We start from the raw sequence: 57,671 nt of genomic DNA, 5'->3' as shown, positions 1-57,671 counted from the left end.
CACTGTTTCTTCTAAAGAGTTAGCCGCAAAAGAAAAAGAAGTGGCCCAACTACAAAAAGAACAAGCGAAAAAGATTGCCCAACAAGCCGCTGAATTAAAAGCTAAAAACGAAAAGATTGCTAAAGAAAATGCAGAAATTGCGGCAAAAAATAAAGCAGAACAAGAGCGCTATGATAAAGAAGTCGCTGAGTACAACAAACATAAAAATGAAGATGGGTATGTAAAAGAACCAATTAGTAAGAATTTGGTATTTGACCAATCCATCGTAACGAAAGATACGAAAATTTCGTCAATTACAGGTGGAAAATTCATTAAAGCTTCTGATTTTAATAAAGTAGCTCCTGGAGAATCTAAAGATATTTTTACGAAGTTAAGAAAAGACCTTGGAGGCAAAGCGAAAGGAACGTTCCAAAATTCAAAAGTAATTGCGGCAGAATTTGGCCCCAAAGGAGGCTACGCAGTTCTTTTAGAAAAAAACAAGCCAGTGACGGTGACCTATACAGGGCTAAACGCTAGTTATTTAAACCGGAAAATCACAAAAGCAGAATTTATCTATGAAGTACAATCAGCTCCAAGTAAAAGTGGCACATTAAACGCCGTTTTTTCAAATAATCCAATCATTACAGCGTTTGTTGGAACAAAAAACGCGAACGGAAAAGATGTAAAAGTTCGTCTGACAATCAAATTCTTTGATTCTACTGGAAAAGAAGTGTTACCTGATTCAAATGCGCCATTTGCTTATGCGTTATCTTCTTTAAATTCTAGTTTAGGAGCGAAGACGACAGCGGATCATGCGGAATTTGTGTCTAATTTTGGGACAAAAAACGAAGTGAAACAAATCAATGGCTCGTACATTAAGAAACAAGCAGATGGAAAATACTATTCGAAGGTAGACATTGATTATGGCAGAGGTCCGAATAAGGTGAAAAACAGCGATTGGGATGCGGTGGGCTCACCTAAAGCGTACTATGGTTCTGCGGTTGGATTGGCTAAGAATGGCGGTAGAATTTCTTTTTTATTCGGTGCGACAACGAATGGAAAGGTAAATGGATCAGGTTCACAGTGGTTCGCCTTTAGTACCAATTTAAATGCAAAATCAATTACACCTAAAAAGCAATTTGATATTCCAAAGAAACCAGTGAAAGCAACGATTGAATTCAATCGATACAAAGCCAATGTCGTTCCTGTTCTTGTTCCAAATAAAGAAGTCACTGACGGTCAGAAAAATATCAATGAGTTAAATGTGAAACGTGGCGATTCTTTACAATACATTGTGACAGGGGATACGACAGAACTTGCCAAAGTAGATTCAAAAACAGTAACCAAACAAGGGATTCGAGATACCTTTGATGCAGAAAAAGTGACGATTGATTTATCCAAAGTGAAGGTTTATCAAGCAGACGCAAGTCTAAACGAAAAAGACTTAAAAGCTGTTGCTGCAGCGATTCATTCAGGAAAAGCGAAGGACGTGACCGCTTCTTATGACCTTCATTTAGACCAAAACACCGTCACAGCAATGATGAAAACCAACGCAGACGGCTTCGTTGTGTTACCAATGGGGTATAAGTATTTGCTTGTTTTGCCGTTTGTGGTGAAAAATGTAGAAGGCAATTTTGAGAATACTGCGGTTCAACTCACAAATGATGGTGAAACGGTAACGAATACGGTGATTAACCATGTACCAGGTAGCACTCCTTCCAAAGACGTAAAAGCAAACAAAAACGGAACAGTTGGCAGTGTTTCTCTACATGATAAAGATATTCCGTTACAGACAAAAATTTATTATGAAGTGAAATCTTCCGAACGTCCAGCCAACTATGGCGGAATCACAGAAGAATGGGGCATGAATGATGTCTTGGACACAACCTATGATCGTTTCACAGGGAAATGGCACGCTATTACGAACTATGACCTTAAAGTAGGGGGCAAAACGTTAAAAGCAGGAACAGATATTTCAGCCTACATTCTTTTAGAAAACAAAGACAATAAAGACTTGATGTTTACGATGAATCAAGCATTATTGGCTGCCTTAAATGAAGGAAGCAACAAAGTAGGAAAACAAGCATGGAGTGTGTTCCTTGAAGTTGAACGGGTCAAAACAGGTGACGTAGAAAACACGCAAACAGAAAACTACAACAAAGAGCTTGTTCGTTCTAATACGGTGGTGACGCATACACCTGATGATCCAAAACCAACTAAAGCCGTTCATAACAAGAAAGGGGAAGACATTAATCATGGAAAAGTGGCTCGTGGTGATGTTCTTTCTTATGAAATGACCTGGGACTTAAAAGGGTACGATAAAGACTTTGCCTTTGATACAGTCGATCTTGCGACAGGCGTTTCTTTCTTCGATGATTACGACGAAACGAAAGTGTCACCAATCAAAGACTTCCTTCGTGTCAAAGATTCTAAAGGGGTAGACATTACGAATCAATTCACGATCTCTTGGGACGATGAAAAAGGAAGCGTAATGATTTCTGCTAAAGACTCACAAGCCTTTATTCTAGCGTATGGTGGGCAAGAATTGCGTGTAACGCTCCCTACAAAAGTCAAAGCCAATGTTTTTGGGGATGTTTATAATTCAGCAGAACAAAATACATTTGGTCAACGAATTAAAACCAATACCGTTGTCAACCATATTCCAAAAGTGAACCCTAAAAAAGACGTGGTTATTAAAGTCGGTGACAAACAAAGTAAAAATGGTGCCACAATCAAATTAGGGGAGAAATTCTTCTATGAATTTACAAGTAGTGATCTTCCTGCAGAATATGCCGGTGTTGTGGAAGAATGGTCGATTAGTGACAAACTAGACGTCAAACATGACAAATTTAGTGGCCAATGGTCTGTGTTTGCCAATTCTACCTTTGTTTTGGCAGACGGAACCAAAGTGATCAAAGGGGACGACATTTCGAAACTGTTTACGATGACCTTTGAGCAAGGAGTAGTGAAAATCACGGCCAGTCAAGCCTTTTTGGATGCGATGAATCTAAAAGAAAACAAAAACGTTGCGCATTCATGGAAAGCGTTCATTGGTGTAGAACGAATTGCGGCGGGGAACGTTGCCAACACGATTGAAGAATCTTTCAATAACGAAACGGTTAAAACCAATACGATAGTAACACATACGCCAGAAAAACCACAAACACCACCAGAAAAAACAGTAATTGTGCCACCAGCACCAAAAACACTGCAAGCACCAGTAGAGCCATTAGTAGTAGAAAAGGCAAGTGTGGTGCCAGAATTGCCGAAAACAGGCGAAAAACAAAATGTTTTATTAACGGTAGTTGGTAGTTTAGTTACAATGCTTGGTTTAGCAGGCTTAGGCTTTAAACGTAAAAAAGAAACAAAATAAAGAGAACAGAAAAGAAGGACAATCACATTCGTCCTTCTTTTTTAGTTATGGAAATGAATTTCTTTTTATCTGCCGTAGGCAGTATCGTATTTCTAGTATCTAGTTTTGTCTTCTTTCAAAAGCGTCAATCAATGAATAATGGTTAAAGAACAGGGGAAACTAATGTGTTCGTTTTGGTCGGTTTGGTGCTGTGTGTGTTAGCAGCTTTCTTTTTTTATTGTTTACTCAATAAAGATTACACAAAAAAGAGATTTTTCTTCGTTTTTTCACTCACTGTTCTAAATGCTTCAACAGCTGTAGGAATATTTTTAACTATGCTTTTTAAGTGAGGCGGTCACATGAAAAAACGTCTTTAAATACCAGTAGAACCATTCGTTTAGAAAAACAAGCAGCTGTTGTGCTGATGTTGCCAAAAACAGGGGAACAAGCGGTTAGAGGTTTCTAGCCGCTTGTTTAATGATAAGAAAGAGGTTGAAAAAACAGATCGGTAAAAATACAGCGTATTTTGCAATTTCAGACGTTTTGAATAAAATGGTAGGAACTATTTTAAAACCTCGGAGAAAGTGATTTTCGAGGGTGTTTTTGTTGTCTTTGGTTTATTTTCATAGGGTGAGGTGAAGGGTTCAGTGCTAATGACACTTGATAAATTTTTTGTAGAAGAATTGCAACGAAACGGGTACGATATTACATTTTTGGAATTACGACCAATTTATTCAAACAGTCGAATGCGCAATCGAGAGATTTTAGAAGAAAGAAGAAGAGCATGTAATCGAGAATTTTCTAGAAAATATTGGCATGAAGTCGCAAAGCACAAGCGACAGAAAAAAGGAAGGGATTTGAATGATCGGACGTCGTGATTCGTGATATAGCAAAAGAAATTGCGTTAGAAATGGAGATGAATAGCCAAACGATTAATCGTTTGTTTGGTTTACTACTGGATAAAATGATTGAGCATTTACAAAGTGGAGAAGAAATCAAATTTAATCGTTTTGGGAAATTTTTAATTGTTCATGAAGAAATACGCCTAGTGAACCCCGAAACAGGGGAACAGGAAAGACATCCGATGAGGTATGTGGAGTTTGTACCAGGTTCTGAATTGAATGATGAGGCAATGAATCGGTAAAGAAAGCCTAATGGTAATAAGTCAAGATAGAAATTTTAAAACATGAGTTAGATTTTCAAAGATTAGATCGCACTGAACTAGACCCGACGAAAATTTGATTTTTTTCGGGTTGATTACGAGGGTTTGCGCAAATAACTTTACGTTATTTTTCTATCACCACCTTCGTTGGCTGATAGAGTTGACCGTTGCGTAGTAGCACATCGATCAAGCGCACAAATTTTCTCCCGGTTAAGACGAGCGCTCGCTTATGTTTGTGTTTAGGGACTTCATTTTTCTTTTTTTGGTAGTACTCTTTAAATTCTGGAAGCGTGATTCTTACTCGATTGGTGGCTTCAATTAAGTAGTAACGAAAATAGCGATTTCCAGAACGATTTAGTGGTGTGTTTTCAGATTGAGAGTTCCCCGATTGATTCTTAGTCCAAGTTAGACCTGCATACTTTGCTAATTTAGATTGATCGTCAAATCGTTCGATTTGACCAATCTCAGCGATTAAGCCTGCGGTATAAACTGGCCCTAAACCTGGGACGCTTAATAAGCATTGGGCCTCTGGAATTGTTTCAAGTAAGGCAGTAATGGCTTTTTCGATTTCTTTAATCTGTTTTTTTAGAAATTTGATTTCATTGGCGATTATTCCTAACACAAGGTCAATAGAGTTCTTGGTTACTTTACCTAAACGATAAGAACTACGAACAGCTTTTTTAATACTTTTGACAAGTTGCTCAGGTTTTTTGAATCGACCTTTTCCTAGCTTTTGAAGTAATTCGGCTGCTTCTTCCAAAGGCATTTCTGAAAATTCATCTAAGGTAATGTCCTCTGTTAGGAGATTCATAATCGTAGTTCCAAATACAGAAGTTTTATTGTCTTCATTCGCAAGTTCTTTTGATAAGGTGTTACATTTATACGTCAGATTTTCTAAAAAATGTTGTTTGGCTTCCACCATTTGTGTGACTAATTGATAACGAGATCTTGTCAATCGTTGAAGCCCAACATAGATTTCTTCTTTAATAGGAGATAGTGTATGAAGATCTACTCGCAGATAATCAGCTATGATCCGTGCATCAATTTTATCTGTTTTATCCTGATCAAACATTCTTGAATACTGTTTGATTCTATAAGGATTTTCTACAGTGACCTCGACAGGTAACTGCTTCAAATCTTCATCTAGATAGAAAAACATTGATGGATGGAAACTATAAACAGAAGTTGATTCCATGCCTATGACAATTCGAATGAAGCCGCAGGTTTCTTGGTACTTCAGAATTCTTTGTTTGATTTCACTGGCTCCGATCAAATCGTTGCTAAGTGAATCTTCAAATAGAATTTCTTTTGAATCTGTTAAAAAACAAGTATCTAGTTTTTGAGAGCTAACATCTAAACCGATAAATAATTTCATGGAAGGGCCTCCTTTCGTAAATTATTTGGAAATACTTAGCTATTGAAGTTTATCCCTGAACCTTATTGGATAACCGCAGTCTCGCTTAATAGTACTCAATTGTTTACTTCCTAAAAGCCACTCTATTTCCTACTAGAAATAGTATAAAAAGTAAACGGTACAGCTAATGGGTTTGAGGCATGATAACCAATAAGTCGGGACGCAGGCTTTCTGCTGTAGTCATAGCTACAAAGGAAAATAGCAGTGTTCCGATAGACCGTTTCCACAAGTCTATTATTCAGGAACAAAAGTCAATAGCCAAGGTTTTAAAGTTATTTAATAAGGAATAACCCGAAAGGGTGACTGGAACGATGAAAATCGTTTCAAAATATATATTACGAGAAGGAACAAACAAATGAAAAAATTCTTTTATTGGACACTTATTATTCCTCTTCGCGTACTACTAAAAACATGGTTGATTACCTGGAAATTAGTTCTTCAATTGATGATTCTTTTTCGATAATAGAAGTCACGGTTAGTTGAGAAGGGAGTGGGTTTAAAGTGGAAGACGAATTAGCAGTAAGAGTTATTTTATCTGCTGGAAAAGATAGTATTCGTTATTTATATCCGTTGTTAAAAACAAAGTTAAATACACAGGCGAAAATCGCTCGTTTTACAGACAGTGAGGTACTAAACGAAAGTTTAGCCAATAGCAAAACGGCATTAAAAGCGTTGAAAAAAGAGTATAAAACAACTGGTGTTGACTTCTTTTCTCGGAAATTACCAGATGGAAAAATTGAGTTACTTTTTCATGCGAAAGATCGAAACATGATTCTAGCAACGACAGAAAAAATTATGCGAGATATGCAAGAGAATCCGCAAAAATATCTAAAGAAAGAGTCAGTGGTAAAACCAACAAAAGGTAAGAAAGAACCAACATTGAAAGAAGAAATCCAGAACGCGCAACAAATCCAACAAGAACTCTTGAAGAATGCACCAAAACAATCGTTAAACAAAACAATTAAGAAAAGGAAGAGCGTTTGATGCAAGCTAGTTCTTTTGCAATAAAACTAAAATTTGTGTGCTTTTTACTTTTAGGAATCGTTTTGGGATATTTTTTTCATATATTCACTTATTTTCTTCTTCTCGAGAAAGAAGAAGGAATATATAAATTAATAAATAGTGCAACGAATGTGTTGACTACTCTTATAGATGGAAACTTCTTATTCCGGTTTGAAGTCTATCCATTGCTGGCCCTTTTTTTAGGCTTCATTATCGCGTTTCTTTTGTTTTTGCTAAGTTTAGGAGATGGAAAATATCGAAAAGGAGAAGAATATGGCTCTGCTCGTTGGGCAACAGCAAGAGAAATGAAAAAATTTGCTGATAATGATTGGAAAGACAACAATATTCTGCTTTCAAAAGATGTCAAAATGAGTTTAACAACGAAGAATATGCCGTTGAAATACCAAAGAAATAAAAATATTCTTTTGGTTGCTGGTTCAGGTGCAGGTAAAACAGAATTATTTGTGAAGCCCAATATATCTCAATGTCATTCCTCTTATGTAGTGACAGATCCTAAAGGGAGATTACTTCATGAGACAGGACAAATGATGGAAAATCATGACTACCAGATTAAAAACTTCGATGTAAGTACATTTAAAAATTGTAACCATTTCAATCCATTTAAGTATATTCATGATGAAATTACGTTGAAACGTGTGATTCAAGTGATTATAGATGCGACCAATGGAGAAAATAATCGCAAAGGGGAACCTTTTTGGGATAAATCAGAAGAGTTATTACTGAGCGCATTGTTTTCTTTTTTGTATTACAAATATAAAGGGAATCCTAAAAAAAGAATTGAAGGGACAAATGAATTGCCTGCTCTATACCATATCTCTGATCTGATTCGTTTACTAAAAAGAGAAAATGAAGCGGTTCCTTCAGTGTTAGAGATTATGTTTTCACAATTTGAAGACCGCTTTGGTTCGGATAATTATGCTGTGATGCAATTCGAGAGTTTCAAAAGCTATGAAGGAGAAACGAGAAGTAGTGTTTTGGCTATTGCAACTTCACGATTTTCTATGTTCGATTTACAGGATATTCGTGAGCTATTAGAAGATGATGATTTAGAAATTGAAACTTGGATTGAGAAAAAGACCATTGTCTATCTTACGATTCCCGATATGGATAAAACATTCAATTTTCTCGTGACAATGATTTTTATTCTAGCTTTTCGAACATTGGAATACCAAGTTGACTATGTGTATGGGGGAAATCCACCGAATCATATTCGTTTTATCTTAGAAGAATTTGCGAATTTAGGGAAAATCCCCAATATAAAAGAAGCATTGGCTGTTTTTCGTTCGCGTGAAATGAGTATAGATATTATCATTCAAAATCTGAATCAGTTGATCAGTATGTATAAAGATGACTGGAAAAGCTTTATTGGGAATTGCGATACCTTGCTTTATCTTGCAGGTTCTACAGAACCTGATACACAAAAACTCTTTTCTGAACGTGCAGGAAAAGAAACGATTCGGATGAAAAAGAATTCGGAAAATAGAGGACGAAATGGCTCGTATTCCATTAGTCATGAAGTTTTAGGGAGAGAGTTAATTACACAATCAGAAGTTGCAGAACTATCTCGAGAAGAATGCTTAGTTTCAATCTCTTCAATGCCCATGTATAAAGGAAAAAAGTATCCTTTTGGCGGGCATCCATTATCGAAAGAATGGAGTAAACATAAAAATGACGAAAACTGGTATGAATTTACACCAGAATTTAAAACATTGGGAGAAGCGTATGATTATTACAATCAAACATTATCCCCCAAACAAATGGTAGAAATAGAAGGAGTGACGTAAATGAAAACAAAAACGTTATTATGGCTAGGAAGTCTTCCACCTCATTTAGTAGTGGGTACGGCAGCATTAAATACAATCAAAAGGTTGCTGACGTGGTTCTTTGGTGCTGGGGCAATTGGCTTGATTATCGTTGGAGTGATCCAAATTGCGGAAAGTATGGCAGAAGCCAATGGTGGACAACGAACAAGAGGGATCATGTTAATTTTAGGAGGGTTGCTTTTAGGGGGAGCTGCTGGACTTGTACAGTTGCTTACGGCACCTCCAGGTAGTTAATGTATCGTTAAAACGGAGGAATCAAAGGGAGATAGTCCACCACTCACTACTTCTTTTTTCTAAAAACTGAAGGAGGAAATGTCATGGATTTATTTAAAGTCCTTGGAGGACAAGCAGAGCATTTGAATGACAAAGGGTGGGAGTACGTTACTGCAATTATGGCGAAGTCAACAACGAAAGTAGGGATCTATTTACTTGTTTTTTTCTTAATTTTTGAATTGGCAAAAATCTTTGAAACGGCAAATAAAAACAATGAAGGAACAGTTGTGCCGATTACAATGTTTCAAGCGTGTGTGAATACACTGCTTGCTGGCGCTTTGGTTTCAGGGGCAATTTTCATTTTACCTTTTATTAATGAGATTGTGGTTGGTGCGATTAATTTAATCAAAGGAACGGGTTCTTATCGACTTTTTGCCTTTGCTTCTCCGGCAGTACCTAGTGCTTTTGATGGACTAGGCAAAATTCTTTCCTGGGCGATTACATTTATAGTAGGGTCTATTTCTTCTTTGGTTATTGTCGTAATTGTCTGTATGCGTGCGTTTCAACTCTATGTCTATACAATTTTAGCACCAATCGCATTTTCTTCATTTGCTTCAAGTGAGTATCGTTCAATTGGTGTTGGTTTTCTAAAACATTACTGTGCACTTTCTTTGCAAGGTTTTGTGATTCTAATTGTTTTAGGGATCAGTAATGCATTTTCTGCGCCACATGTAGAAGGAGCCGTTGCAGGTGGGTTTGCCTCGTTAGTGCAACCCGTTATTGTGATGGTACTGGTTATTCAATCAGGTAAAATTTCAAAATCCGTTGTAGGACTAGGAGGATAGCATGGAGATAAAAGTATATAAAGATGGTTCAAAGATAAAGAACAAGATTGTTGGATTAACACTACGGCAATTTCTTGCTCTTTTACTGATTGGTGTTGTGACAATTTTTATGAGTCTAAACTCGTTCTTTTTTCACATTGAGGCAATCTTTTTTGAGTTGCCACTCATGATAAGTCTTTTTATCGGTCTTTTTTTCTTTCTGATAAAAATTAATGGCTTGCCAAGTGATCGTTGGTTTAAGTTGAAATGGGCGTATTTAAACAAGCCTATAAAACGAACCTATCAAACAGAAAGGATCGTGAACTATGAACGTAAAGAATTTATTCAATCGAAAAAAGTCAAAGAGACAGCCACCTTTATCCAAAACAGAGAAGCTACGGTTGAATCGATTAAAGAAGAATGCACAGAAAGCAAAAAATAGTTCAAGTCAGAATGTATTACGCTATACGTCTCTTTTTGAAAACGGCTTGATGCATATTGTCGATGATCACTATTCGATGACCTATGAGTTGGGATCGACTAACTATGCAACAGCAACAAATGAGGAACAAATCAATATCATTACCCAATATAATTCGATGATCAATACATTATCGAATGAACAACATTTTCAGCTTACGTTAGTTGTTTCAAAGATACATGAACAAGAATACCGTGTACAAAATGAATTTCCTCTACAAAATGATAGATACGACCATTTCCGAAAAGAATTGAACGAAATGATTATGACAAACTATCAAAAAGGATTAAACAATTATCAGATTGATCGATATATTACTATCGCTACAAAAGCAGAAAACAAAGAAAAAGCATTAGGAAAATTGGAAAACACGCACACACTTATGGCAAATACATTGGCCAGTATTGAGGTGCCGATTCAGTCATTATCTGGTTTTGATCGTCTACGTGTGATGAATAAAATTCTAAACCCAAATAAGCCACTATATGGAAATTTTGGTGATATTCGACGTTCAATGTTGACTACAAAGGATTTGATTGCTCCTACATCACTTAAATTTACTAAAACAGCGATTGATGTAGAGGAGCGTTTCAATCAAGTGCTGTATCTAAGGGAATTTCCAATGGAGCTTTCGGATCATCTTTTTAAAGATTTGGCAGAATGTGGACAAGAACTAGTAATTACAATTCAAGCACAACCGTATTCTATTATGGAAACAAATAAACGGCTACGTGCACAAGCGACAAATGTCGAAAGTGAAGTAATCAAACAACAAAAAGCGGCGTATAAAGAAGGGTATTCACCAGATTTTATAGGGCGAGCGACGAAAGAAGCGCAAGCAGATCTTGATGAAGTAATTAAATTTGTTCGTGAGACAGGAGACAAACAATTTTCGTCTATTTTTCTTATTTATGTAACAGGAAAAACGTCCGAAGAAAGAGACGAGAATACACGAATGATTAAAGCAATTGGGGAGAAATACGGAGCGATTTTTGCTTCTCTTGGGTATTTACAAGAAGAAGCATTAAATTCTATTTTGCCAATCGGAATGAATTTTACTGATTGTGAAAAAACGTATCAAAGAGATTTAATCACCCCTAATTTGTCGATTAATTCGCCTTTTACAACGGTAGATATCAACCATTTTAAAGGGAAATTCTATGGCATTAATCTATTTTCCAACAATATTATTGCCATTAATCGAAGAGATCCAAGTATGGATAACTCCAATGGTTTAATTACCGGAATTTCGGGTTCAGGAAAATCGATGACTGCAAAATATGAGATCATTACGACACTTTTAAAAAATCCAGAAGATGAAGTGATTATCCTTTCACCAGATAACGAATATAATGAGTTGACTCAAATCTTTGATGGACAATTGGTGAAAATTGCCCCTAAGACAAAGCAACATATCAATATTTTAGATCTACCGGATGAAGATTGGTTGGAAACCGATGATGATTCTATCGGGTTAAAATCAAGCTTTTTAGTTAGTTTGTTTTCTTCTTTATTTGAGAATATTTCAGAAATTCAAGAATCGATTATTGATGAAGTCACAATCAAAACCTATAAGCAACATCAACATCCAACATTGCATGATTGGTATGAGATTTTAGCTACTATCAACAATGAAGAAGCGCAAGATTTAGCCTACAAATTGAAGCTCTATATTACAGGATCCATGGACATTTTTGCTCATAAAACGAATGTTGATTTGACTTCACGATTCACTGTGTACAATATCAGCCAATTAAAAAATAAATTTAAGCCATTTGGTTTTATGGCATTAGAAGAAAAAATTTGGCAACGCGTCGTAGAGAATAATGCAAAAGGGATTACAACTTGGGTGTATTTTGATGAAATACAAGTATTATTATCCGGAACATCAAGTGAAATAACGAGAGAAAAATTCAAAGATATTTGGGCACGAATAAGAAAATATGGTGGGAATCCGACAGGTATTACCCAATTTATCGATACGGTACTGACAACAGAAGAAGGACGTTCGATGTTCTTTAATTCTGAATTCTTGGTATTGTTGAAGCAGAAAAAATTTGCGATTAATATTATCAAACAGCATTACAACTTAACCGAACAACAAGAACAATATTTAAAAACGCCAGCCAAAGGAAGTGGATTGATCATAGCGGGAAATACAATTGTTCCTTTTGAAAACACTATTCCTAAAGAAACAGAATTGTATCGGATTATGCAGACAGATTAGTGAGGGATTCATATGGCTGCAAAACAATCAGATAAATTTACGTTTAAAACAAATGAAAAGCTAACCAAAAACTTGCGTCAATCTACACGAAAAGCAGGTTTTAGGAAAAATTATCGACTGGAAAAAGGAAAAACTTATCCAACGAAGTTTAGACGATTTAAACATACAAAGGGATTTAAAAACGTTAGAAAAGTTTCTGCTCATTCCAATTCCTTTTCATCAAGTATTTCGTTGTTAAAAAAATATAGCCCAAAGAAGTCACAAAAGCAGCAATCAAACCAAGGGCTATTTTACAAATCAGGAAAAGGACTAAAAAAAGCAGCATCAACTGTAGATCCATTGATGGAACAAAGTTCCAGTGAGGACGAAGAGGAACAGGCAACGAATGCGTTTAAACAACTGTTAAAAAAGCCTACAAAAAAGCCTACAAAAAAGACGATTTATCTCTCCAAACAAGGAATACAAGATAAATTCCTTAAGAAAAATGGATTTACAAATAACCGAGGAATGAAGAAGTATGTTCGACCGATACTAGAAAGCAAGAGGCCTTCTTATTCCAGTAAAAATCGTCCATTCCCTAAAATGAAACCACTGCCTAAGGCAAAAGTATATACAGAAAAGGCAGTGACATCAACCGTTGCTATAGCTAAATCGGTTGTTTCCACGACGGTTACTTTTGTGAGTACCTTTTCTTTTCCTTTAATTGGAATAGTCGGCACAGGGATTTTGCTTATCTTATTTTTGTCGCTGTTTGTTTCTATAAAAGAAAATCAATGTTCTCATCCTAGTTATAGTGATAGGATCACGACAGAAAATATTTCTAAAGCTCCACGATCAATTTATGACTTTATTAAAAGTCATAAAGATGCCTATATTCTTTCTTGGAAGGCAGGAGGGTTCTTGCCATCTGCCAGTATTGCACAAACCATGGTAGAAAATGGGTTTAATTTTACAAATCCCTCGGGTACCTCCTTTTGGCAGGCACATAACTTAGGCGGTGTCAAGACGTCACGTTTGGAAGACTTTCCCATCACACTAGCAACGTTTGGTAAAGATGCGGTGGATATTACTGGAACGAAACCTGGAACCAATGTGGGAGATAATACCGGTGGTGCTTACACGTACTTTAAGGATTACAATGCCGGCATTGTTGGTAAAGCCGAGTTTATGGCGCATCAAACGTTGTATAATGGAGCGATTAATAATACAAATGGCCCCAGTGCGTTACAAGCAATTTTTCGTGGTGGTTGGGCTACAGATCCAGGCTATTTAACAAGCTTGTTGGCGGCTTATGAGAGTTTAGGAAAAAAGTATCAATGGCTTGATCAAGAAGCGATTACCAAGTATGGGACAACGCCTTATAAAGCAGGAGCTGGCCTTAGAGATCCACTTCTGATTCAGAAGAAAGAAGATCAGGCTTCTATCAATGCATCAAAACGGAACAAAATCGTTGCATTGGCCAAAAGTCGTATCGGTGTGCCTTATGTCTGGGGTGGTCGTGAATGGGAAACTGGAATGGACTGTAGTGGATTGACCATGTTGGTGTATCAACGAGTTGGAGTTGATTTACCAACAACTTCGGAGTTGCAATCAGCAGAAGTAAAAAAAGTGGAGAAAGATCAAGCAAAACCAGGAGATTTAGTCTTTTGGGGAGCTGCTGGTAGTGCCCACCATGTGGCGATTTATCTCGGAGATGGCAAGATTATCGAAGAGCCACAACCTGGAGAAACCTGCAAAGAAAATGTGTTGTACGGGGACTATTGGTTTGGTTCTGTTGATGGCTTATCAAATGATTTGGACACTGGAACAGATGAAGACGGCTGTGTGGTGAATCAATTTTCTAGCAAAGAATCTGTTGGAACAACTAATGCACCTACATTAGATGTTCCAGCGGAATACAAAGGCAAACTCACTTTGCCCCCGCCCGACAACAAAAACTATGCCGGGAACAATTATCCGTTTGGACAGTGTACATTTGGGGCCTATAATCGCATGGCACAACTTGGCACACCAATTGAATGGTTTTCAGGTGATGGCGGCAATGGCGGCTCCTGGGGAGCTTCTGCGCGTGCAAAAGGGTATACCGTAGTAAAAGGAAAACCACAAGTGGGGTGGGCAGCCAGTTTCTATGGTGGTTTGGCTGGATCAGCCCCACCGTATGGGCACGTAGCCGTGTGTGAATATGTCAATCCAGATGGCAGTATCTTAGTCAGCGAGACGAACGTGGTGAATCCAGGTTCTGGGACACGTTCTTGGCGTGTGATTGATCAAGCGATTGTGGCTCAAGTGGAATTTATACAAGGGAGAAGATGAGATGCAAGAGAACGTGACGGTATGGAAAAGAATCTGTCTGATAGTGGCAATTATTTGTTTTGTGGTGCTCATTGTTTCTATTGGTATTCATATTGAAGGAAAGAAAGAGAGACAACAACAAGAGGAGAAAATTGAAGTGTTAGAAGGAAACATAAAAAAAGCCAATCAACGATACGAACAGTTATATTCACAAAAAAATAATACCCAGAATGACTCGTTGGTACATGCGGCTAAGGCGGTTTTTTCAAGTCTTTTTAATTATGATTCAGAAAAAGATACGCTCAAAGAAAGACGTGAGAAAGCACGTGAATTTGTAAGTGAAGAGACATTGGAAGAATTTTTTCCAAAAGAAGCAGCTTCTTACCAGGCTTCTGTTCAATCGGTTTCTCGGATCCATGAACCGATAGCCATCTATTATTCTGCCACCAAAGATAAAAGACAGAACGTATTCATTCTGATCAAAAATGCTGTGTCAATTGCAGGTAGTAAGCCACAAGAAGCACAATTTACGTATCGAGCAGAATACGATTCACTAAGAAACCAATTCGTTTCAATAGAGTTTATGGGGACATTCAATGAATAGGCGAAAGAAGTGTGTGTTTCTATTTGTGTTTCTTGTTTTCCTAATTATTGGGCTCATCGGTTATGGCTGTTTCAGGCAAGAAAAAAGCTTAGCTGTTGTTTCTAGCATTCAGGAAGAAAAAATCGTCTTTTTTTACCGTGACGATTGTCCAGACTGCCAGAAAGTATTTTTACAAGTCTATTTGTGGGATCTTTTGCATCAAGATATCCAATTCATCAATCTTAACCAGGAAGAGAATTGGCGCTTTCTCTCGCAATACAATGTTTATTCTGTCCCAACGTTTATTTATCGAGATCATACGTATGCAGGTACGAATCGACAGGCTATTGGCGATTTTTTAGAAAAAAGGAGTGATGAATAAATGGATCAAACGCTACAGGAAAAGAAACAAGAATTATTGGATCGTCAAGAAGCATTAATTAAGAGACGAAATAAAATTAATCAGGATTTAAAAGAGCTCAAAAAGAAAATGGCGAACGTTGAAAAGGATTATTTGATTGAAATGTTGGAAGAATCCAACGTTAGTATCGAAGAAGCGATTGAGCTATTGGGAATTGATTATAAGGAACATAAAGATGATTACTAAGAGACCTTTTAAATATGTATTTTCTGAGACAGAAATAGACGATTTTTTGCAACATCCAGAAGAATTTTTCTATTTTGAAGATTTTGTTACGCGAATGATTGATATAAACGCAAAACTAATAAAACTATCTGCTCTTCGGAGATTAAAAGTAGTGATTACAAAATATACGAAAGATGAAAAAGTGATTCATACGGAAATATTTCATCTCCCTGTTTCTGAAGAGACAAATTTCGAAGCCTTATTGGATTCGTTTAATCAAGAGAAGCCACCTAAGCGAAAGAAAGCTTCTTCAGAAAAAGAAAAGCGAAGGTTCGTCGTTCAGCCTCCTTACACAGAAAGAAGAATGACGGTTAAACTGGCGATGTTTCTTAAAATCATGTGCCTATTTTTCTTACTCTTAGGCACATTTTATCTTGGAAAATCTGTTCAATCAGAGCCTAAGATTCCAAGTGAAGTGAGCGAGCAATTGAACAACTTGGAAAAACAAGTCCAACAACAACCACAAATCGACACATTTAGTCGCTATTTTTTAACGAATTATTACACCGGCATAACAGAAGGGGAGAAAGTACAGGAGAGAATCAACCGATTTGTCGATAAAGGTTTATTAAAAGACGTTTCAGGGACAGATAAACAAGTCAAAAGTATTTTACCTTGGGAAGCTAAGCGTAAAGGCTCGACATGGCACCTTGCGTATATCGTGACCTTGCAAGATCCTCAAGAACAAACGACGACCCAACAAGTGTCTTTTTCTATCAAGGAACAAGACCAACAATACAAAGTCATGACGATCCCTAAAGAGGAACCTTTTGAAATCAATCACTAAACCAAAAAATTTAGGAGGAATTTTTTATGAAAAGAATCGTTTTAACCAGTTTATTTAGTGCAACGCTGTTTGTTGGGGCATTTGGAACGGCTGCTTTTGCGGAGAAAGTAGTTCCTACGGATCCAAGTACACCACCAGTTGAAGCACCAACAGATCCAAGTACACCTGTTACGCCAACAGAACCGACAACATCCGTGGAGCCATCGGTTGATCCTGGCATACCACCTGTCACGCCAAGTGAACCAACCGTCCCTGTAGAACCAGAACAACCAACCGAACCGAGTCAACCGACAGTACCAAGTGAGCCAACTGAACCAGTAGATCAAACTGAGCCAAGCACAACGGATACGTCTGATTCTACGACTGATTCGTCAAGTAAGGAACAACCGACTACAGCTTCTACGAGTGAAGAACCTGTAGAAACACCCAAAGAAGAGCCAAGCAAACCGACAGTAGTGCCTAAAAAAGAAACAACACAGAAAGAAAACCAACCGGTTACTCCCGCAAAAGAAGTAACCGTACCGGTGGATCCAGCTGGGGAAATAACGACCGATCCTTCTCAAGGAACTAGTGTACCGATTGTTACAAGTGATGTAAAGGAAATCAGTTATGTACCAACACCTGCCACACCATTAAAGGCAGCAACCGGTCAAACGATTGTCGGTGTGTTAGATGGAACACCGCTAGTGCAAAATGAACAAGGAGAATTAGTAAAAGATGTAGCAATTCCAGTGAAGAAATTACCAAGCGGCAACATTGAAGTCAAAACAGCCGATGGTCAAACAAAAGTTTTACCAAAAACTGGGGAAGAAGAACACACCGCCCTTTCAGTTCTTGGTTTGATTTTATTCAGCATCACCACGTTTTTGGGTTATAAGAAAACGAAAACATTCTAATGACGAAAATATTTTTAAGGGGTTCTCTTGCATGAAGGGAGCCTCTTTTTTCGTGGTCATTTTGAAAGGAGCATAGGAATGGTACAAGATTCATCAAAACAATCAGATCAACTTCAAACGTTGTTAGCAGAACGAGATATACGTAAGTTAGGAAACTTTTTAAAAGATCAGGTTGAAGAGTTTAAACAATCGGATCAATTTAAAAATTATTTGGATTTTGTTGCTAAGTGTCCAAAATATTCGATAAAAAATATTCAGTTGTTACTCAAACAAAAACCTACTATTGGACATGTAGCAACATTTACAAAATGGAAAGAGCGAGGCTACCACATTAAAAAAGGATCGAAGGGGTATAAAATTTTTATGCCTATTATCGGTGCAAAATACGAGAATGGGCAGCCAGTTTTAAACGAAAAAAATGAAAAAGTAATGGAAGTAAAAGGGTTTAAATTGGGGACAGTATTTGAAGATAAACAGCTTGTAGAATATGAAAAAATTCCTAAACCAGTAGCTTATCTTAATCAAGACCCAGGTCTTACGAAAAAGTTGTTTATTGCGTTAGCAGAAATAAGCAAAGTAGAAATTGAACTAAAACCATTAGAAATAGATGGTTATTATTCTTCGACTGAACAAAAGATTTTCATCAATTCGAAATTACATGGTGCGGATTTAATTCATACACTCATTCATGAAGTGACGCACGCAAAACTTCATCAAAATACTGAGACTTCGTTTGGAGAAAAACAATATTCCATTCAAGAATTAGAAGCAGAATCGACTGCGTATATTGTCGCAAATAATTATGGAATTGATACATCAAAGTATACACTAGGCTATCTCAATTCTTGGGGATTAGATAAAATTAGTAGTGAAGATTTGTATGACGTGATGGAAAAAGTTCAAGCGACAGCAAAAGAATTAATTGAAACCATTGATTTGGAATTAAACAAGCAAAAAGAAACTCAACTGAAAAAAACAACGCTACAAACTGAAATTGAAATGGCAAAAGAAAAACAAAGTGACTTACAAAAAAATAAAAAACAATCTCAAAATAAAGCAAAAATGAAAGAAGGGGTTCCATTATGAGTGAAGAGCTTAGAAAAGAAGAACGGTATGGAATAGAAATTTTTGAAGCTATTTCTTATTCAAAAGAATTTCCAGTCCCAAAGAAAAAGTTACTTCATTCATTTAACGTGATGATTAAAGAATTGGAACCGCTACTTGAAAAAGAGGAATTAGAAGAATATATACAGGCAAAAAAATTTATTCAATCGTTACCCGAGTTTGCGATAGAACTTATTTGCGAATTGGTTGTAAGACAATACGAAAAATTTGATTCGATTTTCTAACTGTATCGTAAAATAGATCTATCTAGTTCCGAATCAACTATTTTTTATCTCTTAATTTTTTTGTGGGCATTTTATTTTTTAGATTGATTTTGTAAAAATAAGTTTTTGTTCGGGAAATAAATTTCTGTAGAAACAAAAAAATTGCTTTAAATTTTTTAAGCAAAGAAAATTTAGTTTGAAAAATTTATTTTTGACTTTGGTTGTCGAATTTTTTTAAATCCAAAAATAGAAAAAAGTAAAATCTTTTTTAGAAAATGGGGATTGGGGCAGCGCCCCAAAAAAGAAAAAATCCAGCTGAAACAAAAGACAATTAAAAGGCCATGTTAGTTGTTTCTTTTGTGGCAGATGGATTTTTTTATCTAAGTGGGCACCCACTTAGTATGCTCGCAACAATGCATTTTAAGAGATGTCCTATTCTGAGGTTAAAAAAGCATTGAAAAAAGAAAATAAAGAGGTCAAAACGTTTTTGGGAAATGGGAAGATTTTTTTGAGAAGAGAAAATTCTTTCTTGAAAAAACTGGAAAAGATTTTTAATTTCGTAGGAGGAAGAAAATGTGGAAAGAAGAAAATAGAATAAGAAATATCCCAAAAAAATTTTGGGTAAATGAATCCGAACAAGAAGCTATTGAAAAAAATATGAGAAAAGCAAAAATAAAAAATTTTGGATTGTATGTGCGTAAGTGTTGCTTAAACAAAAAAATTTATGTGGCAGATGTTTCTTCTTTCGAAGAAATTATTTCTGTCATTGCTCAAGCAAATTTTGAAATGAAACGAATTGGAAATAACCTAAATCAGATCGCAAAATATTTGAATGAGTCAGAACAAAATTTGACAAAAGAATTGATGAAGGATTATCAAAATGAATTGAAAATTCTTCAAATAAAAATAAAAAGTGTATTAAAAGAATTTTCGGAGGGATAAAAATGCCTGTTGTTTCTTTACCTAAAAAGTCACATGGCGTCATTCACAGTGAAAAACAATTAGCGAATACATTGGACTATATTGTTGATCCTAAAAAGACAAATAATTATGAATTGGTTTCCGGACAAAATATTTATGTTCCACAACAAGCGTTCGAAGAAATGTTATTGACTCGTGAACTCGCAATTCTTATAGGAAATCAACCACGAAAAAATGAGCGGTTTGGATTTCATTTTGTCCAATCTTTTTCGCCAGAAGATCAGTTAACGCCAAAACAAATTCATGAAATTGGTAAGAAAACAATGAACAAATATCTCGGAGATTCAGCCGAGTTTGTCATTGCGACCCACACGGATAAAAATCATATACACAATCATATTGTATTGAATGCGACAAATCCGAAAACATTAAAAAAATTTCAACAATCACAAATGCAATTTGAAGAGCTAAAAGAAATTTCAGATCAAATTTCACTTGAGTATGGCGCAAAAATTATTGATCGAACATTGAAAAATTCCCATAAAAAATACCAACAATATTTGGCACAGAATTCCTATCGGAATGAAATAAAAACGAAACTAAAATTTTTAATGACCCACGCGAATACTTGGAAAGATTTCAAAGAAAAAGCACTTGCTTTGCATCTAAAAGTGGACGATACAAAAAAATATGTCACCTATCAATTAATAGATAGTAAACAAGAACGAAAAATTCGAGATCGAAGTTTAAACAATCAATCCTTGTTGAAGGAAAATCTTATAGACAGGTTAAAAAGAAATTCGGTGACCTATTCCAAAAAAGAAGTCGTTGCTCTTTGGAAGCAGCAACAAAAAATAAAAAACGAAAGTCAGGAAAAAGAAGTCGAAATTCTTGTAGAGGATTGGCAAGTTCAAAAGGAAACCGATAAATTTCTGTATGTAACCATTGATTATGGATTGGAACGAGAAGCGGCAATTAAAATTCCTGCACGTTGCGTCGATAAATTAGAGGATGGGAACTACCAGCTTTTTATTAAGAAGCAGGATCGTTTTTATTTTGTGGACGAAAAGAATCCTAGTAAAAATAAAATGATGCTAGGAAAAACTGTCGTAAAAAATTTAGAGAATCAAAGTGGAAATGTGCCGCTTTATGCTAATTCAGCAAGAATAAAGTTGCGACAAATTTTAACAGAATTTGATTTTCTTATTAGTAAAGGGCTTGACTTTGATAAATCATTTGAGGCAATAGGGCTTGAACTTGAGAATACGTTTTTAGAAACAGAGGACATTTTAGAACAATTGGATAAGAAAATTGTGGAATATGTAGAAAGAAATAAAACATACGCTAGAACCAATACACAAATCGTAAAGAAGATTGAAAACCTTCAAAAGGAACGATCGGAATTGCAAAAAACACTACAAAAAGTTGAAAAGGATATTCAATTTTACAATAAATCTGTCCAACGTTATGCGGAGTATGAACAAGAAAAATCAAAACGAATGTCTAAACCTCGTTTATCATAACTCTTCCTATTGGAAAGTCCTTTTTGTATATCTTATATAGAATAATAAAAAAATATATGATATAATAATGCTATGGAAAAAATTGTATTTGAAAGTTACCAAAGAAAAAATGGGCACGATGAATTTTTAGAATGGGTAAAATTATTACCAAAAAAAGACATTGCGAAACTGCTACGAATCATTGCAGAAACAGAAAAAAATGGGTTGTTAGTTGCGCAACGTTTGAAATGGGTCAAGAGGATTGACGCAAATCTATACGAATTAAGGAGTAAAGTAGGATCAAATATTCAACGAGCGTTCTATTTTCATGTAGTAGACAATCGCTATATCATTACGCATGGAATTATGAAAAAGACGGAAAAAACACCAAAACGGGAAATTGAACATGCAAAAGAATTAAGAAAGGAATGGTATGACAATGAAAATCAATGAGTTCATTCAGGAGATGAAGAAAGACACAGAATTTGCGGAGTTGTATCAAGCAGAAGGTGAAAAGCTTCAGACAGCTGTTGCCTTATATCATGCTCGTGAACAAGCAGGGCTCACACAACAAGAATTAGCAGAGCGAGCAAATACAACACAAGCAACTATTGCTAGAATTGAACGTGGAGACAATGTCTCTTTTGAAAAATTAGCTTCCATTGCTCATGCAATGGGAAAAGAAATGAAAGTAGAATTTATTTGAAGCTAAGGAGGGATAAGCGTGAAAGTGAACTATGATGAAGTATACCAAGTTGAGTTAATTAAAGAGTTGTCCGCAAGAGTATATGGTCGATTACTAAACATGATTTTAGAAGCAGGATATGATAAAACGGATATGTCCATTTTTGAGTGCTTACTTTTACAACAATTTAAAGAGCACAAAAGGAGTAATTTATTTGATAAAAACTTGAAAGAATTGGAAGAGCTCAAAGCATATTGGCATTCGATGAATCAGCTTACAAAAGATCTATCCAAGAAACGAGTGGCATAAATGATGGACGACTTACTCAGAGGAGCAGTATTGTGCGATTTTCGAGGATTTAATTGAAGATTTCACTTATTCGATGAATCCGACTAAAAATCCGCAAGCTTTTATTCTAGGTGGACAATCTGGTGCAGGAAAATCAACACTTCACAAACTGATATTGGAAGAGATGCAAGGGAATATTATTATCGTTGATAATGATACATTTAAACCTTTACATCCGAATTATGATTAATTAGCTAAAAAAATTGGCGTTGAAGTAACAGAATACGTCAAACCATTTTCCAATCGCCTCACAAATGAACTAATCGATTACCTAAGTGATCAAAAGTATAACCTAATTATAGAAGGAACATTGAGAACGACTGAAACACCAATAAAAACAAACACTCAATTAAAAAATAAAGGCTATTCCACAAATCTATATGTGATTGCTACTCAAAGTGAATTGTCTTATTTAAGCACTTTAGAAAGATACCTGGATATGTATTTAGAAGAACCAGAAACCGCACGAGCAACACCTAAAGTGATTCATGATGAAATTGTTAAAGCAATTCCAGGAAATTTAGAAACGCTTTATAATCACCATATTTTTAACGAGATGAAAGTTTTAACTAGGCAGGGGGAACTTTTGTATTCCATGCACTCAACTCCGTTAAAATCGCCTAAATCAGTATTAGAAGAAAAACTAACTTACGTTTTGAATATGGATCAACGAGAAATGATATATGGTAGATTAGAACAGAAGTTACAGCGAATCAAAGAAAAAGCTGTCATAGAAAATAAGATACTGATGGAAATTGAAACGAGAGTCGCATCATATAAAAACTTGCGAAGAGATATGATTAAGCCAAAGCAAACGATTTTACAAAAAGAAATTGAACAAGCCAAAATAGAAGTTGAAAAGGATATTCAATTTTATAATAAATCTGTCTAACGTTATGCGGAGTATGAACAAGAAAAATCAAAAAGAATGCCGAAACCTCGTTTATGACAGTTTAAATACGAAAAAGTGCCTTAACTCTTCTCAATACGCCCTGTACGTGTTAATGGTTTTGTCAGGAGGTAGTGCGCATGCCTATGACAATACGTGAGGCAGAGAAACTACTCAAAGAAGCTGGGTTCAGAGAAGTAAAGGGTGGAAAGGTTCTCATAGAAAATTTGTGAAAGAAAACTTTTCTAGACCGGTCATTTTAACGAGCCATTCGAAAGAGTTATCAAAAAGAGTAGAAGAATCTGTTCGAAAAGCAGTGGGCTTATAAGCCCACTGTCCTTTGAAAGAATAGGGAGGTAAGTAGTTTGAAGAAAGTTTATCCGGCTATTTTTGAAAAAGATCCTGTTGGCTATAGTATTTTTTTCCAGATATTGAGGGGGCAGTTACACAATGTAAGAATGTTTCAGAAGGTTTAGAAATTGCTTCAGATGCGCTAGGAATTATGTTGGGAGATTTAGTTGAAAAAAATCAACTATTGCCAGTACCAACTTCGATAAACGCTTTAACTCTTGATTTGGACAAACAATTTGCGACGTTGGTATCTGTCGAATTAAATGATTATTTAAAAGGAGATCAGCTTGATAAGAAAACCATTAAAATTCCTCATTGGTTGAATGTTCGAGCAATGAATACAAAAATTAATTTTTCTAAAACAATGGCAGAAGCTTTAGAAAAGAAATTAAATTTATAAGTAATGAGTGAAAGTTCAGTAGAGTATACTCTATTGAACTTTTTTGTGTTGTTGGTACAGCTGTCTTTTTCGGTGTTCATTAGACTTGTTCAAAATAGAGGTGATTTTCAAGTGCAAAAAAAGGTAGAATTTGTCGTCTTTACAGGAAGTCTGAGTGCAATGACGAGAAAGCAAGCAAGCACAGGCGCTTGTGACTGGTGTGGGGTGGAACGTACAACATACGGTAACAAAACAGACAACAATATTAGTTGTTGGCTATCATCAAACAAAATTGATGGCTCCTTTGGATCAGTCAAGAAAAAAGTTGATGGCTTTAAATTTAAAACATGAGGGGCAAAAAATACAGTTAATAAGCGAGAAAGATTTTTTTATGAAGATAAAAGAAAGCATTGACCAACTTTATCAGAATTTTATATGAAAGTGGGAGATAAGATGAGTAGAATTGGTTATGTACGTGTCAGTAGTAAAGAACAAAACTTAGAAAGACAATTGAGAGCGCTACAGGATGTTTTTAAGATCTTTTCAGATAAAATAAGCGGAAAGTCTTTAAAACGCCCGCAACTACAAGCGTTGTTAGATTATATTCGTGAAGGCGATATTGTTGTTGTGACGGAATTAGATCGATTAGGACGTAATAACAAAGATCTTACTGCGATTATGAATCATATCCAACAAAAAGGAGCAACCTTAGAAGTATTGAAGATGAGAATCTAAGAAGGTTGATAAATAATCTAATGATTGAATTGTATAAATATCAAGCAGAATCCGAGCGGAAACGAATTAAAGAGCGCCAGGCACAAGGCATTGCACTTGCCAAGCAACAAGGAAGGTTTAAGGGACGTAAACCCAAATATACGCTAGAAAATGAACGCTTGCAGCATGCTTTCGAGTTGTATCAACAAGGGTTGACAGAAACGGCGATTGCGCGAAAAACAGGGATCAATCGAACAACGTTTCGAAGGTGTCGCAATCATAACCACCCGTGAAACGGGTGGTTTGCTCTTCGGCTAGAAGCCTCTCTTACCGGCCTCGGCCTAAAAGGCCCTCTGAAAGCTTCCCCCCGCACCACTTCTACTCGCTGATTCTAAAAGAATCTCACTCTATCTCTTTTTGTTTTTAACTCCTGTAAACGGATCAACTTCTTCGAACAACGTAAGCTGATCTGCTGAATAATCTTCTTTTATTTGTTTACGAATATACTCAGCTATCTGCTCCTTATTCCGTCCAACCGTGTCCACGTAGTACCCTCGACACCAAAATTTTCGGTTCCCATAGCGATATTTCAACTCTGCATGACGGTCGAATATCATTAAACTACTTTTTCCCTTTAAATAGCCCATGAATTGCGAAACACTTAACTTTGGTGGAATACTTACAAGCAAATGAATATGATCTGCACAAGCATTTACCTCAATGATCTCTACTCCTTTTCTTTCACAGAGCGTGCGAAGAATCTCACCTATACTTTCTCTATACTTTCCGTAAATGATCTGTCTCCGATATTTTGGCGCAAACACGATGTGATACTTACATCTCCATTTACTATGTGATAAACTTTCTTTGTCCTTTTCCATAAGGACACCTCCTCGTAATATATATTTTGAAGAAACTTTCATTCCTTCAATCGCCCTTAGGGGCTATTCCTAATATGTTTAAATAAAATAACGATTACTACTTGGATACTGTAGGATATTCCTGAATAATAAGTCTTGGAAAGGACTTACGGGAAGACGCTATCACCTTCTGCAGTTTTACTGCGACAGAAAGTCTGTGACCCGAACCGTTGGTATAACCTCCAACACACTAGCTGAGTCCATTGACCTCTACCAATCCTAGTAGAGATTGGGTGGCTTAGAGGTTTAATGAATGAAACTCTATTATGCGAGGCTGTCGTTAGACAACGTGATTCTGGGATATCCCACAGTACCCAAGCAATTTCCGAATAATCAATGAAAGGAGATCCTTCCACATGAAACTATTTGTCGGTTTAGACGTTAGTTCTGAAAAATTAGATGCTTGCTTTATGACAGACGATTCAACTTGCTCTGTTTTAAAAGAAGCATCTTATGGAAATAGTCAACTTGGCGCAAGCCAGATCAAAGAATACATTCTCGAATTTTCTCAAAAATTTGAGATAGAGAGCTTAGTGATTGGAATGGAGGCCACATCTTTATATAGCTTTCATCCAGCTATGTTTTTTAAAGAAGATCTTGAGTTAAATCAATTGAACCTTATGGTTTCAGTTGAACAACCAAATAAAATTAAAAAGTATCGTGATATTTTTGAAGAAAACAAAAACGATCAAATTGATGCTTTTTATATCGCTGACTATTTTCGCATCCAAAGGCAAGTCAACTCCATCATTAAAGAGGAAGAATACCTTGCCCTCCAACACTTAACTAGAACGCGTTATCAGCTAATTAAACAGCTGGTTCGTACAAAGCAACACTTTATCGAAAACATTTATTATAAATGCAACACGCTTTCTAAAGAACTAAAAGCAGAAGGTGGATCCGTTTTAAGTGCCACATTAGTAACTCTAATGACGGAAGATTACACAATGGACCAACTTGCCGAACTGTCATTAGAAGAGTTTGCGAACCTAATTCAAAAACTAGGGAAGTATCGTTTTAAAAATCCCGAAGGAATTGCAAAGGCAATTTCTAAAGCCATACGTAGTTCCTACCGGTTAGGAAAAGTCCATCAGGACTCTGTAGATATTGTTTTGGGTGTTCTAGCCAAAGAAATTCGTAGTCTTGAAAAGTTAATTAAAGACTTAGACAAAGCCATTGACGATTTAGTCGTTGTGCTACCTGAATATCAATGTTTAACCAGTATTCCAGGAATCGGTCCTGTTTATGCTGCGGGTATACTCGCTGAAATTGGCCCTATCAATCGCTTTTCAGATGAAAGCAAATTGGCTAAATATGCCGGTTTATATTGGCGACAGAACCAATCAGGTAACTCTGAGTATGAAAATACTCCTATGGCCAAACGAGGCAATCGTTATCTCCGTTATTATCTAGTTGAAGCCACCAACTCCGTAAGGAGATACGAGCCTGAGTACCATGCGTATTATAAGAAAAAATACGCTGAAACACCCAAGCATAAACACAAACGAGCCATCGTACTAACCGCAAGAAAATTTACGCGTCTGGTGGATACGCTACTACGTAACCATCAACCTATATGCCACCAAGGAGCGTGATAGATAAATAACAGTATGTTATTGACGCTAATCCTTGGAAGTACCCGAAAAAATTTTTAATTTTGGTCGGGTTTAGTTCAGTGCGCTTCAAAAATTAACTACCTTTAAAAATCTTTTGAAAAATTATCTTGACTTATTACCACTAGACTATCTTTGATGGTGATGCGGTCGGGAAACCAACATCAGTTTATCAATTTTGGGAGGTCTTTTTAATACCACGCTGGAAGCTCTTTTGAACCACCAGCACAGCAGGTGGTTTTCAAACATACAAAAAAATAAAGGATCAATCAATCGATTAATCCTTTAGGAAACATGATTCCGTTCGTAGCCCCGATAGATTTCTTGAAACTCATGGTCTAACGTTGCCCAGATTTGTTGTTGTAAAAAAGAGTTGTTTTGAATGCGTAATTCTGGATAACCTTCAATAGCTTGATTGTGTTTTTCAAAGGCTTGTTTTGTCCGATGATGTTCACGCTGTAAAATATAGCACCAATCTTCACCGTATTTCTCATACGTACACCTGTTTTTGCTTTTCAGTTGATCAATATAAAGGGTCGCAAAATGATTTGCAGACATCAGGTTTTGATCATGGGAGGCAAATAGGTATTCTTTGGCTAAAAAATTTGTAGTGAGTGTATCCGATAAATAAGCATAATCTGGTGCGCGGTGGTAGAATTGAACAAACTGATCATAAAGCAAGGTGATTTTTTGTTTTTCTGCTTCTAAGTATTGAATTTCTTTCGGGAAAAATGTATCAATTGCATAAATTTTTTTGATTGTTTCCGTAAATAGCAACATATAATGTTGAATAAACTCGTCTTTTTTAATTGGTTCCCCTAAAAAGGTAAAATTGGTTGTCATAAAGAGTCCCTCCTTTTATTTTTCTGCTTCTTTTTGGCTTCGTCCCTTGCCCTTCCCGCCTTTTCGGTTGAGAGAGTTGGCTGGGGTGTTAGGGGCAACGCCCCTGAGGTCTTGATTCAGCTTATTTTTAGATGAAGGTCTGTTGGACTGATTTTAGTTTTCAGTTTTCAAAGATCAAAGTGGAACGCTGTTAGAGTCCCTTTTCGTCTATCCGTCGTTCGGCATAAGCGTCTTGAAACCATGTTCTGACGGTTGCCAAGGGCGCGTAGCGTGCATTTTACCCTTGGCAATTGGCAGGTTATGGGTTAGGTTATACTCGCCGAATGGCTGATAGACGATTCAGACGTCTGACAAGCCACTTCTATGAGAACGAATACATCAGACAAGCTAGTCTTTTCTAAAAATGAGCGGGTTCAGCTGTTTTTTCAGCTGACTCTTTGCATGTTTTACTGGGAAATTTTTGGACGACATCCAAAGCTATGCCTTTAAAAAAGGGGAATTAGGGAGTCAAGACAACCCGAAAAATCTTGCAATACAGATCGCTTTTTCTAATTAGAAAGTTCAGACAACCTACGAGAAATTGGTTCGAGAAGCGTAAAAAATCAACGGAAATAAAGCTGTATATCAAATAGTAACCGTTTTTAGAGGAAATGAACGAATGCCACGGGGATATTGGTTGTAAGCGATTGACAGTGCAGGTACACTTAATTTTAATGTATACGAGTACAACGTGCAGCCAAACGTCGTGTTTCACTATGAAGATGGCACAAGTAAAAGCGATCGAACGAGTGAGTTGGGAATCATGACCAAAGAAGAAAAACTACCAATGGCTAGTATTGATAGCCTTTACAAGGCCCGTTCTTGAAAAGAATTGCGGTTAATGTATTTTTTGTAAAGTGAATGCTTTACAACGGTATGCAATGGTGCTATAATTATAATATGAAAGGTGTGAAAAAAATGGCTCAAATTAACTTTAGAATTGACGATGAATTAAAAGAAGAATCTAAAGAAATCTTTGATTCTCTAGGAATTGATTTGACAACAGGTATTAAAATATTTTTAACTAAAGTTGTTCGTGAAAAAGGAATTCCTTTTGAAATGACAGTACGAAAAGATAATCTTGCTCAAGCATTAGAAGAAATGAAAAATGAAGATTATAAGTCATTTGATAGCGTAGCTGAATTAATGAAGGACTTAAACGATGAAGATTAAACGTACTCCCACTTTTAAAAGAAATTACAAGTTCCTAAAGAAAAAGCATTATGACATGCAAAAACTAGAAATTGTCTTAGAATTACTTGTCCAACAACAAACAGATATACTTTATCAAAGGTATAAAGACCATGCGTTAAAAGGAAATAAACAGGGACTTAGAGAATTGCATATTGAAAAAGATTGGCTTCTTGTATACGAAATAAAAAATGAGATTTTAGAATTATGGTTACTAGCCACTGGAAAGCATGACGATGTTCTTTAAAGTCTTACAAGGGGGCAGATTGAGAGGTGATTTTCATGAGAGTAATGGTTAAAAATGAAAAAATAGATATGCTATATTCGATTACTTTGGGATTGATAGGTTTGTTCGCACTTTTTGTGTGTAAAGTTTATAACTTTTACTGGGAGTGGACTTCGTTTTTCTTGTTTATGGCGGTGATTTCTTCGATTAATCTCCCCTCTGTAATCAGAAGAAAAAAGCAATATAAGAAAATTGACGAATTGAGAAAAGTATTAAACTTATCTATTGAAGAAGTAAGAGAAATTGCTGATATTGGTAAATATGATTTAATGGATTGGAAATGGGATAAGGCATATATCCCACAAAAGAAATTATATAAATTAGAGGATATATTAGAGAAAATGTACTTCAAAAAGTTTGATAAAGAATTTGTGTTAGATAACAAAGGACATGTTCAATCAACTAGTCTCACAAACGATGGTTTATGAGACTTTAAAAAGAAGCAATCAAAGCAAGTAATAGAAAGAGGAATCCTTTAAACTAAGGGTTCCTCTTTTCTAATAACCTGTCTCAAAATCAACGTCTCATATACTCTCGTTTGCGATTCAATAAAGAGAACAAAAGAATGGAGGAAGAAACTTGTCGTTCAAAAATAAAACCGTCGTTTTCACAGGTACGCTACAAACTCTAACTCGGAAACAAGCACAAGATCTTCTCATTCTATCCGGAGCAGTGTTCTATGAACGGGGATATTGAACAGCTACAACAAACAAAAAACAATTTGGAGTGAACGAATCAATGAAACGTTCTAGCTATGTACGAGTTATCACGTGCCTTGAAACTCTACTATTCAAACGAGTATTCCTTTTTATAAAATTGACGGTGATAAATTGATCCTAACTTTAGCTCGAATAGGTTCACATAGTGAATTATTTTGATGAATCGGAAAGATACTACAAAACAATAAAAATAGTTATGCAAGAGCAGGGCGCAACGATCTATTACAGACGTGCGGCCTTTTTTAGTTCGGGAAAAGGGAATGAATCCGTTGTTCCGCGGCGGTGCGGTAGCACTTGCTCCAAAACCAACGGATTAACTGCTGCACTCAACACGAGTCAATTAAAGGTTCTATTCCCATTCGTTCCGCAGTGATTAACATTTCTAGTAGGTATTTCATACCTACTAGAAAACAAAGATCAAGGGCGTTTCGTTCAAAAATACCTTTTCTGATGTCAGAACAGTGTCACGCGACCTTTTTCGTTTTCAGACCGTTCATTTTGCAGTGTGTAACGTGCTACTCACTGTTTGCTACAGTACCACAGCCAGTCGAAAAAACAAGGGTATATAAACGAGTAAGCTCGCCCTTGTTTTTTTCTTTATGTCTATGGTCCTTCCACGACACAGCGAGCGACACGAACTCACTGGCGAAAATGAACAGCCTAAACAAAAACGAGGAGGTAGACTACATCGTTTGACGAAAAGAAATTTTTGATCGTCCAGCTTCACTTCCTCAAACGCCTAACAGAAATGGTTGTTCAAAACCCAAAAAACTGAAAGGAGATGGTTAAAATGAATGAGCCACAATTAAAACTTGACCTAGAAAAGGCACAACTGGAATACTAAAAATTAAGCCAAGCAATTAATGAAAATGATACTGTCACGCTGTGATTAAACTATGGTTGTTAAAAAAATGTCAATGACTGTTTAAACCAACTATTATTTTTGTTGAACCACATTGAATGGAAGGACGTGTAGGAATGGCAGAAAAAATACTGTGTGACAATTATTGAAACGTTAGAAGTCGCTGTATATGTTTATGCTGAAAGCGAAGAACAAGCACATGAATTAGTTTCTAACATGTATTACGACCAAGAAATAATCTTAACAGAAGAGAATCACGAAACAATAGAATTTATCACTTAAAATAACGAAAGAGATGAAAAAGATATTTTAGAGATTGAATTATATCCACGAAAAAAGCACAAAAAAAGAAACCTTTTGCTGAAGACAAAAGATTTCTAGGACGTTAACTATTTATAATCATGAATAAGTATAGCGTACCTTAGAAAAATAATCAATGGGTTCCTGACATAACGATGGAGTTATGGAAAGGATTCATTGCAATTCATAGAATAGAACAATTATCTAACAGTAACGAATTAAAAAAATATTGCTTTTGGAGGAATACAAATGAGAAGATTAAGTAATACGACAACGGCCAACGAAACTCTAAAAAAAGAAGCATGGTATAGAATGATGCTTACCGACCTATCAAGTTCTGTTATTGATGAGTTTATGGAAACAGGGAAATGCCATTACACCAGCAATTACTTTCAAGGTGAAAATATTTTAGTCACTGAAGAAATAGAGTCAATCATAAAGACGGCCGAAAAGAGGTATGGCTTCCTGGTGTACTACGTAACTGAAAATAAAACAGCGGATGGCCAGAGATTTTTATCATTATTCTACGTTGGACGTGATACTAGTGATTGGCTTTACTGTCACAGGGATTTAGAATCTTATAGGCAATATGTGTATGTAGTTAATACGACGAATCCTGCATTTTCAGAATTTGGAATGATTCAATTTGATCCAATACTAGGCAGTCTTTTACGAACTGCATAGATAAAAAACATACATTTTATGGTATCAGTTGGGCTTTTTGGTCCAGCTGAAGCCTAACCGTAAGGAATTATAAGAAAGGTGGGAAATGAGCATGGAAATACGGGAATTAGCCATAATAGAAGATCCTTGCTTTTATCAATATACGACGATAAAAGAACTTGAATCGTTCAATACGTCTGAATTAACGATTGCGCTTAGCGTAGTTAGAAAAGAGTAGTGTCGCTTGAAAGAAAAAGTGTATCATTCTGGATCTGGCGCTCAAGTGGATAAAAATAACGTTAAATTAATCAACAAGTACAGAGCCAAGCTTGAAAAGCTGCTGTTTATTAAACAAGGGTATATTCCGGATGCAATCACGCAAAACATGATTGATACATTGATCAAAAACAATAAAAAATCCATACAGAAGATTCAAAAAGGTTGAGTTTAGCAAGGCAATAGAAAAAAACATTTAATAGAAGAGAGGATGTAAAACATGACTGAAAAAATCGATTTGAAAAAGTTATATCATGAAAGTAAAAAGGAAAGAGCCGAAAAACAAACGAAAATGGAGCGAGCGTTGGAAGAGTCGTGTGTGGTTTTCCAAGGAATACAGCTGATGATCCAATTTTAAAGATCACTATGAGCCAGGATAATACGAATAGATGAAAAAAAGAAAAAAATCAACGGTTATTAGTAAACTAGGAAAGGATAACTGTTAAATAGGGATTTTGACACTAAGTAATCTTTAATATTGTTATTATTATAATAAATAAAAAAAGAAAGTAGGGAGTTAAACATGGAAATTACTTTTTCTAAAAAATCAAAGTTCTTCTGTCTGGCAATGTCGTTATTGATGGTATTGAGTCTATTTGCCAGTGCTGGTACAAGCGTATATGCTAGTGAATTAGATAATGAGATTAGCAAAGAAGATAAGGCTATATTAGACAACATAGACGTCAATTCATTTTATTCAGATGCAAACAAAGGATTGGATGAATTCTTTTCAAAAGCTGTTTCTGTAAATCCTACAAACGGAAAGTTTATTGTAAATGAAAATGGTATTAAAGATATGTTTGGCAGTGGAGTTGAATATGAAGCTATTTTAGACTTCATAGAATTTTTTAATGATGATAACAACTTCAATGAACTTGGTAGATTTGAATTTAGAAATAATATTAGTACCTTAGCACAAGGTGCTATACCAATACAACCTTGTGCTGGTGGAGCATTAGCTAAATGTGCTGTAGATTGGGCTAAAAATACATTTGGAGTGGGTATTAGTGTAGCAGCATTTAAATCCGTGTTGAATACTTATGGTTTTGCTAGGGCAGCAGCATGGTTAGCAGGGAAGGTAGCTTCTGCTGCTGGGAGAAATGTAGCTGCTGTTTTAACATTAGTGTACACAGCGATGACTTGTGCTCCTATAGAAGCTGAATAAAAAAAGAAGGGCTAAAGTTTAGCCCTTCTTTTTTCTTGCCAAATCAGTAGTAATGCAGAAATTACACTAATTATTCCTGTGACGTAAAAGATATTTTTTGAGATTATTGCTGTATTAGACATGAAAAATATTTTTATTAAAATAATCAAAAACAAAAATAGTGACCATAAGCGAACAACCTTATCAAAGAAAACTATTAAAGTATTAGAAATATTATCGTTGTTTTTCATAAATTGCTGATCCTTTCTAAAATAGATTATATCTAGCCTATTTATTTTAGTATATATTAATAGTGTTATTTCTGCAAAAATTCAATAATATATAAAGATATTAAAAAAGTATTCTACTATCAATTAAGAACCAATAGGGTATGCTTGTTGGTTCTTTTTATGCTTCTATTGTTACCAGGTTGTGACTTTTGTATTTAAATGATCTGTTTTTTGAGAGATAAATGGCTTGTTGTAAAGCAAATTCTTTTAGCATCACTAAAAACTACTGTTTTAAAAACATCCCCAAGCGTTTAGACATTTCACTGGAATAAATTCTTAATGCTACGCCGTCTTCTGATTGATGATTTCTAGGGAGACTCCAAAGTAACTGGCTGTCTATAATGACAAATTTTTGATAAATATTTTCTTTGAAACACAGTTGGTAATTTAAGCTCTTCAATTCTTTGATGTAGTCCCTGTATCTTTTTTGATAATTTAATGGGATTATTTGAATCGGTGGTAAGAATAAGCACTTATTTTGTATGTTATTCTGTAAACTTAATTCAACTAAAAATTTGACCATCATTTTATCAAGAAACGGAAGACTAATCATCAGCGTTTCTTTGGCATTCATTACGTCTTTAGATAAAATATTCTGATAATCGGTATTGAATAAATTACTTTTATACAGTTCTGATTGTTGGTCATCCCATAGCTGATAACCTAGCTTTTTATATGTCTGTAGTCGTTTTTGATACATTTTATAAATCATTGGAATTGCATAATCTACGTAGTCATAAACCCGCAGTTCTTCTTTTTCTTCTAAATTCCGAAGCAAACGCTCTAAATATTACTTTAAATTATTGTGACTTGAAATAGGCATGGCCAAAATCAATGTGTCTAGTGCGGGCAAGTCAAATCCTTCTCCAGCATAGTTACCTGTTGTTAATAAGACAAATGGTGTTCCTTCTTTTTTTAACAGTAATAGTTCTTCACGTAATCCTTTTGTGCTCATTTTTCCATTGAGGATATAAAGTCTACAATCTTGATCTTTCTTCTTGAGTTGCTGTTCTAACAATGTTAAATGCTTGATATACCTTGTTAGAACTATGATATGCCGATTTTGTTGTAAATTTTCTAATGTATCTAAGATAATCTGTTCTGTTCGTTCTTCAGAATCTATAATCAATTGATAATTTTCATGAAGCGTCTGTTGCTGAACCGTTGTAAGTTGTTCACCCACAGAAGTGAAGCGCATATATAGTTTTTGTGTAATATGTGTAGGGATTTCTTTTTCCGCAATATGGCTTATTTCTCCTAACCGCATGTAAAGTATATTTTCGAGTCCATCCTCTCTGGTAGGTGTAGCCGTCAGTCCATAAATATATCGGGTTGCTGCTTTTTTTATAACATCTTCAAATGTCTTTGCTGCAACATGATGGGCTTCGTCGACTATAATCATTCCATAATCTTTAAACAATTCCTCTAGATTCTGTTGCTTCGTAAGAGATTGGAAAAGTCCAATATCCACTAGTTTACTTCTGTTAACAGAACCACCGTATATTTTTCCTATTTTTTCCTTTTTTCGTTTCCGACCAGTAGGAGTCTGCTCTTCAAAAGGTTCTCCTTCAATTTCTAAAAAGTTTTCCAAACTTGCTTTCCATTGATTAGCTAGATTCTTGTTATGAACGAGTATTAAAGTACTCACCTTTTTCTCTGCAATTAACTTTGCTGCAACGACCGTTTTACCAAAACCCGTTCCAGCGCACAGAATACCCATAGGTCGTACCATTAGATCTGTTAACGCTTGCTCTTGTTTTGGGTATAAAGAACCTTTAAAGTTTATGTTTAATTTTTCTCCGTGCTCTGTTTGATAAACAAATGAAGCATTTGGAAACAGACTATGAACTTGCGGTTCTAAACCTCTTGGCAAATATACAGTTGAATCAGTTATTTCAGCTAAACAAATAAATCGTGGAATTCCTCTGGTAGACTGTCGTTTATTTTGAGCAACGTAAAAAGCCTTGTTATGAAAGGTGGCTAAAAATTTTAGTTGTACAAGTTCTTCCTTCGTCAAATCACTTCTTTTTAGTTCTAATTGATTACGCACTACTATATTGATTTTGTTCATAAAAGACGTGGATAACTTAAGATCAGACTCAGTAAATAACGATATTTCTTTATCACAAAGTTTTGATTGTTTAAAAGTTGTCTGATAGTATTCCGTGGGTAATACATAGTCAATTTCTTTAACGATTCGTTCTATTTGATTCTGTTTTAACTTAGGTGTAGCTTCTAAAGTACCCCAAATATCATCAATCAAACTAAAGTGTTCATCAATAAAACGACTGGTACCATTTTTTACTTTAGATCCTTGTAAAGGTAAAGCGATTAAATTACCAAATCCACCATAGGAAAGTTCGTCCTGATTAGGGAACATTCGATCATAGGACTCAAAGGTCAGTTTTGGCTGATCTAGCATTGCATACTTTAAAAGTCCCAAACCAAACTGTCTTACAAGTTTAGCTTGAATGGCTTCCACAAAGAAAAACCAAATATGACAACCATTTCCTGATTGTGATAATTCAATTAATGGAGACAGACCCAATTTTTTCGCTGCTTTAACAAAGGTTAATCCCGATTGTTGCCAATCTTTTTTATCAAAATCAAAAGCTAAAAAGTATACGGTATTACCTTCAGTTATAGGATATATCCCATAAAAAGCCTCTCGTCCACTTCTGTCAAATCCTCTTAGGTGGTTGATGATTTGTTCGTCTGAAATAGGTTGGAAATTTTGAAATTGACATTTTGTACATGGAAAATTTGCTTTTTTAATCTTTGGGCAAGGATACTTTTTACGAGAAAGACATAGAGGATAATAAACTCGTTTTCCGTTAGAATTTTTAAAACTTGTGGCTAGCATGTTTTCTCTTCCTCTAAAATACGATCGATACAGTTGAACTTTTGCCAATGTTGTTCTTTTTACTTTTGTAATTGCTAGATCTGTAATGATATTTGCCTGGAATTCTAAGGAATCCGCTATTGCGTAACTTCCATTTGCTTTTAAAAGAACAGATTCTTTGCCTGAAAAATAATCAGGGTAAATAGCAACTAAATGAACTTTCTGGTTGTTTTTTAATGTGTATGTTTCACCCACTTTAAGCATAAATAAAAACCTCTTCTCTTAGTTGAATTTCACTAATATTATACCATGTAAAAATAACAAAGCCTTTGTACAGAAAATGGAGATTTTCTGTACATGCTAATTTTTAGCAGAAATTTCTTTTATTTTACTAGATATACCGTTCAACACCCCATCGATTAATCTATGTTCATTTATACTATCAAGATAAAGATATGATACAATGGATAAGTAAAGGGGAAGATTATATTGAAAATTGGTTGCGCAAGAGTTTCAACAGGACTACAAAATTTAGATTTACAGAAAGATAGTTTGGTTAAGTTTGGTTGTGAAAAATGTTCACCGACCATATAAGTGGAATTAAAAGTAAACGCCCAGGTTTAGAAGTAGCTATAGAATTTGCTCGTGAAGAAGATTTCGTTGTTGTTTGGCGTAGGGATCGATTGGCCAGAAATATGGAAGACTTAATTTCTATTGTCAATCAATTGAATGAACGAGGGATCATTTTTCATAGTCTTCAAGAAAATAATACGATGGATAAAACAAGTTCAACCGGCTAGTTTATGTTTCATTTGTTTGCTGCATTTGCCGAGTTTGAACGAAGTTTAATTCTAGAGCGTTCAGCTGCTAGTCGTGCTTCAGCTAGAGTTCGTGGTCGATTTGGTGGATGCCCAAAAAATTATCTGTGAAAGATTTAAAATTACTCATGACACTCGTTGATAGCGGCACGTAAAACAGTCGCGGACAAGTGGAATGTTTCTCGTACAACCGTTTGTCGTTATTTGAATAAATTGGAGGCAAAAGAGAATTGCAGAAAGGAAAAACTCTCTCACTAGTTTTTCGGAAGAAAAACGTAGGTATGCTCTGAAAAAGTATAAAGTGATTGAACCCTTCTTAAAAATTGAATTGTCGTTAGTGGATATTTCTAGTAAAGAAAAAAATCCTATAAGAACACTCTCTCATTGGAAACAAAGATTTCTTACACTGGGCTTAGTGTGACTGGTTCGCGAAGAGCGCTCGGATAAAGGAACAATCAATCTGCCCAGAGAACTTATTGATTTCATTGAACAATTGGTATTGAAAAAATGAGCATTGCTACGATTCCTCGGAAAGTAGTCACTATTGTTTCTCATGACTAAGAAATAAAGTTTATTCCAAGCTACGACCAAGTTTATAAAGTAGTAAGAAATATGGCTACTTCCTTGGTCTATCTTTCTCATCATGGGGAAAAGAAATACGAAGAACAGTTTAATTTTGTTCATATCTAGAGAAGCCAGTAACTCTAACGAAATCTGGCAAGTGGATCACACTCTACTGAATATTGAAGTTTTTGATGAAAAAGGACAGAAAAAACGGACATGGCTAATGATCATTTTAGATGACTACAGCAGATGTATTGCAGGGGATAACTTGTCTTTTGACGCGCCAAGTGCCATTCAAACTTCCTTAACTTTGCATCAAGCTATTTGGACAAAAAGAGACACGGAATGGCCTATCTGTGGAATTCCAGAAACATTTTATACCGATCATGGCGGAAGAAGAATAAGATTTTTAGAGGGCAGAATCGCTAGCATATAAGGATTCTGTTCTGTTAAAAAATTTTCTAAAACAAGTATAGCAAAGAAAGAATATACGATGCCAAAAATGTTAAGTATCAATGATTTTTATTTTGGATGCATTGGCCCAACCTTTGAACTAGATGAGGTCACCCCAAAATTTGCGACCGAAACCTGAACTGATGAAAATGGTTAGGTCATTCTAGATCGCGAGAACAAGCCAAGAAACTTCTATATCGATGAGATTATCGGGTACAAATATAATGTAATATTTGCAGCGTTCATCTTCATATCCTCCTTATTGTCCTAAAAATCCACCAATGTATACCGCTGAGCCAACAATGCCCCCAACTACCAATTCCTTGCAAGCGTTGTTTAGCAGTATAGCCACCGACTACAAGTACCAATTCTTCTTTGCTTCAACTTTAAAAATTTTTCATAGTAAAACTTCCCATATAATATTACGAAAAAATATATCATTCGAATTGAATTTTTAATGTAACTTGTCTCAAAATGATTAATTTTTTACTGAAATGTAAACGACCCTATTCATCTGTGTCTTTTTAGTGTAATTTTTGTTTATTTTCGTTTCAGCTGCAGTTCTATTCACTTTAGGATATGAATGAGAGATTTCAGGACAATTCGGAATAATATTCTATGAATACAAGTATATTTACACCATATTAAGTGCTAGAGAAGGTGTAAGTACATGAGAAAAATAAAATTGATTAAGCAACATGATGAAAAAGATTGTGGTGTTGCCTGTCTTTCTATGATCCTAAATTTTTATGATACGAGCGTTCCTATCAGTAAATTACGCTTAATGTCAGGGACAAACAGCCAAGGTACCTCAGCTTTTGGATTAGTCCAAGCATTAAATGATTTTCAATTTCAAACGCAGGTTTTTCAAACTGATGAATCAATTTGGAAGGAAGAATACGTGACCTATCCATTGATTGCTCACGTAATCATTGATGGAGCATTCTTCCATTACGTTGTCGTTTATGGAATGAAAAATGGGAAGTTGCTTCTGGCTGATCCGGCTAAAGGAAAAATTGAACGAACGCCAGAAGAATTTTCTTCGATATGGACAGGAATCTTATTAACTACTACTCCTACTGAGAATTATCATCCCATACAAGATAGATCCAATGGTTTATTCTCTTTTGTTCCGTTATTGGCAAGTCATAAGAAGACAATTGCCGGTATTGTACTTCTTTCTTTTATATTAACTGTGTTTGGCATCATAGGTTCTTATTATTTTCAAGTGATAATTGATCGAATTGTTCCTTCAAGATCTGTTAACTTATTAGAAATCATCTCAATAGGTCTTTTGTCAATGTATGTGATACAAACACTATTCCAGTATTTTAAACAGTATCTTTTAATTAGGTTAGGACAACAGCTAAGTTCTTCGATTATGCTTAAGTATTTCAACCATGTTTTGAATTTACCAATGAACTTCTTTTCAACAAGAAAATCAGGGGAGATTGTCTCAAGATTTTTAGATGCCAACAAAATTATCGATGCCTTGGCAAATGCCACACTATCCCTATTTTTAGATGCCAACAAAATTATCGATGCCTTGGCAAATGCCACACTATCCCTATTTTTAGATGTATCAATGGTTATATTTATTGGAACTGCTTTGTTTTTACAAAATCGTCTTTTGTTTTTAATTAGTTTCAGCACACTTCCAATTTACGGTTTAATCGTCTTTCTATTTATGAAACCATTTGATCGAACTAATGAAGAACAAATGGAATCTGGTGCTGTAGTCAATTCTCAGATTATTGAAAGCTTGAAAGGGATAGAAACTATAAAGTCCTTTAATGCGACAGATCAAGTATTTGATAAAGTTCAGAGTCAATTCAAAGAGATGATGGATAAATCATTCAAAAATGCGAATCTTGATAATCTACAATCGAATTTAAAAACGGCGCTTCAAATAATAGGTTCTACCACGTTATTGTGGGTTGGTACGTACTTAGTAATTGAGGGGAGCCTGTCTATTGGACAATTGATTACTTATAATGCCCTGATGTCTTTCTTCACAACACCTTTGCAAAATATCATTAATCTTCAGGTAAAGATTCAAACGGCAAAAGTAGCTAATGATCGATTAAACGAGGTTTTCTATCTGGATCGAGAATTTCTGGGTGAGGCAACCAGTCAACAAATGAATAATGTTGAATTGTTTACGAAAGAGCCATTAATTGAAGTAAGGGACTTATCTTTTGCCTATGGATTCGAAGAAAATGTTCTAAATGATCTTTCTTTTTCAATTAATTCAAATGAGAAAGTAGCAATCGTTGGGATGAGCGGATCTGGTAAATCAACGTTAGCCAAATTACTTATGAACTTTTATAGTGCTGAAAAGGGAACCATACGCATTCAAGGTATTTCTATTCAAGATATCTCAAGGATCGGTTTGAGAAATATGATTGGATATGTATCACAGGAAACTTTCTTTTTTAGTGGCAGTATCTTTGAAAATCTGATTTTTGGTTTAGACTATCACCCCACAGAGGAACAGATTATTTGGGCATGTGAAATGGCTCAGATAAAAGAATATATTGAAGGATTACCCCTTAAATTTCAGTCACCTATTGAAGAAGGTGCTAGTAATCTCTCCGGTGGTCAAAAACAGCGATTAGCTATTGCAAGAGCTTTACTAAAGAATTCAGATATTCTGATACTCGATGAGGCAACTAGTGGATTAGATACTCGTATGGAACACCATATCATTCAAAACTTAATGAATATGGAGAACAAAACTATTCTATTCATAGCACATCATTTATCTATTGCTAAAGATTGTGATCAAGTATTTGTTTTAGATAATGGACAACTAGTCGAATCTGGCACGCATCAACAATTGAGAACACTAAATCGAACATATGAAGAACTCTGGGAAATGATGACAACCACATAAAAAATGAGGATAATAGAGGTCTGTTAATACACTGCCTATTTTATATGATTCTTGTTATAATTAGAGGACTATCAGAATTAGGAGTGTTTTTATGGTATTGCTTGATTCTCTTTCTTACTTTTCAATAGAATTCTTTGATCTTATTTTACTATTTATATTGATACACTTATTAACCAACATAAGGTCCAAATTATTTCTTATAGGTATATTGTTACTATTAATACCTCTTACACTAATTTCAATGATGAATGCATTTTTAGGAATACTTGCAGTTATTCTCTCAATAGTTTTATTTTGTATTTATAGATGGAAACGAAATGATATACGCATTCTTATCAGTGATCTTTTTGGGATACTCCTTTCAGTATTGATATATTGGATCATTCCATTTTTTACTTCTAATTTAGCTAGATTTATTTTTAGTCTTAAAATGGATGCATTAAATAATCGAGGAGCTTTAGTAGTTGTTGTTGTGATTACAATGAATTGGCTTTTTTCCCTAGGAATTGCAATAATAATTCAGCGTAAAATATTAAGACAATCCTTGTCATTGGAAGAAAATAAAATTTTTACCATGCAACTAGCTATATTAGTCATCATAATAATTTTATTTAGTGAAGTTTTAAGAGAAATGCAAGCTCTGGGTATTTTTAGCCTGATAATGCTTGGATTTCTTATTGCCCAGTTTTCACTTACAATTTATTTTACCTATCTTTCAATAAAAAAGAATCAAGAAAAAAGGGAGCTTGAAAATTTAAAAGAAAAGATGGATATGATGAATAGCTATACAAGTGATGTAGAAAGAAACTATCAAGAGTTAAGAAAATTCCGTCATGATTATAAGAACCTTTTAATTGGTTTAAATGCATCACAAGAAATGAATGAAATAAATCGTGAATATTTGGCTGAGATGTTAGACTACTCACATCAGATGATTGACAATAGCGTTATGCGTTTTTCTGAAATTAGTAACATTCAAGTTCAATCTTTTAAGTCACTTATGGTTACTAAACTTTTGCAAGCAGAACAAGAGAACATAACCGTGCATTTTGAATGCCTAAAACCAATAAGTAATTTTAATCTAGAAGAAGTTAAACTAGTTCGGATAGTTGGAATACTGATGGATAATGCAATAGAGGCCGCGAAAGAATCGTCTGATAAAATACTAAATGTTTTAGTAATTGTAAATATTGATATGATAGAAATTTCTATTGAGAATTCATATAAAGGAAAGTTACCTTCATTAGGGTTAATGAATAAAAAAGGGTTTAGTAGTAAGGGACCAGATAGAGGTCTAGGATTAAACAACCTAAACGAAATATTATCAACAACAAAACAAGCTGATATTACGCACTATGCCGTTGATCAGCTATTTATTTCTACTCTAAATATAAAGAAAGCGTGATTAGTATGGCATTGCCAATTTTCTTATGTGATGATGATTCATCATTAGCTCAATACTATAAGTCTGTGATTGAAAACTGGATCATGATCAATGATTATGATATGGAGCTCATTTTCGCCACTACAGATCCGGATGATATTTTTCTATATCTGAAAAAAATAGTATTACCAATTGTTTATTCTTTTTGGATATTGATCTCGGTACGTATCTTGATGGGATCGATATTGCTCAACAAATTAGAAGTGATAACGAGTTCGCACAAATTGTTTTTATTACTTCACATCAGGAACTAGCAATAAAGACCCTACAAAGACAGATATCACCATTAAATTATATTGTGAAGGATAGTCAGACTGAAAAAAATCAAATTCAAAATGTACTAAATAGTTGTCACCAAAAAACTTTTATTGATCGTTTACCTAACCAACGACATTTATCATTTTTGATGGGTTCAAGAAGTATCAAAGTAGATATTTCGACTATTTATTTCATCGAAACTTCTCCAATCCCCCATAAATTAATTCTATATGGTGAGGATATTATGTATGAATTTTATGGAAAGATGGATGATTTAACAGATGAGTATCCTGAATTGCTTCGTGTACACAAATCATTTTTGATCAATCCACAACAAATAAAATCAATTGATTACAAATCTCGTACTATAATATTTCCAGAGGAATACTCATGTAATTTTCCACTTGTTAAAACTAAGCTATTGAAAAAAATGTTTCATAATTAGTTGATTAAGCTTTATCAGTATGCATCTAAAAATCTCGCAGATATATTCGGTGAGTTTTTAGATGCTTTTTTGCCATTTTTCAGTCATATGAATTACAAAGATGTAAAAATTGTTGTATACAAAACGAATTTGACATACTTGTACATATCGTAAGTGTTTAATTTTGTTATAGTGAATATATTAAAATTAGTTTCATTTTTTCAAAAAAATATGTTCATATGGCTTAATTTAGATTTTGAGATAAAAAAATACGATGTTATGACAATTTAATCCCTTCTTATATGGAAAGTCATATAATTTAGTTACTAATTAAGAGGAGTGATTACATATTGAATAAGAAGAAGCTTACGAAGCAAGAAGCAAAAGCTATCAGAGGGGGAGCGCGAAGTGGTGGATCAATATTTTCGGGAGGGAAAAATGCAGTACAAGATTTGTTTAATAAAGTGAAAGACTACTTTAAATAGTCAACGTCTCATACCGTAACATTCATGATTTGATCTGTGAGTTGATAGTTTAATTACTTGATACTACTATCGTTCTTGTATTTTTTAAGATTAATTTTAGATATTTCATGATAAAATTATTTTTTGTAATGTTCACTGTGCTAGAATTTTCTTGTGAAAATAATAAATTGGAGGTTTTTTGAATGGGAAAAGTAATGATGTTGTCAGTTGAAGATGCCAAAAAAGTAATTGGAGGTAGTGCTTGGAGTAAATTAGGACAAGTTGTTGGTGGGGTAGCTACAGGAGCTGCTGGAGGTGCAGGATTAGGAACCGCGATTTGTGGACCTGCTTGTGGTGTTGTTGGTGGACTGTATGGTGCTGTAGCCGGTGGTGCTGCCGCTGGTTGGGATGCAAAAAAATAAAGGGGTGTTTTGACTATGAATGAAAAAGCATGCACAGTTTATCTTTCTAATCAGGAATTAAAAGCAATTGGGGGAGGTAGTGCAGTAGGAATTTTAGGTACTACTTTATCAGGAGCAACCGCAGGTGTAAAAATATGTTCGGCTGGTGGACCATATGCAATGGCTGCTTGTGGGGTAGGTGGTGCTTTGCTAGGAGCTGGTTTCGGTGCATGGACAGGTGCCTAAGAAAATCTTTGGAATAAAAGTTCAAGACTGGTTCATTTCAATAACTAACATAGTAATGTTTGTCATTTTTTCTAAAATATGGAATGGGGAAAGAGTGTTATCGAAATTTCTATTTTTAGGCTTTGTTATATTAGTAAATATTATTATTTTATGTAATTCAAAATCAACAGGTTCAAAAGAATAACTCTATGAAAATTCATCTAGAATTAAAATAGACTAAAAATAAAATTGAAGGCCTATAACAATCTGTAAAGATTAAGGAAGTAAATGATTCTGAACTAATTAATCTACTGAAAAGTGATGATTCATATTGAATCTTGGTTGGCTATAAAGAATGCCCTTACTGCCGAGAGTTTTCAAAAATGTTAACACTACATTAGCTGATCTTAAGTCTTTTAATTACTAATTCGAATCAGTACAATTAAGAATCAAAATACAATTTAATCGGTAGAGGATGAGATTAATATCTCGTCCTCAATTTATTCTGAAAAATGGTACTTTTTTGAAAAGATTAAAACAAATAATTAATCCGTATATCTGAAAAGCTCAGACATCTGCATATTGACTGGCACATAGATCTTCACGAAAATGTTCACTACATGAGGTTTAAGTATTGAACTCATTATTAATGCCTAATTCTTTGAACACTTCAGATAAATGAAGTCTCTTTGAAAGTGTTGGAACTAAAATTACTCTATATTACTTTCCTATGTGTCCCAATTTTGAATGCCATTCTTTTGATTTTTAGTTCTATCTAGTGATATTTGAAGGTTCTCACTGCTTCTAAAAATATTGATATTCCATAGAGTGATGTCTACTACACCGTAGAAAAATTCATGGCAGTGATTTTACTTCAGAACATTTGGAACAGGTTGAAGTAGATTTAAGAATTCATTTAGTTTTTTCAAAAGTAGGTGTTCCAAGGGGACGTGGCAAAATCGAACGGTTAATCAGCTATTCTTAGAAAATCAAATAGGATATATTGTCAATTCAAACACAGACATCCTATTGCCTATCCACGAATTTAAATTACGCTTACATGACTTTTTAATTAAAGAGTATAATTATCGCGAACACTCTTCTATAACAATGCCGCCCATTTATAAGTGGAACGAGGAGAATTTCTTACCTAATATACCTGAAAAATATACCTGAAAACTTAGAAACGCTAGACTTATTATTATTAGAAGTTGCAAAGACCAGAAAAATTCACCCTGATGGCGTTCATTTTCAAGGTATTCGCTAATGAATATAAATATTTGTGTAATGGCATTTTGCCAGAATTATCCAATTACTCCGTGGATCTTAATGAGCTAGTTTCCGCTAGAAACAAACGCCAACCAACGTACGCTGAAAAAGGAATTGCAGTCACCAAGTACTTTAGATCTTTTAGTCGCTGAAAAAAGAAAGAAATGCAAAAAAAGAACAAACCAAAAAAAGTCGAAATTAAAGAGGTACAAAGAGGTACTATAATGAGTGAGAAAAAACAGCTTATCGAGACAAAGGAATATCGTCGATTCGCGGAATTTTGTGATGCTTGTATTAAAAACAAATATATTGGTATTTATTATGGTCTTCCAGAAATAGGTAAAATATTATTTTCCAGATATTACACTAATTGGGATCAAATTAGCCCCAAAATTAATTAAACTAAGTTTACTGAGATCTCCTTAAAAGCAACGGAAGAAGTTCTTGATGCTCATGCGATTTTTTATACAGCACCAGCTTTAGCAGCAACTAAAATTGGCCATAATATTTTTTCTCGATGTTACGCCCTAGCAGCGACAAAAAATCATTATTTATGGAAAACTGGGGTCATAGAGGAAAATGATATTTTTGATAATTTAGGGAATTATCAAGGAGTTTACTTGATAATCATTGATGAAATTGATCGGTTGAAGCTACAACACTTGGAACAATTACGCCGTATTTATGACGAATATAATCTGGCTATGATTTTCATTGGAATGCTTGGAATCGAAAAGCGATTATCTCGTTACCGCCAATTGTATTCTAGAATTGGTTTTTCTCATGAATTCTCTAATTTGAGTAAAGAAAAAAACCATCATATTTTAGAATATCAATGGGCTGATTTAGGAATTGATCTGAAGTTAGAAGATTTTTCTGATTATGAAGCTATTATCTCCGTTATAAAGATAACTAAGGGAAACTTCCGCTTAATTCACCGACTATTTACACAGATTGATCGTGTTTTAAAGATTAAAAACATGACTACGTTTACTGTGGAAGTAGTTGAAGTTGCAAGAGATAGTCTCGTGATAGGTATTTAATATAAATGTCACTACTATAAACAGATAGTGACATTTAGCTCTCGAAAAAAACAGGCCATTTAAATACAAAAGTTACAGAAACAGTGACTTCACTTATGAAGAACTAGAAAAACTATCAATGGCTAGTACTGATAGCCTGTATGTGGCGCATGTCCTTGAAAAGAACGGGGGATATCTTGCTGTTTGTACTAACGTTGTATTGACAATTAAAATTTTGTTTAGTACACTGTTAGTACAAAGAACGAATGGAGGTAATTACATGTCTCAATCAACAATTACATTTAGAATTCCTGATGATGAAAAGGAACTGGTATTAGAATATGCAAAAGCTCATAATTCTTCATTAACCGAACTTTATCGGAATGCCGTACTAGATAAAATTGAAGATGAAATTGACTTAAAAACTTTGCGGAACGCAATGAAGATTTCCAAGGAGAAAAAGGAGGTTGGTATTTCTCAAGTGGAGATGGAGAATTTGTTAAATGAAATATAAAGTTGTATATATGCCACAAGTACAGAAACAATTAAAAAAAATGGATAGAAACCAAGCCAAAATTATAGTTGCATGGATTAGAAAAAATTTAGAAGGTACTGCTGATCCTCGTCAGCATGGAAAAGGGTTGACAGGAAACAGAAGTGGAGAATGGCGTTATAGAATTGGAAACTATCGGATATTGGCTAACATTTGTGATTCTGAAATTGTTATACAAATATTTTCAATTGGTCATAGAAGTACCATTTACAAAAAGTAAATTACGTCACAAAAACGACAAACAGGAAGATTGGAATGGCCAGAAGTTTAATGAGCTATAATGCTAAAAATGAAATTTTGAGAGACCTACTCAAACACCAAGACATTACAGTACTTGATGAAAAGAGAGTTAGATTTTCTTAAAAACTCGCTTCCCAGAAATATTAAAGTTGTTGATAACACTCTCAAAAACGATGGTTTGTGAGACTTTAAAAAGAAGCAATTCAAAGCAATCAATAGAAAGAGGAATCCTTTAAACTAAGGGTCCCTCTTTTCTAATAACCTGTCTCAAAATCAACGTCTCATATACTCTCGTTTGCGATTCAATAAAGAGAACAAAAGAATGGAGGAAGAAACTTGTCGTTCAAAAATAAAACCGTCGTTTTCACAGGTACGCTACAAACTCTAATTCGGAAACAAGCACAAGATCTTCTCATTCTATCCGGAGCAGTGTTCTATGAACGGGGATATTGAACAGTTGCAACAAACAAAAAAATTTGGAGTGAACGAAATATAGGACGTTCCGAAGGGCGAGAACGTCAAGCATGGCAACCAACAGGCTGGCACCCAAAAAAGGTTGATTGAAAAGAAATTGTCAACCGAGGGTATTTGCTTGTCTATACGTCTAGTTTTAACTTTGATACAGAGAGAAACTTTAAAAAAGGTGAATTAGGTAGCAAAGACAACCCGAAAAATCTTACAACACAGACCGCTTTTTCTAATCAAAAAGTTCAGACAATTTTCGAGAAGTTGGTTCGAGAAGCGCAAAAATCAACGAAAATAAAGTCGTGTATCAAATAGTGAACTTTTTTAGAGAAAATGAATGCATGCCAAGGGGCTACTGGTTGCAAGCGATTGACAGTGCAGGTACAATTAATTTTAATGTATACGAGTAAAACGTACAGCCAAACGTCGAGTTTCACTATGAAGATGGCACAAGTAAAATCGATCGAACAATGAAAGTGAGTTGGGAATCATGACCAAAGAAGAAAAAATAAGCATGATTGTACTAAACAGTGACTTTACTTATGAAGAACTAGAAAAACTACCCATGGCTAGTATTGATAGCCTGTATGTGGCGCATGTTCTTGAAAAGAACGGAGGATAGATACTTGAATTTCTTTTATGTGTACGTTATAATGTACATATATAGAAAGAGGTGTTTGCTTTGAAAACTATTACTCCAACAAATTTAAGAAAAGATATGTTTAAAGTGTTGAAAGAAGTAGCTAATTCAAATTCTGAAATAGAAATTACTATGAATTCAAAAAACGGCTTGAATGATGGAATTATCATGATTTCTAAAAGAGAATGGGAGACCTTACAAGAAGAACTCTACTTGCAAAGAACTGGTACATTGGACTATGTATTTAATCTAATGGAAAACGAAAAAGATGATGAATTTGAGGTAGTTTAATATGGCTACTGATTGGAAAGTAAAAGTGTATAAAGATGTATTAAAGAAGCAACTACCTTTACTAAAAGCAACTGGTTTAATCTGTGATTACGAGGATATTATCGGTATTCTAAAAAAAAATCCATATGAAAATATTAGAAGTAGAGAAAAATTCAGTCTTCGAAACAAACAAATTTTTTCTATGAGAATTAACAGCAAACACAGGGTTGTTTACACAATAGAAAAAGAAAAACATTTGGTAAATGTTTGGAGTGCATGGTCTCATTATGAAAAGGAGTGCCGAAGTAATCCTCTCAAATGCGATAATTTAAAGTTTCTGATAAAGAGACAATCGATGCAACTAATCAATAAGAAACATCAGGAGATAAAGAAAAAGTTAATCTTAAATTAATTAAAACACAGAGTTACTATTATGTAACGTAAGCCTGAAATGAAAGGGGTATCATATGAAATTAGGTATTATTAAATCAAATTTTCCAGATGAAAAAAGAGTTCCTCTGCTTCCTCAAGATATCGGTTCTTTTCCTAATAAATTGTATATTCAAACAGGTTTAGGGAATGAATTGAATATTCCAGATAAAGCTTATGAAGAAAAGGGCGCTATTATCACCACAAAAGCAACTATTTTTAAAGAATGTGATGGAATTTTCTCTTTAAAACTTATCCAAAAAGAAGACTACCATTTAATTAGAGAAAATCAAATTATAATCGGATGGACACATCCTTTAGGTTCGGGAAAGTATTTCATGGAACAGCAAGCACTTCCTAAAAACCTTATTGTTGTTGATCTAGATAATCGGTTTCCCACACTTTTTTATCAAAATACGCAAAAACGTATAAAATGGATACCAACAAATTTTGTTAGAGAAAATAGTTTTTATGCAGGATACGCAGGTACTTTACATGCTTTACTTTCGTATGGACTACTTCCGACAAGTAATGAAAGAATTGCAATACTAGGTTCAGGAAATGTTTCCCAAGGAGCTTTTTATGCGCTTTTCAAATTCGGTACTCAAGTAACGATGTTTTATAGAAGAACTTTACCCGAATTTAAAAATTGTCTTTCTGATTTTGATATTATCATTAACGGTATTGAAGTCGGAGAACGAGGACAATCTATTTTAAGCTTAGCTGAGCAACAAACATTAAAAGATGGCTGTTTTATTATCGATATAGCTGCCGATGCAGGAAATGCTATAAAGAATGATAAATTTACAAGCATAAAAAAACCAATTTATTTCGAAGATAATCACTGTATCTATTGTGTTCCTAATACACCTACTTTAGCTTATAGAAATGTTAGTAAAATTTTAAGTAAGCAGTTTTCTAAGTATATCTTTTCTAAGGATATAGAGGACTTTAAATGGTGTCTTAAGAATGATGAAACCTAACAAGTTTATTATTTACGGGGGAGAAAAAGGATTTGTTTGTAGATTTTCTAAAGTTTAGAGGATATACCTTTATCCTAGGAATCTTTTACATTGTAGCGTTAGGACTGTTAACGAAGAAAAGTAAATTTTTTTCCTTGTTTACTGTATGAAGTTGTTTCTCAACTAATATTTATGATTTATTTTATTAGGACTGGAATAATTTTAATGTAGCCAGATAGCAATAGAGGTTTTGGACCTTTCAATAGATTTTTAAATGTAATAGAGTCTTTTTGATTGTTTTCTATGTCTAAAGACGACAAAAGTTTATCACATACAGATGGAATTGTAAGTATCACATAGTTTTCACCCAAAAATATAGAAGAAAAGTAATCTAAGGGGAATTAAGAAAAGATATTGGAAGAATTTTGCGGAAGCTTTGTGAGATGAAAGAGGTATAAATAATCGAAGCAGATGCAATGCCAGATCATATTCACATATTGGTAAAAGTACCACTGATCGAATCCGAGATAGTATAAGTAAACGAGAATACGTTGATCCATTCAAAATGAAGAAAAAGAAATAAAGTAGCGAGCGAAGAGCGGTTGGTGGTCTTTTAGAAAGCTCCATTTATGGAGTAGGCGAGTAGTGACCTCTTCTAGAGGTGTTAAAAAGCCACCCGTGAGAACGGGTGGCTGTATTACTTTGTTTTTGAACAAGTAAAATATTACTATGAAAGCGAATATTCTCGAAGCAATCTTTTTTGACGAACACCATAATTGGGATAATTTTATTGAGAAACACGAGCGAAAGATTCGGATAGTCGTCAAACGGGAAGTAAACAAGTTTAGATATTGTGGAGATATTTGAAAAGGATACCGACTGTTTGTCTGAGAAGGATGTCATCAAACAAAGTTTGTTCCCTTGAAATGTCGTGGGAAGTTCTGTACAACGTGTGCAACAGTTGAAAGCCAAAGGTGGTCAGCGGTTGTGGCGAATGATATGTTTAAAGTGACACATCGGCACGTAATCTTTACACGGTTTATTAAGCAAATGAAAGAAATATATTATGATAAATTTCAGTTCATCAGTTTGTTAGTTACGATAGTGACAATAGTTGCGCTGTTAGTTTTATCATATCTTGAGGTAACTAATTTGATAGTAGTTATAGTCTGGGTTGTAATGGTGCTTTCTGAATTTACGGTCGCTTTTGCTATGTATACCAGAGACATAAGAGCTCTTGAAAGGGAACTGGGGAAAGTAAATGAGCTGCAGGAGTTAGATATGAGTTTTCCGAAAGATATGATTCTTTCTTTCCTAACTAATACTAGGATAATCAATGATAATGAAAGGTTCTTTAACTTAGTTTACGCAAGTGTGCAAGAATTAAACAGGAAAGAAGCGTTGTTTGCTTTAGTAAGAATAAAAAATTATAAAGAGCCAGTGTATTTAAGAGATACGTTTATCATATTTTATGGGATGGTTTCTTTATCATGGTATTTTACTCATAGAAAGAAGATATATGCAAAATGTACTAGAAGACTTTTTAGCCGATAGAATTTCTCAGTTTGAAAGAAATGAATCAACTAATCGAAATTCTTCTAGAAAATATTTAAGTACACATTATTAACGCTCCACGTTAAATGAGAAATATTTGACTAAGATATTGACCAAGAAATCATTTTAGAATGGTTTAAATCGTAGTAAGATTAATACAGTCAATTGAGTTAGATTGATTGATTATTTAGTGATATAAAACCTTGATAAGACAACAGATATTCATGACGGGAGAGTATAAAAAAATTTGAAATTATGGACACTCCTAAAGGAAAGATGAAAAAAGAAGGAGAAAAGGAAAAGAAACCAACGAAGATTTATGTCAGTAGGGTATCAAAATGGTAGAACAGATAAAAAGAATATACGTTCGATAAAGTGTGGCAACAGTATTGAAAATAACAAACGAACGTGTTAAACTTAGTTCGAAAAATAAAAACAGCTAAGTTTATTTAGTTGTTGGCGAAAAACGTTCTTCATTTCTATCCTTATAATAATCTTCTAAATTTTTTATTAAAGAGTAACCTAACTAAAATTCAGACACACACTACTTTGTTTTTGAACTTGCACAATAACTTCAGATTAAATAAAATGATTGAAGATAAAAGTCGAATGAACAAGGCTGTAACTATGATAGGCATGCTTGTTCGGTTTTATTTTTTTAGAATAGCAGCTTACAAATTCTGAAAATATTTTGCTTTTCTTCCAGTGAAAGGCTTCTTAAGAAAACTTGTTCTAACACTTTTCTTAAGAATTTGATAGTCTTAAAAAGAAAAGAGGCGATGAAATGTTAAAAACGGATCGATTCCAAGCGATCATGTCGTTATTAGAGGTTAACGGTACAGTACGAGTCAGCGATATTATGAAGAAGTTTTCGGTTTCGGATATGACAGTCCGACGTGATTTGGACGAAATGGAGAAACAAGGATTATTAGAACGCGTCCATGGCGGAGCGAAATTGAAAGATTTTTATCGGCATGTGGAGCTTTCTCATAGAGAAAAACAGATTATGCTGCAAGAAGAAAAGCAGCGGATTGTGGAAAAGGCGAATGAAATGATCAATGATGGTGATACGATATTTCTTGGACCAGGAACTACAATCGAGCTCATGTCAAAAATCATTCAAGGGGATTCACTGCGGATTGTTACAAACTGTTTGCCTGTTTTTGAAGAATTAAATAAGCGAAAAGGGAATCGAAAAATCTATCTATTGGGTGGCGAGATGCGGGAAGCGACTCAATGCTTTGTTGGTGAGATCACGAATAAATCGCTACAGGATATGAATTTTCATAAAGCGTTTTTCAGCTGTAATGCTTTAAATGAACAGAGAATTATGACTTCGACTTTTGAAGAGGGCCAAACTCAACAGATTGCTCTGAATAATTCTGTTGAACGCTTTTTATTGATTGATCATTCGAAAATTGGGAAAAGAGATTTTTCAGTGTATTATAATCTAAATGATGTAACAGTAGTTATAACGGATGATGATGAACAAAAGCATTATGAAAAAATCGAAAAAGAAGAAAAATATGTTGTGTAAATGAAAAACTGCCAAACTCTAGATAATTAGAACTTGGTAGTTTTTTTGTAGCCTTGAATTTAAGCAAATTATGTTATATTTAGGGTGCAACATTTCTAATTCCCCCGAATACTTGATACAACATTTGAAAAAAAGAAGTCAAAGAATCCGCAATCAAACAACAAAAAGTCAAAAAAAGTACAGAACAAACAAGAAACAAAAAGAATCGTTGAGGAATACCAACAAAGGCAAGCTTAAAGGAGGTGAAAAGCAGCATAAACGTTGATAATTTCTTTATTGGGTGTGGCAAGAGATGGGCTATGCTTTTTGAAATGGTTTTTACATCTATTTATTTTTTATAGGTAAAATAATACCCCGAAGTCTAAAGACATTCGGGGTGTTTCTAGCTTATTTAGCTTCGGCTGTATAAGTCATGTTATGCGCTGACCTTCTCTTTTTTTTCAGCTGCGTATGCAGCATTGCGTTTTTTCATTTGACGAGCGTACCAAATGAAGATTAAAAGGTATGCACCTAATGCTAAGGCAGCGTATATCACAAATTCGATTTGTCCTTGAGAAGCATTACCGACTAAATAGCCTAGGAATTTTTCAATCGGGCCTTCCATCGTTGTATGAGAGATCATGGCGGACCCGCTCAAGCCGGCTGGAAAGGCTCCGACTGCTTTAGCTGTTTGAGTAACGAACGGGGCAATCAAGGTACCTGACCATAAGAATAATGGTAATTCGATCGCGCCGATTACGATCATACGGATTAATTTTCCACGAGTTACGACCAATAGTGCTGGGGTAACACCCATTGCGATGATTCCGCCTAGTGGCAATAATTTATTTCCTGGTAAGATGATGGCTTCTAGCAACATGATTGGTGCTAATACGTTGGCGGCAGCCCAGATTTCAGCGCGGCCTGCTAAGAAAGGCCAGTCTAAACCTATGTTGATGGTACGTCCTTTTAGTCGTTTATTGGCAAAATCGGTAATCCCTTGTGATAACGGTTCTACGGCTGCGATGAACCAAGCGCCTATCAAAGAGAACAATTCCAAACAGACGGCAGCGGTAAAGGCTAGCGAGAAAATTTGCGTTGGTGTTTGTCCTGCTAGTAATCCAACAAAAATCCCCAAATAAATTCCAATCGCGAATTTTGATCCCCAGAAGCCAATTTTACTATTCAATTTGGCAGCATCGAAATCATATTTATCCAACCAAGGGAAGATTTTGTCGAAAATTTTATCGAAAACCATAATAATCGGATTCATCATGTAGTTCATATGAGTCGTGGTCATCGGGTTGCTGTCTGGTGCATTTAACAAGTCATTGAAGGTTGGTTTCATTAAGTCGGAGTTCCAAATTTTTAATACACCAATGAAAATAACTAATGCAGAAGCAATAAACAGATTAGCACCGCAGAAGATCGCGAACAAACCAACAATTGCTAAATGCCAAATATCGAAAATATCCACATCTAATGTGTCGGTTTTTTTCATTGCTAACATGATAATATTGACGATCACCATAATTAGTAAAAAATAAAGCGTGTATGGCGACCCCCATGTGATGGTTGCTAGTGGGGCCCAACCGACATCTGTAATGTTTAATGAAATACCTGTGCGTTCAACAAAAGCTGTCATAGCTTCTGAAAAAGCAGTAGTTAAAATTCCAATAATAGCTCCGATCCCAGTCAGGGCGATCCCTAATTTGATCCCGCCTTCAAGAGCGCGTGACGGTTTTACTTTAAAAAATAAAGCAATAACAGTTAATACGATGGTCATTAACGGTGCCGCCCCTAAATTAATTAGGGGGGTAAATACTTTATTGGCAATATCAATAATTGTATTCATATGTTTTTCCTTTCTTTAGTCCTATTTGTTTAATGATTGGATTGCGCTTTCCATACTTTGGTAAACAGGCTCAGCCATAGCAGGAATACGATAAAGAATAGCACCTGCATCAACGACAGGGATGTTAATGTTAAAACCCAAGTCGGTGTTGGCAATTTGTGCGAAAATGTCATAATGAGAAAGCATTTCTTCATTGATGTCTTTGATCATAACGGCGTCACAGGTGACTTGATAGCCACGATTTTTCAATTCAGTTTCCAAAGCGCTTTTGATTTGATGGCTTGAATTAACTCCTGCTCCACATGCTGCTAAAATTTTGATCATAATAATTCTCCCCTTAAAATAAGTTTATTTTTTATCCTGCGGTTAGGCAGAGACTTCTATATAAAAATGTTCTTCTAAAAAATGATAAATCGCTTCTGTGTCCTCTAATTTGAAAAACGAACACAGTTTTTCTTTGTCAACAGAATTAATGAAATCCATGATATTAGCCAACATGCCAGCCTGTGCTTCACCATTTTCGTTCAAGATCATGAAAAGAAATGAAGCGGAAATCTGATCGCTTGGCGAGATCATGTTGTAGAAAGGGATTTCATTTTTTACTTTGATTGGAATGATACGGGTGGTTCGCACAAACTCACTTTCGGTATGAGGGATAGCGATATCTGGCAATATTTTAGAGACAGGTGAGAGATCCAATCCCGTCGGATAATTACGCTCCCGTTCTAAAAGGTTCTCCAAAAAATCTTCGGTTACCAATTCTTTCTTTAACAGATCTTGATAGACTTGCTCGAACACTTCTTCTTGCGATTGCTTGTCAGAAACATAGACCGTGTCTTTGAAAAAGAATTTATTCACACAAAACAGCTCCTTTATTAGTTCGTTTATGTTTATTTATCTATTTACACGTTGAGTATAATCGCTTACAAAATCATTGTCAACACATAAACGAAAATAAACAAACAATATGTGTTGAAAAATGTTTGTAAATGTTTTATTATAGGGTCGTGGAGGTACAGAATATGCTGAAAACAGAACGACAGCGTTCGATCTTAGCGATGTGTGATCGCTATGGGACGATCACAGTCAAATTTATTCAGGAAGTACTGAATGTTTCAGATATGACGATCCGCCGAGATCTAGAGGAACTCGCGCAGAAGAAAAAGCTTTTACGCGTTCATGGCGGTGCACAAAAAATCGATTATCTGGAAATGTCGACTTCTATAGAAGCAAACGAGCTTTCTCATACTGAAAAAAAGAAGCTGCATACAAAAGAGAAGGAATACATCGCTAAAAATGCGGCGGCTCATATCAATCAAGAAGACGACACGATTTTTCTTGGATCGGGTACAACGATCGAATTAATGACACGATACATCAAGCCGTCATCTCTCCGAATCGTTACCAATAGTCTGCCGGTTTTCAATCTATTAAGTGAAATAAAAAGATTTGAACTGTATTTGATCGGTGGGCTTTATCGGGAAAAGACTGGAGCCTTTGTCGGTTCAATTGCCAATGAAGCTGTTCAAAAAATCGGTATTAAGAAGGCTTTTGTCGGAGTGAATGGATTGAAGGGTTCGGAGGTTTCGAATTTCAGTATTGAAGAAGGTACCTTGCAAAAAATTGTTTTAGATAATGCGGCAGAAAAATGTTTGGTTTCAGATGCAAACAAATTCGACCATAGCGATTTTTATAATTTCTATGATTTGCGCAAGATCGACAAATTATTTACGGATTCTACTCTTTCAGCCGAGCTGAAGAGTTATTATCAGCAATTCACTAAAATCATTCAGTAAAAAATAGGAGGAAACAAAAATGCGTGTAGTAATTGGTTCAGACAGTGATGGCATGGAATTAAAGGAATTAATCAAGAAAAAATTGATCAAGAAAGGTATAACAGTAGTAGATAAGAGTGAAACGGCTTCAGAAGATTTTGTGGAATCAACTTTGGCGATCGCAAATGATTTGAATGAAAACGAAGGTAGTTTAGGAATCGCGGTTGATGGCTACGGTGCTGGCAGTTTTATCACGGCAACAAAGGTTAAAGGAATGGTAGCGGCAGAAGTTTCGGATGAACGCAGTGCGTATATGACCCGTGAACATAATAATTCCCGGATGATCACATTTGGATCAAAAATTGTT

Annotated in this window: 57 protein-coding genes and 10 pseudogenes (2 of these 67 only partly in view); 59 read left to right on the top strand and 8 right to left on the bottom strand. The window is 35.0% G+C overall.

The genetic code is table 11. From position 1 onward, the window contains the following. From AB1I62_RS09290 to AB1I62_RS09280, 3 genes are all read left to right on the top strand, one after another. Positions 1–3,352, top strand: partial view of an LPXTG-anchored aggregation substance gene (locus tag AB1I62_RS09290; protein WP_367019246.1) — the 3' portion only. 548 nt of this gene lie to the left of the window's left edge; 3,352 of the gene's 3,900 nt are visible here — the last part of the coding sequence; the start codon falls outside the window, past its left edge; the stop codon is at positions 3,350–3,352. A 632-nt stretch (positions 3,353–3,984) separates the two neighbouring features. Then, positions 3,985–4,209, top strand: coding sequence for a hypothetical protein (locus tag AB1I62_RS09285; protein ID WP_367019245.1), 225 nt, complete (start codon positions 3,985–3,987; stop codon positions 4,207–4,209). Next, on the top strand, positions 4,206–4,475 hold the full coding sequence (locus tag AB1I62_RS09280; RefSeq protein WP_367019243.1) for an HU family DNA-binding protein: 270 nt from the start codon (positions 4,206–4,208) through the stop codon (positions 4,473–4,475). Before AB1I62_RS09285 ends, AB1I62_RS09280 begins: the two co-directional genes overlap by 4 nt. Before the next feature lie 142 nt (positions 4,476–4,617). On the opposite strand, the gene AB1I62_RS09275 is transcribed toward AB1I62_RS09280, so the two are convergent. After that, the gene (locus AB1I62_RS09275) at positions 4,618–5,868 is read right to left on the bottom strand and encodes an IS110 family transposase (protein WP_367019242.1); all 1,251 of its coding nucleotides are present in this window, start codon (positions 5,866–5,868) and stop codon (positions 4,618–4,620) included. A gap of 540 nt (positions 5,869–6,408) precedes the next feature. Between AB1I62_RS09275 and AB1I62_RS09270 the strand changes: the two genes are divergently transcribed. From AB1I62_RS09270 to AB1I62_RS09160, 23 genes and pseudogenes are all read left to right on the top strand, one after another. Then, positions 6,409–6,891, top strand: coding sequence for a hypothetical protein (locus AB1I62_RS09270; protein ID WP_367019241.1), 483 nt, complete (start codon positions 6,409–6,411; stop codon positions 6,889–6,891). A gap of 152 nt (positions 6,892–7,043) precedes the next feature. After that, a complete protein-coding gene (locus tag AB1I62_RS09265; RefSeq protein WP_367019240.1) occupies positions 7,044–8,714 on the top strand; it encodes a VirD4-like conjugal transfer protein, CD1115 family in 1,671 nt (556 codons plus the stop codon). Then, positions 8,715–8,987, top strand: coding sequence for a hypothetical protein (locus tag AB1I62_RS09260; protein ID WP_367019238.1), 273 nt, complete (start codon positions 8,715–8,717; stop codon positions 8,985–8,987). It abuts the gene before it with no gap. Positions 8,988–9,070: 83 nt separating this feature from the next. Beyond that, positions 9,071–9,811 (top strand): hypothetical protein, encoded by a 741-nt coding sequence (locus AB1I62_RS09255; protein ID WP_367019237.1) that lies wholly within the window; start codon positions 9,071–9,073, stop codon positions 9,809–9,811. Position 9,812: 1 nt separating this feature from the next. Then, entirely contained in the window at positions 9,813–10,232 is a 420-nt protein-coding gene (locus AB1I62_RS09250) for a PrgI family protein (protein WP_367019236.1), read from the top strand. Next, positions 10,192–12,498 carry a VirB4-like conjugal transfer ATPase, CD1110 family gene (locus tag AB1I62_RS09245; RefSeq protein ID WP_367019235.1) on the top strand — a complete coding sequence of 769 codons (2,307 nt, stop codon included), beginning with the start codon at positions 10,192–10,194 and terminating at the stop codon, positions 12,496–12,498. The genes AB1I62_RS09250 and AB1I62_RS09245 overlap by 41 nt, the downstream gene beginning before the upstream one ends. 678 nt (positions 12,499–13,176) lie before the next feature. Beyond that, a complete protein-coding gene (locus tag AB1I62_RS09240) occupies positions 13,177–14,811 on the top strand; it encodes an NlpC/P60 family protein (protein ID WP_367019432.1) in 1,635 nt (544 codons plus the stop codon). A 1-nt stretch (position 14,812) separates the two neighbouring features. Continuing rightward, positions 14,813–15,394 (top strand): hypothetical protein, encoded by a 582-nt coding sequence (locus tag AB1I62_RS09235; protein WP_367019234.1) that lies wholly within the window; start codon positions 14,813–14,815, stop codon positions 15,392–15,394. Continuing rightward, positions 15,387–15,755, top strand: a complete 369-nt coding sequence (locus tag AB1I62_RS09230; RefSeq protein ID WP_367019233.1) for a thioredoxin family protein — start codon at positions 15,387–15,389, stop codon at positions 15,753–15,755. The genes AB1I62_RS09235 and AB1I62_RS09230 overlap by 8 nt, the downstream gene beginning before the upstream one ends. Continuing rightward, positions 15,756–15,980, top strand: a complete 225-nt coding sequence (locus tag AB1I62_RS09225; protein WP_367019232.1) for a hypothetical protein — start codon at positions 15,756–15,758, stop codon at positions 15,978–15,980. It begins immediately after the preceding gene. Beyond that, a complete protein-coding gene (locus AB1I62_RS09220) occupies positions 15,970–16,806 on the top strand; it encodes a hypothetical protein (RefSeq protein ID WP_367019231.1) in 837 nt (278 codons plus the stop codon). Before AB1I62_RS09225 ends, AB1I62_RS09220 begins: the two co-directional genes overlap by 11 nt. 26 nt (positions 16,807–16,832) lie before the next feature. After that, a complete protein-coding gene (locus AB1I62_RS09215; RefSeq protein ID WP_367019230.1) occupies positions 16,833–17,702 on the top strand; it encodes an LPXTG cell wall anchor domain-containing protein in 870 nt (289 codons plus the stop codon). Between the two features lie 78 nt (positions 17,703–17,780). Then, complete coding sequence (locus tag AB1I62_RS09210) at positions 17,781–18,788, top strand: ArdC family protein (protein WP_367019229.1); 1,008 nt, start codon at positions 17,781–17,783, stop codon at positions 18,786–18,788. Further along, a complete protein-coding gene (locus tag AB1I62_RS09205) occupies positions 18,785–19,051 on the top strand; it encodes a hypothetical protein (RefSeq protein ID WP_367019227.1) in 267 nt (88 codons plus the stop codon). Before AB1I62_RS09210 ends, AB1I62_RS09205 begins: the two co-directional genes overlap by 4 nt. A gap of 552 nt (positions 19,052–19,603) precedes the next feature. Further along, positions 19,604–19,972 (top strand): plasmid mobilization relaxosome protein MobC, encoded by a 369-nt coding sequence (gene mobC, locus AB1I62_RS09200; protein ID WP_367019226.1) that lies wholly within the window; start codon positions 19,604–19,606, stop codon positions 19,970–19,972. Between the two features lie 2 nt (positions 19,973–19,974). Further along, the gene (locus AB1I62_RS09195) at positions 19,975–21,474 is read left to right on the top strand and encodes a relaxase/mobilization nuclease domain-containing protein (protein ID WP_367019224.1); all 1,500 of its coding nucleotides are present in this window, start codon (positions 19,975–19,977) and stop codon (positions 21,472–21,474) included. A gap of 72 nt (positions 21,475–21,546) precedes the next feature. Beyond that, positions 21,547–21,906, top strand: coding sequence for a type II toxin-antitoxin system RelE/ParE family toxin (locus AB1I62_RS09190; protein WP_367019223.1), 360 nt, complete (start codon positions 21,547–21,549; stop codon positions 21,904–21,906). Then, the gene (locus AB1I62_RS09185; protein WP_367019222.1) at positions 21,893–22,159 is read left to right on the top strand and encodes a helix-turn-helix transcriptional regulator; all 267 of its coding nucleotides are present in this window, start codon (positions 21,893–21,895) and stop codon (positions 22,157–22,159) included. Before AB1I62_RS09190 ends, AB1I62_RS09185 begins: the two co-directional genes overlap by 14 nt. A gap of 18 nt (positions 22,160–22,177) precedes the next feature. Continuing rightward, positions 22,178–22,447: an antitoxin gene (locus AB1I62_RS09180; protein WP_179189880.1), complete on the top strand. Its 270-nt coding sequence runs from the start codon at positions 22,178–22,180 to the stop codon at positions 22,445–22,447. 73 nt (positions 22,448–22,520) lie between these two features. Then, positions 22,521–23,378: pseudogene (locus AB1I62_RS09175) on the top strand (zeta toxin family protein). Positions 23,379–23,877: 499 nt separating this feature from the next. Further along, positions 23,878–24,126, top strand: coding sequence for a hypothetical protein (locus AB1I62_RS09170; protein ID WP_367019221.1), 249 nt, complete (start codon positions 23,878–23,880; stop codon positions 24,124–24,126). A 111-nt stretch (positions 24,127–24,237) separates the two neighbouring features. Further along, on the top strand, positions 24,238–24,456 hold the full coding sequence (locus tag AB1I62_RS09165; protein ID WP_367019219.1) for a hypothetical protein: 219 nt from the start codon (positions 24,238–24,240) through the stop codon (positions 24,454–24,456). Positions 24,457–24,558: 102 nt separating this feature from the next. Next, positions 24,559–25,112: pseudogene (locus tag AB1I62_RS09160) on the top strand (recombinase family protein). Positions 25,113–25,226: 114 nt separating this feature from the next. Here the strand turns inward: AB1I62_RS09160 and tnpA are convergent. After that, positions 25,227–25,700 carry an IS200/IS605 family transposase gene (gene tnpA, locus AB1I62_RS09155; protein ID WP_367019217.1) on the bottom strand — a complete coding sequence of 158 codons (474 nt, stop codon included), beginning with the start codon at positions 25,698–25,700 and terminating at the stop codon, positions 25,227–25,229. 395 nt (positions 25,701–26,095) lie between these two features. On the opposite strand from tnpA, the pseudogene AB1I62_RS09150 reads away from it, so the two are divergent. Then, a pseudogene (locus tag AB1I62_RS09150) lies at positions 26,096–27,345 on the top strand (IS110 family transposase). 292 nt (positions 27,346–27,637) lie between these two features. Here AB1I62_RS09150 and AB1I62_RS09145 read toward each other — a convergent pair. After that, entirely contained in the window at positions 27,638–28,195 is a 558-nt protein-coding gene (locus AB1I62_RS09145; RefSeq protein WP_367019216.1) for a hypothetical protein, read from the bottom strand. A 484-nt stretch (positions 28,196–28,679) separates the two neighbouring features. Between AB1I62_RS09145 and AB1I62_RS09140 the strand changes: the two are divergent. The 10 genes and pseudogenes from AB1I62_RS09140 to AB1I62_RS09095 all read left to right on the top strand — a co-directional run. Then, a pseudogene (locus AB1I62_RS09140) lies at positions 28,680–29,060 on the top strand (DNA/RNA non-specific endonuclease); the annotation flags it as partial. Between the two features lie 92 nt (positions 29,061–29,152). Then, positions 29,153–29,407 carry a type II toxin-antitoxin system RelB/DinJ family antitoxin gene (locus AB1I62_RS09135; RefSeq protein ID WP_002334330.1) on the top strand — a complete coding sequence of 85 codons (255 nt, stop codon included), beginning with the start codon at positions 29,153–29,155 and terminating at the stop codon, positions 29,405–29,407. Then, positions 29,397–29,672, top strand: coding sequence for a type II toxin-antitoxin system YafQ family toxin (locus tag AB1I62_RS09130; RefSeq protein ID WP_367019214.1), 276 nt, complete (start codon positions 29,397–29,399; stop codon positions 29,670–29,672). The genes AB1I62_RS09135 and AB1I62_RS09130 overlap by 11 nt, the downstream gene beginning before the upstream one ends. 35 nt (positions 29,673–29,707) lie before the next feature. Further along, on the top strand, positions 29,708–30,139 hold the full coding sequence (locus AB1I62_RS09125; RefSeq protein ID WP_367019213.1) for a hypothetical protein: 432 nt from the start codon (positions 29,708–29,710) through the stop codon (positions 30,137–30,139). Positions 30,140–31,220: 1,081 nt separating this feature from the next. After that, positions 31,221–31,406: pseudogene (locus AB1I62_RS09120) on the top strand (hypothetical protein). Between the two features lie 21 nt (positions 31,407–31,427). Next, the gene (locus AB1I62_RS09115) at positions 31,428–31,574 is read left to right on the top strand and encodes a DpnD/PcfM family protein (protein ID WP_367019211.1); all 147 of its coding nucleotides are present in this window, start codon (positions 31,428–31,430) and stop codon (positions 31,572–31,574) included. 267 nt (positions 31,575–31,841) lie between these two features. After that, entirely contained in the window at positions 31,842–32,276 is a 435-nt protein-coding gene (locus tag AB1I62_RS09110) for a hypothetical protein (protein WP_367019210.1), read from the top strand. Between the two features lie 85 nt (positions 32,277–32,361). Beyond that, positions 32,362–32,700 (top strand): annotated as a pseudogene (locus AB1I62_RS09105) (hypothetical protein). A 51-nt stretch (positions 32,701–32,751) separates the two neighbouring features. Then, positions 32,752–32,889 (top strand): hypothetical protein, encoded by a 138-nt coding sequence (locus tag AB1I62_RS09100; RefSeq protein ID WP_367019436.1) that lies wholly within the window; start codon positions 32,752–32,754, stop codon positions 32,887–32,889. A 165-nt stretch (positions 32,890–33,054) separates the two neighbouring features. Continuing rightward, a complete protein-coding gene (locus tag AB1I62_RS09095) occupies positions 33,055–33,696 on the top strand; it encodes a hypothetical protein (RefSeq protein ID WP_367019208.1) in 642 nt (213 codons plus the stop codon). A 492-nt stretch (positions 33,697–34,188) separates the two neighbouring features. Here AB1I62_RS09095 and AB1I62_RS09090 read toward each other — a convergent pair whose 3' ends face one another. Both AB1I62_RS09090 and AB1I62_RS09085 read right to left on the bottom strand, forming a co-directional pair. After that, positions 34,189–34,743, bottom strand: coding sequence for a hypothetical protein (locus tag AB1I62_RS09090; RefSeq protein WP_367019207.1), 555 nt, complete (start codon positions 34,741–34,743; stop codon positions 34,189–34,191). Positions 34,744–34,755: 12 nt separating this feature from the next. Continuing rightward, a complete protein-coding gene (locus AB1I62_RS09085) occupies positions 34,756–37,071 on the bottom strand; it encodes a DEAD/DEAH box helicase family protein (protein WP_367019206.1) in 2,316 nt (771 codons plus the stop codon). A gap of 225 nt (positions 37,072–37,296) precedes the next feature. Here AB1I62_RS09085 and AB1I62_RS09080 point away from each other — a divergent pair. From AB1I62_RS09080 to AB1I62_RS08985, 20 genes and pseudogenes are all read left to right on the top strand, one after another. Beyond that, positions 37,297–37,883: pseudogene (locus tag AB1I62_RS09080) on the top strand (recombinase family protein). A 385-nt stretch (positions 37,884–38,268) separates the two neighbouring features. Then, positions 38,269–38,625, top strand: a complete 357-nt coding sequence (locus tag AB1I62_RS09075; RefSeq protein ID WP_367019204.1) for a transposase family protein — start codon at positions 38,269–38,271, stop codon at positions 38,623–38,625. 687 nt (positions 38,626–39,312) lie between these two features. Beyond that, positions 39,313–41,538 carry a peptide cleavage/export ABC transporter gene (locus tag AB1I62_RS09070; RefSeq protein WP_367019203.1) on the top strand — a complete coding sequence of 742 codons (2,226 nt, stop codon included), beginning with the start codon at positions 39,313–39,315 and terminating at the stop codon, positions 41,536–41,538. A gap of 91 nt (positions 41,539–41,629) precedes the next feature. Continuing rightward, positions 41,630–42,943, top strand: coding sequence for a GHKL domain-containing protein (locus tag AB1I62_RS09065; protein WP_367019202.1), 1,314 nt, complete (start codon positions 41,630–41,632; stop codon positions 42,941–42,943). 184 nt (positions 42,944–43,127) lie between these two features. Then, a complete protein-coding gene (locus tag AB1I62_RS09060; protein ID WP_367019200.1) occupies positions 43,128–43,685 on the top strand; it encodes a LytTR family DNA-binding domain-containing protein in 558 nt (185 codons plus the stop codon). A 329-nt stretch (positions 43,686–44,014) separates the two neighbouring features. Beyond that, positions 44,015–44,149: a hypothetical protein gene (locus AB1I62_RS09055; protein ID WP_367019199.1), complete on the top strand. Its 135-nt coding sequence runs from the start codon at positions 44,015–44,017 to the stop codon at positions 44,147–44,149. A 182-nt stretch (positions 44,150–44,331) separates the two neighbouring features. Continuing rightward, positions 44,332–44,550, top strand: coding sequence for a bacteriocin (locus AB1I62_RS09050; protein ID WP_367019198.1), 219 nt, complete (start codon positions 44,332–44,334; stop codon positions 44,548–44,550). A 15-nt stretch (positions 44,551–44,565) separates the two neighbouring features. Further along, positions 44,566–44,775 carry a bacteriocin gene (locus tag AB1I62_RS09045; RefSeq protein ID WP_071865042.1) on the top strand — a complete coding sequence of 70 codons (210 nt, stop codon included), beginning with the start codon at positions 44,566–44,568 and terminating at the stop codon, positions 44,773–44,775. 1,472 nt (positions 44,776–46,247) lie between these two features. Further along, positions 46,248–46,424, top strand: a complete 177-nt coding sequence (locus AB1I62_RS09040; protein ID WP_367019196.1) for a hypothetical protein — start codon at positions 46,248–46,250, stop codon at positions 46,422–46,424. 168 nt (positions 46,425–46,592) lie between these two features. Then, positions 46,593–47,066, top strand: a complete 474-nt coding sequence (locus AB1I62_RS09035) for an AAA family ATPase (RefSeq protein WP_367019430.1) — start codon at positions 46,593–46,595, stop codon at positions 47,064–47,066. 259 nt (positions 47,067–47,325) lie between these two features. Continuing rightward, entirely contained in the window at positions 47,326–47,559 is a 234-nt protein-coding gene (gene relB, locus AB1I62_RS09030) for a type II toxin-antitoxin system RelB family antitoxin (protein WP_202521446.1), read from the top strand. Continuing rightward, entirely contained in the window at positions 47,549–47,818 is a 270-nt protein-coding gene (locus tag AB1I62_RS09025) for a type II toxin-antitoxin system RelE/ParE family toxin (RefSeq protein ID WP_367019195.1), read from the top strand. Before relB ends, AB1I62_RS09025 begins: the two co-directional genes overlap by 11 nt. A gap of 506 nt (positions 47,819–48,324) precedes the next feature. Continuing rightward, positions 48,325–48,797, top strand: a pseudogene (locus AB1I62_RS09020) (DNA/RNA non-specific endonuclease); the annotation flags it as partial. Beyond that, entirely contained in the window at positions 48,794–48,925 is a 132-nt protein-coding gene (locus tag AB1I62_RS09015; protein ID WP_367019194.1) for a hypothetical protein, read from the top strand. The pseudogene AB1I62_RS09020 and the gene AB1I62_RS09015, both read left to right, overlap by 4 nt. 60 nt (positions 48,926–48,985) lie before the next feature. Beyond that, the gene (locus tag AB1I62_RS09010) at positions 48,986–49,234 is read left to right on the top strand and encodes a prevent-host-death protein (protein ID WP_367019193.1); all 249 of its coding nucleotides are present in this window, start codon (positions 48,986–48,988) and stop codon (positions 49,232–49,234) included. A 1-nt stretch (position 49,235) separates the two neighbouring features. Further along, positions 49,236–49,625 carry a Txe/YoeB family addiction module toxin gene (locus AB1I62_RS09005; protein WP_367019192.1) on the top strand — a complete coding sequence of 130 codons (390 nt, stop codon included), beginning with the start codon at positions 49,236–49,238 and terminating at the stop codon, positions 49,623–49,625. 55 nt (positions 49,626–49,680) lie between these two features. Then, the gene (locus AB1I62_RS09000; RefSeq protein WP_367019191.1) at positions 49,681–50,625 is read left to right on the top strand and encodes a N(5)-(carboxyethyl)ornithine synthase; all 945 of its coding nucleotides are present in this window, start codon (positions 49,681–49,683) and stop codon (positions 50,623–50,625) included. 282 nt (positions 50,626–50,907) lie between these two features. Then, positions 50,908–51,059, top strand: a pseudogene (locus AB1I62_RS08995) (transposase); the annotation flags it as partial. 451 nt (positions 51,060–51,510) lie between these two features. Continuing rightward, a pseudogene (locus AB1I62_RS08990) lies at positions 51,511–52,158 on the top strand (transposase zinc-binding domain-containing protein); the annotation flags it as partial. A 784-nt stretch (positions 52,159–52,942) separates the two neighbouring features. Further along, positions 52,943–53,695: a DeoR/GlpR family DNA-binding transcription regulator gene (locus AB1I62_RS08985; protein ID WP_367019190.1), complete on the top strand. Its 753-nt coding sequence runs from the start codon at positions 52,943–52,945 to the stop codon at positions 53,693–53,695. A 415-nt stretch (positions 53,696–54,110) separates the two neighbouring features. Here AB1I62_RS08985 and AB1I62_RS08980 read toward each other — a convergent pair whose 3' ends face one another. From AB1I62_RS08980 to AB1I62_RS08970, 3 genes are read right to left on the bottom strand one after another with little or no spacing between them, the layout of a single operon-like run. Beyond that, positions 54,111–55,529 carry a PTS transporter subunit IIC gene (locus AB1I62_RS08980; RefSeq protein ID WP_367019189.1) on the bottom strand — a complete coding sequence of 473 codons (1,419 nt, stop codon included), beginning with the start codon at positions 55,527–55,529 and terminating at the stop codon, positions 54,111–54,113. 21 nt (positions 55,530–55,550) lie between these two features. Then, positions 55,551–55,853, bottom strand: a complete 303-nt coding sequence (locus AB1I62_RS08975; RefSeq protein WP_016178528.1) for a PTS sugar transporter subunit IIB — start codon at positions 55,851–55,853, stop codon at positions 55,551–55,553. A gap of 42 nt (positions 55,854–55,895) precedes the next feature. Beyond that, positions 55,896–56,387: a PTS sugar transporter subunit IIA gene (locus AB1I62_RS08970; protein WP_016178527.1), complete on the bottom strand. Its 492-nt coding sequence runs from the start codon at positions 56,385–56,387 to the stop codon at positions 55,896–55,898. A 164-nt stretch (positions 56,388–56,551) separates the two neighbouring features. Here AB1I62_RS08970 and AB1I62_RS08965 point away from each other — a divergent pair, with 164 nt between their 5' ends. Together AB1I62_RS08965 and lacA are read left to right on the top strand one after the other, a co-directional pair. Next, the gene (locus AB1I62_RS08965; protein ID WP_010731480.1) at positions 56,552–57,325 is read left to right on the top strand and encodes a DeoR/GlpR family DNA-binding transcription regulator; all 774 of its coding nucleotides are present in this window, start codon (positions 56,552–56,554) and stop codon (positions 57,323–57,325) included. A gap of 19 nt (positions 57,326–57,344) precedes the next feature. Continuing rightward, positions 57,345–57,671, top strand: partial view of a galactose-6-phosphate isomerase subunit LacA gene (gene lacA, locus AB1I62_RS08960; RefSeq protein WP_016178526.1) — the 5' portion only. 102 nt of this gene lie beyond the right edge of the window; the window shows 327 of its 429 coding nt (coding positions 1–327); the start codon lies at positions 57,345–57,347; the stop codon falls past the right edge of the window.

It is taken from the genome of Enterococcus sp. AN402 (assembly GCF_040719405.1).
In the GTDB taxonomy this organism is placed as follows: domain Bacteria; phylum Bacillota; class Bacilli; order Lactobacillales; family Enterococcaceae; genus Enterococcus; species Enterococcus faecalis.
This window is presented reverse-complemented; position numbering and strand designations above follow the sequence as displayed.

What these genes read in the sequence shown, in the direction of transcription:
- AB1I62_RS09285 (WP_367019245.1), top strand. Translation starts at nt 3,985, where the DNA reads ATGACACTTGATAAATTTTTTGTAGAAGAATTGCAACGAAACGGGTAC.
- AB1I62_RS09275 (WP_367019242.1), bottom strand. Translation starts at nt 5,868, where the DNA reads ATGAAATTATTTATCGGTTTAGATGTTAGCTCTCAAAAACTAGATACT.
- AB1I62_RS09260 (WP_367019238.1), top strand. Translation starts at nt 8,715, where the DNA reads ATGAAAACAAAAACGTTATTATGGCTAGGAAGTCTTCCACCTCATTTA.
- AB1I62_RS09255 (WP_367019237.1), top strand. Translation starts at nt 9,071, where the DNA reads ATGGATTTATTTAAAGTCCTTGGAGGACAAGCAGAGCATTTGAATGAC.
- AB1I62_RS09250 (WP_367019236.1), top strand. Translation starts at nt 9,813, where the DNA reads ATGGAGATAAAAGTATATAAAGATGGTTCAAAGATAAAGAACAAGATT.
- AB1I62_RS09235 (WP_367019234.1), top strand. Translation starts at nt 14,813, where the DNA reads ATGCAAGAGAACGTGACGGTATGGAAAAGAATCTGTCTGATAGTGGCA.
- AB1I62_RS09230 (WP_367019233.1), top strand. Translation starts at nt 15,387, where the DNA reads ATGAATAGGCGAAAGAAGTGTGTGTTTCTATTTGTGTTTCTTGTTTTC.
- AB1I62_RS09225 (WP_367019232.1), top strand. Translation starts at nt 15,756, where the DNA reads ATGGATCAAACGCTACAGGAAAAGAAACAAGAATTATTGGATCGTCAA.
- AB1I62_RS09220 (WP_367019231.1), top strand. Translation starts at nt 15,970, where the DNA reads ATGATTACTAAGAGACCTTTTAAATATGTATTTTCTGAGACAGAAATA.
- AB1I62_RS09215 (WP_367019230.1), top strand. Translation starts at nt 16,833, where the DNA reads ATGAAAAGAATCGTTTTAACCAGTTTATTTAGTGCAACGCTGTTTGTT.
- AB1I62_RS09210 (WP_367019229.1), top strand. Translation starts at nt 17,781, where the DNA reads ATGGTACAAGATTCATCAAAACAATCAGATCAACTTCAAACGTTGTTA.
- AB1I62_RS09205 (WP_367019227.1), top strand. Translation starts at nt 18,785, where the DNA reads ATGAGTGAAGAGCTTAGAAAAGAAGAACGGTATGGAATAGAAATTTTT.
- mobC (WP_367019226.1), top strand. Translation starts at nt 19,604, where the DNA reads ATGTGGAAAGAAGAAAATAGAATAAGAAATATCCCAAAAAAATTTTGG.
- AB1I62_RS09195 (WP_367019224.1), top strand. Translation starts at nt 19,975, where the DNA reads ATGCCTGTTGTTTCTTTACCTAAAAAGTCACATGGCGTCATTCACAGT.
- AB1I62_RS09190 (WP_367019223.1), top strand. Translation starts at nt 21,547, where the DNA reads ATGGAAAAAATTGTATTTGAAAGTTACCAAAGAAAAAATGGGCACGAT.
- AB1I62_RS09185 (WP_367019222.1), top strand. Translation starts at nt 21,893, where the DNA reads ATGAAAATCAATGAGTTCATTCAGGAGATGAAGAAAGACACAGAATTT.
- AB1I62_RS09170 (WP_367019221.1), top strand. Translation starts at nt 23,878, where the DNA reads ATGTTGGGAGATTTAGTTGAAAAAAATCAACTATTGCCAGTACCAACT.
- tnpA (WP_367019217.1), bottom strand. Translation starts at nt 25,700, where the DNA reads ATGGAAAAGGACAAAGAAAGTTTATCACATAGTAAATGGAGATGTAAG.
- AB1I62_RS09145 (WP_367019216.1), bottom strand. Translation starts at nt 28,195, where the DNA reads ATGACAACCAATTTTACCTTTTTAGGGGAACCAATTAAAAAAGACGAG.
- AB1I62_RS09135 (WP_002334330.1), top strand. Translation starts at nt 29,153, where the DNA reads ATGGCTCAAATTAACTTTAGAATTGACGATGAATTAAAAGAAGAATCT.
- AB1I62_RS09130 (WP_367019214.1), top strand. Translation starts at nt 29,397, where the DNA reads ATGAAGATTAAACGTACTCCCACTTTTAAAAGAAATTACAAGTTCCTA.
- AB1I62_RS09125 (WP_367019213.1), top strand. Translation starts at nt 29,708, where the DNA reads ATGAGAGTAATGGTTAAAAATGAAAAAATAGATATGCTATATTCGATT.
- AB1I62_RS09110 (WP_367019210.1), top strand. Translation starts at nt 31,842, where the DNA reads ATGAGAAGATTAAGTAATACGACAACGGCCAACGAAACTCTAAAAAAA.
- AB1I62_RS09100 (WP_367019436.1), top strand. Translation starts at nt 32,752, where the DNA reads ATGACTGAAAAAATCGATTTGAAAAAGTTATATCATGAAAGTAAAAAG.
- AB1I62_RS09095 (WP_367019208.1), top strand. Translation starts at nt 33,055, where the DNA reads ATGGAAATTACTTTTTCTAAAAAATCAAAGTTCTTCTGTCTGGCAATG.
- AB1I62_RS09085 (WP_367019206.1), bottom strand. Translation starts at nt 37,071, where the DNA reads ATGCTTAAAGTGGGTGAAACATACACATTAAAAAACAACCAGAAAGTT.
- AB1I62_RS09075 (WP_367019204.1), top strand. Translation starts at nt 38,269, where the DNA reads ATGGGGAAAAGAAATACGAAGAACAGTTTAATTTTGTTCATATCTAGA.
- AB1I62_RS09070 (WP_367019203.1), top strand. Translation starts at nt 39,313, where the DNA reads ATGAGAAAAATAAAATTGATTAAGCAACATGATGAAAAAGATTGTGGT.
- AB1I62_RS09065 (WP_367019202.1), top strand. Translation starts at nt 41,630, where the DNA reads ATGGTATTGCTTGATTCTCTTTCTTACTTTTCAATAGAATTCTTTGAT.
- AB1I62_RS09050 (WP_367019198.1), top strand. Translation starts at nt 44,332, where the DNA reads ATGGGAAAAGTAATGATGTTGTCAGTTGAAGATGCCAAAAAAGTAATT.
- AB1I62_RS09045 (WP_071865042.1), top strand. Translation starts at nt 44,566, where the DNA reads ATGAATGAAAAAGCATGCACAGTTTATCTTTCTAATCAGGAATTAAAA.
- AB1I62_RS09040 (WP_367019196.1), top strand. Translation starts at nt 46,248, where the DNA reads ATGAGTGAGAAAAAACAGCTTATCGAGACAAAGGAATATCGTCGATTC.
- relB (WP_202521446.1), top strand. Translation starts at nt 47,326, where the DNA reads ATGTCTCAATCAACAATTACATTTAGAATTCCTGATGATGAAAAGGAA.
- AB1I62_RS09025 (WP_367019195.1), top strand. Translation starts at nt 47,549, where the DNA reads ATGAAATATAAAGTTGTATATATGCCACAAGTACAGAAACAATTAAAA.
- AB1I62_RS09015 (WP_367019194.1), top strand. Translation starts at nt 48,794, where the DNA reads ATGACCAAAGAAGAAAAAATAAGCATGATTGTACTAAACAGTGACTTT.
- AB1I62_RS09005 (WP_367019192.1), top strand. Translation starts at nt 49,236, where the DNA reads ATGGCTACTGATTGGAAAGTAAAAGTGTATAAAGATGTATTAAAGAAG.
- AB1I62_RS09000 (WP_367019191.1), top strand. Translation starts at nt 49,681, where the DNA reads ATGAAATTAGGTATTATTAAATCAAATTTTCCAGATGAAAAAAGAGTT.
- AB1I62_RS08985 (WP_367019190.1), top strand. Translation starts at nt 52,943, where the DNA reads ATGTTAAAAACGGATCGATTCCAAGCGATCATGTCGTTATTAGAGGTT.
- AB1I62_RS08980 (WP_367019189.1), bottom strand. Translation starts at nt 55,529, where the DNA reads ATGAATACAATTATTGATATTGCCAATAAAGTATTTACCCCCCTAATT.
- AB1I62_RS08975 (WP_016178528.1), bottom strand. Translation starts at nt 55,853, where the DNA reads ATGATCAAAATTTTAGCAGCATGTGGAGCAGGAGTTAATTCAAGCCAT.
- AB1I62_RS08965 (WP_010731480.1), top strand. Translation starts at nt 56,552, where the DNA reads ATGCTGAAAACAGAACGACAGCGTTCGATCTTAGCGATGTGTGATCGC.